48 protein-coding genes, 1 pseudogene and 1 riboswitch (2 of these 50 running past the window's edge) are annotated in these 57,671 nt (G+C 33.5%); of the genes and pseudogenes, 16 read left to right on the top strand and 33 right to left on the bottom strand.

From position 1 onward, the window contains the following. Nucleotides 1-424 carry the 3' portion of a ketopantoate reductase family protein gene (locus ACP3TL_RS12990; protein ID WP_069833078.1) on the top strand. The gene continues 494 nt to the left of window position 1, outside the view, so only the last 424 of its 918 coding nucleotides appear in the window; its start codon lies off the left edge, out of view; its stop codon occupies nt 422-424. Between the two features lie 113 nt (nt 425-537). On the opposite strand, the gene ACP3TL_RS12985 is transcribed toward ACP3TL_RS12990, so the two are convergent. The 4 genes from ACP3TL_RS12985 to ACP3TL_RS12970 all read right to left on the bottom strand — a co-directional run bounded on the left by ACP3TL_RS12985 (nt 538) and on the right by ACP3TL_RS12970 (nt 4,433). Then, nucleotides 538-1,482: a TDT family transporter gene (locus ACP3TL_RS12985; protein WP_069833077.1), complete on the bottom strand. Its 945-nt coding sequence runs from the start codon at nt 1,480-1,482 to the stop codon at nt 538-540. A gap of 251 nt (nt 1,483-1,733) precedes the next feature. Beyond that, entirely contained in the window at nt 1,734-2,162 is a 429-nt protein-coding gene (gene arr / locus ACP3TL_RS12980; RefSeq protein ID WP_069816500.1) for an NAD(+)--rifampin ADP-ribosyltransferase, read from the bottom strand. A gap of 199 nt (nt 2,163-2,361) precedes the next feature. Beyond that, nucleotides 2,362-3,108 (bottom strand): glycerophosphodiester phosphodiesterase family protein, encoded by a 747-nt coding sequence (locus ACP3TL_RS12975; RefSeq protein ID WP_069816498.1) that lies wholly within the window; start codon nt 3,106-3,108, stop codon nt 2,362-2,364. Between the two features lie 152 nt (nt 3,109-3,260). Beyond that, on the bottom strand, nt 3,261-4,433 hold the full coding sequence (locus ACP3TL_RS12970) for a M23 family metallopeptidase (RefSeq protein WP_069833076.1): 1,173 nt from the start codon (nt 4,431-4,433) through the stop codon (nt 3,261-3,263). Between the two features lie 293 nt (nt 4,434-4,726). Between ACP3TL_RS12970 and ACP3TL_RS12965 the strand changes: the two genes are divergently transcribed. Then, complete coding sequence (locus tag ACP3TL_RS12965) at nt 4,727-5,923, top strand: MFS transporter (protein WP_069833075.1); 1,197 nt, start codon at nt 4,727-4,729, stop codon at nt 5,921-5,923. A gap of 71 nt (nt 5,924-5,994) precedes the next feature. Here ACP3TL_RS12965 and ACP3TL_RS12960 read toward each other — a convergent pair whose 3' ends face one another. The 7 genes from ACP3TL_RS12960 to panB form a co-directional block, all read right to left on the bottom strand. Further along, entirely contained in the window at nt 5,995-6,969 is a 975-nt protein-coding gene (locus ACP3TL_RS12960) for a tRNA dihydrouridine synthase (protein ID WP_069833074.1), read from the bottom strand. Between the two features lie 184 nt (nt 6,970-7,153). Continuing rightward, on the bottom strand, nt 7,154-8,323 hold the full coding sequence (locus tag ACP3TL_RS12955) for a YbfB/YjiJ family MFS transporter (RefSeq protein WP_069816491.1): 1,170 nt from the start codon (nt 8,321-8,323) through the stop codon (nt 7,154-7,156). Nucleotides 8,324-8,497: 174 nt separating this feature from the next. After that, nucleotides 8,498-14,215 (bottom strand): Ig-like domain-containing protein, encoded by a 5,718-nt coding sequence (locus tag ACP3TL_RS12950; RefSeq protein WP_285325835.1) that lies wholly within the window; start codon nt 14,213-14,215, stop codon nt 8,498-8,500. Nucleotides 14,216-14,430: 215 nt separating this feature from the next. Continuing rightward, nucleotides 14,431-15,951 (bottom strand): acetaldehyde dehydrogenase ExaC, encoded by a 1,521-nt coding sequence (gene exaC / locus ACP3TL_RS12945; RefSeq protein ID WP_285325837.1) that lies wholly within the window; start codon nt 15,949-15,951, stop codon nt 14,431-14,433. A 222-nt stretch (nt 15,952-16,173) separates the two neighbouring features. Further along, nucleotides 16,174-17,661, bottom strand: coding sequence for a malate dehydrogenase (quinone) (mqo, locus tag ACP3TL_RS12940; RefSeq protein WP_069818137.1), 1,488 nt, complete (start codon nt 17,659-17,661; stop codon nt 16,174-16,176). Between the two features lie 261 nt (nt 17,662-17,922). Beyond that, nucleotides 17,923-18,771, bottom strand: coding sequence for a pantoate--beta-alanine ligase (gene panC / locus ACP3TL_RS12935; RefSeq protein ID WP_069832721.1), 849 nt, complete (start codon nt 18,769-18,771; stop codon nt 17,923-17,925). Further along, entirely contained in the window at nt 18,768-19,580 is an 813-nt protein-coding gene (gene panB, locus ACP3TL_RS12930; protein WP_069832722.1) for a 3-methyl-2-oxobutanoate hydroxymethyltransferase, read from the bottom strand. The genes panC and panB overlap by 4 nt, the downstream gene beginning before the upstream one ends. A gap of 81 nt (nt 19,581-19,661) precedes the next feature. Here panB and ACP3TL_RS12925 point away from each other — a divergent pair, with 81 nt between their 5' ends. Both ACP3TL_RS12925 and ACP3TL_RS12920 read left to right on the top strand, forming a co-directional pair. Beyond that, nucleotides 19,662-20,522, top strand: a complete 861-nt coding sequence (locus tag ACP3TL_RS12925; protein ID WP_069832723.1) for an oxidoreductase — start codon at nt 19,662-19,664, stop codon at nt 20,520-20,522. Between the two features lie 177 nt (nt 20,523-20,699). Then, entirely contained in the window at nt 20,700-21,107 is a 408-nt protein-coding gene (locus tag ACP3TL_RS12920; protein ID WP_426433216.1) for a DUF2871 family protein, read from the top strand. Here the strand turns inward: ACP3TL_RS12920 and ACP3TL_RS12915 are convergent. Then, nucleotides 21,094-22,053 carry an IS30 family transposase gene (locus tag ACP3TL_RS12915; RefSeq protein ID WP_040762886.1) on the bottom strand — a complete coding sequence of 320 codons (960 nt, stop codon included), beginning with the start codon at nt 22,051-22,053 and terminating at the stop codon, nt 21,094-21,096. The two genes, ACP3TL_RS12920 and ACP3TL_RS12915, sit on opposite strands and share 14 nt — an antisense overlap. Nucleotides 22,054-22,420: 367 nt before the next feature. Between ACP3TL_RS12915 and ACP3TL_RS12910 the strand changes: the two genes are divergently transcribed. After that, nucleotides 22,421-23,989, top strand: a complete 1,569-nt coding sequence (locus ACP3TL_RS12910) for an alanine/glycine:cation symporter family protein (RefSeq protein ID WP_069832725.1) — start codon at nt 22,421-22,423, stop codon at nt 23,987-23,989. A 97-nt stretch (nt 23,990-24,086) separates the two neighbouring features. On the opposite strand, the gene ACP3TL_RS12905 is transcribed toward ACP3TL_RS12910, so the two are convergent. Continuing rightward, nucleotides 24,087-24,635: a helix-turn-helix domain-containing protein gene (locus ACP3TL_RS12905; protein WP_277575673.1), complete on the bottom strand. Its 549-nt coding sequence runs from the start codon at nt 24,633-24,635 to the stop codon at nt 24,087-24,089. A 129-nt stretch (nt 24,636-24,764) separates the two neighbouring features. On the opposite strand from ACP3TL_RS12905, the gene ACP3TL_RS12900 reads away from it, so the two are divergent. From ACP3TL_RS12900 to ACP3TL_RS12880, 5 genes are all read left to right on the top strand, one after another. Beyond that, entirely contained in the window at nt 24,765-25,340 is a 576-nt protein-coding gene (locus tag ACP3TL_RS12900) for a LysE family transporter (protein WP_069832727.1), read from the top strand. Between the two features lie 91 nt (nt 25,341-25,431). After that, on the top strand, nt 25,432-25,860 hold the full coding sequence (locus ACP3TL_RS12895; protein WP_069818129.1) for a pyridoxamine 5'-phosphate oxidase family protein: 429 nt from the start codon (nt 25,432-25,434) through the stop codon (nt 25,858-25,860). 214 nt (nt 25,861-26,074) lie between these two features. Next, nucleotides 26,075-27,124, top strand: coding sequence for an ABC transporter permease (locus ACP3TL_RS12890; RefSeq protein ID WP_069832728.1), 1,050 nt, complete (start codon nt 26,075-26,077; stop codon nt 27,122-27,124). 18 nt (nt 27,125-27,142) lie between these two features. Continuing rightward, a complete protein-coding gene (locus ACP3TL_RS12885; protein ID WP_069818127.1) occupies nt 27,143-27,820 on the top strand; it encodes an ABC transporter ATP-binding protein in 678 nt (225 codons plus the stop codon). 464 nt (nt 27,821-28,284) lie between these two features. Further along, nucleotides 28,285-29,211 carry a VOC family protein gene (locus tag ACP3TL_RS12880; protein WP_069832729.1) on the top strand — a complete coding sequence of 309 codons (927 nt, stop codon included), beginning with the start codon at nt 28,285-28,287 and terminating at the stop codon, nt 29,209-29,211. 77 nt (nt 29,212-29,288) lie between these two features. Here the strand turns inward: ACP3TL_RS12880 and ACP3TL_RS12875 are convergent, their stop codons facing one another. From ACP3TL_RS12875 to ACP3TL_RS12815, 13 genes are all read right to left on the bottom strand, one after another. Next, nucleotides 29,289-30,272 carry a choloylglycine hydrolase family protein gene (locus ACP3TL_RS12875; RefSeq protein WP_069832730.1) on the bottom strand — a complete coding sequence of 328 codons (984 nt, stop codon included), beginning with the start codon at nt 30,270-30,272 and terminating at the stop codon, nt 29,289-29,291. 150 nt (nt 30,273-30,422) lie between these two features. Beyond that, nucleotides 30,423-30,959, bottom strand: coding sequence for an anaerobic ribonucleoside-triphosphate reductase activating protein (nrdG, locus tag ACP3TL_RS12870; RefSeq protein ID WP_069818118.1), 537 nt, complete (start codon nt 30,957-30,959; stop codon nt 30,423-30,425). Beyond that, nucleotides 30,956-32,821 carry an anaerobic ribonucleoside-triphosphate reductase gene (gene nrdD, locus ACP3TL_RS12865; protein ID WP_277575674.1) on the bottom strand — a complete coding sequence of 622 codons (1,866 nt, stop codon included), beginning with the start codon at nt 32,819-32,821 and terminating at the stop codon, nt 30,956-30,958. The genes nrdG and nrdD overlap by 4 nt, the downstream gene beginning before the upstream one ends. A gap of 141 nt (nt 32,822-32,962) precedes the next feature. Then, complete coding sequence (locus tag ACP3TL_RS12860) at nt 32,963-33,964, bottom strand: ThiF family adenylyltransferase (protein WP_069832731.1); 1,002 nt, start codon at nt 33,962-33,964, stop codon at nt 32,963-32,965. Further along, complete coding sequence (locus ACP3TL_RS12855) at nt 33,961-34,728, bottom strand: thiazole synthase (protein WP_069818115.1); 768 nt, start codon at nt 34,726-34,728, stop codon at nt 33,961-33,963. Before ACP3TL_RS12855 ends, ACP3TL_RS12860 begins: the two co-directional genes overlap by 4 nt. A 1-nt stretch (nt 34,729) precedes the next feature. Then, nucleotides 34,730-34,930, bottom strand: a complete 201-nt coding sequence (thiS, locus tag ACP3TL_RS12850) for a sulfur carrier protein ThiS (RefSeq protein ID WP_069832732.1) — start codon at nt 34,928-34,930, stop codon at nt 34,730-34,732. Next, nucleotides 34,908-36,032 carry an NAD(P)/FAD-dependent oxidoreductase gene (locus ACP3TL_RS12845; RefSeq protein ID WP_069832733.1) on the bottom strand — a complete coding sequence of 375 codons (1,125 nt, stop codon included), beginning with the start codon at nt 36,030-36,032 and terminating at the stop codon, nt 34,908-34,910. Before ACP3TL_RS12845 ends, thiS begins: the two co-directional genes overlap by 23 nt. Then, a complete protein-coding gene (locus tag ACP3TL_RS12840; RefSeq protein ID WP_277580066.1) occupies nt 36,025-36,618 on the bottom strand; it encodes a thiamine phosphate synthase in 594 nt (197 codons plus the stop codon). The genes ACP3TL_RS12845 and ACP3TL_RS12840 overlap by 8 nt, the downstream gene beginning before the upstream one ends. A gap of 58 nt (nt 36,619-36,676) precedes the next feature. Next, a riboswitch (TPP riboswitch) is annotated at nt 36,677-36,785 on the bottom strand. 164 nt (nt 36,786-36,949) lie between these two features. Beyond that, nucleotides 36,950-38,446, bottom strand: coding sequence for a xylulokinase (gene xylB / locus ACP3TL_RS12835; protein ID WP_285325853.1), 1,497 nt, complete (start codon nt 38,444-38,446; stop codon nt 36,950-36,952). Between the two features lie 167 nt (nt 38,447-38,613). Then, a complete protein-coding gene (locus ACP3TL_RS12830) occupies nt 38,614-39,537 on the bottom strand; it encodes an AEC family transporter (protein WP_285325855.1) in 924 nt (307 codons plus the stop codon). Between the two features lie 741 nt (nt 39,538-40,278). Then, nucleotides 40,279-40,827, bottom strand: coding sequence for a DUF4064 domain-containing protein (locus ACP3TL_RS12825; protein ID WP_069832737.1), 549 nt, complete (start codon nt 40,825-40,827; stop codon nt 40,279-40,281). Nucleotides 40,828-40,983: 156 nt separating this feature from the next. Then, a complete protein-coding gene (locus ACP3TL_RS12820) occupies nt 40,984-41,445 on the bottom strand; it encodes a MarR family winged helix-turn-helix transcriptional regulator (RefSeq protein ID WP_069818108.1) in 462 nt (153 codons plus the stop codon). A 27-nt stretch (nt 41,446-41,472) separates the two neighbouring features. Further along, a complete protein-coding gene (locus ACP3TL_RS12815) occupies nt 41,473-42,906 on the bottom strand; it encodes a YhgE/Pip family protein (protein WP_285325857.1) in 1,434 nt (477 codons plus the stop codon). A gap of 515 nt (nt 42,907-43,421) precedes the next feature. Between ACP3TL_RS12815 and ACP3TL_RS12810 the strand changes: the two genes are divergently transcribed. The 6 genes and pseudogenes from ACP3TL_RS12810 to xylE all read left to right on the top strand — a co-directional run bounded on the left by ACP3TL_RS12810 (nt 43,422) and on the right by xylE (nt 50,608). Next, entirely contained in the window at nt 43,422-44,303 is an 882-nt protein-coding gene (locus ACP3TL_RS12810; protein ID WP_069832740.1) for an ABC transporter ATP-binding protein, read from the top strand. Nucleotides 44,304-44,307: 4 nt separating this feature from the next. Continuing rightward, entirely contained in the window at nt 44,308-45,060 is a 753-nt protein-coding gene (locus ACP3TL_RS12805) for an amino acid transporter (protein WP_069832741.1), read from the top strand. Nucleotides 45,061-45,451: 391 nt separating this feature from the next. Then, the gene (locus ACP3TL_RS12800) at nt 45,452-46,588 is read left to right on the top strand and encodes an ROK family transcriptional regulator (protein ID WP_069832742.1); all 1,137 of its coding nucleotides are present in this window, start codon (nt 45,452-45,454) and stop codon (nt 46,586-46,588) included. A gap of 144 nt (nt 46,589-46,732) precedes the next feature. After that, nucleotides 46,733-47,643 (top strand): annotated as a pseudogene (locus ACP3TL_RS12795) (apurinic/apyrimidinic endonuclease family protein). Between the two features lie 5 nt (nt 47,644-47,648). Then, complete coding sequence (xylB, locus tag ACP3TL_RS12790; RefSeq protein ID WP_069832743.1) at nt 47,649-49,139, top strand: xylulokinase; 1,491 nt, start codon at nt 47,649-47,651, stop codon at nt 49,137-49,139. A gap of 20 nt (nt 49,140-49,159) precedes the next feature. Continuing rightward, nucleotides 49,160-50,608, top strand: coding sequence for a D-xylose transporter XylE (xylE, locus tag ACP3TL_RS12785; RefSeq protein WP_285336819.1), 1,449 nt, complete (start codon nt 49,160-49,162; stop codon nt 50,606-50,608). 136 nt (nt 50,609-50,744) lie between these two features. Here the strand turns inward: xylE and ACP3TL_RS12780 are convergent, their stop codons facing one another. The 7 genes from ACP3TL_RS12780 to ACP3TL_RS12750 all read right to left on the bottom strand — a co-directional run. Continuing rightward, the gene (locus tag ACP3TL_RS12780) at nt 50,745-52,079 is read right to left on the bottom strand and encodes a GntT/GntP/DsdX family permease (protein WP_285325863.1); all 1,335 of its coding nucleotides are present in this window, start codon (nt 52,077-52,079) and stop codon (nt 50,745-50,747) included. Between the two features lie 50 nt (nt 52,080-52,129). After that, nucleotides 52,130-52,855, bottom strand: a complete 726-nt coding sequence (locus ACP3TL_RS12775) for a GntR family transcriptional regulator (RefSeq protein WP_069832745.1) — start codon at nt 52,853-52,855, stop codon at nt 52,130-52,132. A gap of 7 nt (nt 52,856-52,862) precedes the next feature. Then, nucleotides 52,863-53,831 (bottom strand): sugar kinase, encoded by a 969-nt coding sequence (locus ACP3TL_RS12770; protein ID WP_285325866.1) that lies wholly within the window; start codon nt 53,829-53,831, stop codon nt 52,863-52,865. Nucleotides 53,832-53,871: 40 nt separating this feature from the next. Continuing rightward, nucleotides 53,872-54,621: a 2-dehydro-3-deoxy-phosphogluconate aldolase gene (dagF, locus tag ACP3TL_RS12765; RefSeq protein WP_069832747.1), complete on the bottom strand. Its 750-nt coding sequence runs from the start codon at nt 54,619-54,621 to the stop codon at nt 53,872-53,874. Beyond that, nucleotides 54,621-55,727 carry a DgaE family pyridoxal phosphate-dependent ammonia lyase gene (locus ACP3TL_RS12760; protein ID WP_277575680.1) on the bottom strand — a complete coding sequence of 369 codons (1,107 nt, stop codon included), beginning with the start codon at nt 55,725-55,727 and terminating at the stop codon, nt 54,621-54,623. The genes dagF and ACP3TL_RS12760 overlap by 1 nt, the downstream gene beginning before the upstream one ends. Continuing rightward, nucleotides 55,705-56,805 carry an amidohydrolase/deacetylase family metallohydrolase gene (locus tag ACP3TL_RS12755; protein ID WP_285336817.1) on the bottom strand — a complete coding sequence of 367 codons (1,101 nt, stop codon included), beginning with the start codon at nt 56,803-56,805 and terminating at the stop codon, nt 55,705-55,707. Before ACP3TL_RS12755 ends, ACP3TL_RS12760 begins: the two co-directional genes overlap by 23 nt. 231 nt (nt 56,806-57,036) lie before the next feature. After that, nucleotides 57,037-57,671: the 3' portion of an SDR family NAD(P)-dependent oxidoreductase gene (locus tag ACP3TL_RS12750; RefSeq protein ID WP_285336816.1), read on the bottom strand. The gene runs 130 nt beyond the window's last position; the window shows 635 of its 765 coding nt (coding positions 131-765); its start codon lies beyond the right edge, outside the window; it ends in the stop codon at nt 57,037-57,039.

Below are 57,671 nucleotides of genomic sequence, written 5' to 3'. Positions count from 1 at the left end.
TTCAATATTTAAAAATGCAAAAATCAAACTAACTTATGAGCAGAACTTTGAAGATTGGTTGGTGTCACACGCTGCTTTAGTATTACCGTTAAACATGCTATTTATTCTAAAACAAAACCAAAATACTAGCGCGCATACGTTAACCAAAGAAACGATAGCTGCTTTTAATGAACTACATCAATTATTAGAACACAAAGGCCATACTATAAGACCAAAAGCACAGTCTGTTATTTTGAAAAATTTCAAAGGATTATCCAATATAGTATTAAAAACAATTATGAACATTGGACTCATCAATCAAACACAAGGTTCTTTTAAAGAGCTTGAAGCACTTTATAACGATGTTAAAGTACTCAATCAAAATACAGCACTAACTACAAGTCATCTAGACGCTCTATTTGAAACGAGCAAATCCTTCAGTTAAAACGACTCAATTCAGTGCAGTTAAAAAGGAGTGGGTATACGAAATTAAATTTTGATTTCGTATACCCACTCCCACTATGCTGACTAGATGATAGGTTTGTTCTTTAATTTAGGTTATTTTATTTCAATTGTACGTTTCTTTAGAAATGAAGCATATCCTAAAATTACGTAAATCACAGTCACGATTGCAAATATTACTTCAAATATCGTTACAAAATACAGCACATTTTGTACTTTATAAGGTAAAGTTTCAATTTCAAGTAAGTTATATAGTGATGTTGCTGTTGTCACCCACGGAAAGGTTAATGCTGAAAATGAAAATCTAAAATTCAACTTATATAATTTCGGTATAAATGTTAATGAGTATATAAATATGAGTTGAGAGATAATCAACATTGGTATAATGTAAAACAGTTGTGTATGTTCTACACTTAATAAATAACCATTTAAACAAAGCGAAGCTGGCGCTGCTATGATGATTGTCATAGGAAATTGATTTTCGTTATATAATCGCCACGTCTTTTTGAATAGTACGATACATATCAATATTAAAAAACATAACGTCGCTATATACACAATCAATTCACCAAAGAATGGCGAAAAATCTTCAGCAGTTTCTGAAATAACACCAATCCCCACAAATGTAACAAACCAACTGGTACTCGGAACGATGTGTTCATTTTTATGTAAATAAATATGGTAATAAATAAACAAACCAATAATAACAAACTGCAGTATTACAACGAGCCACCACAACCAGATTATGATTTCCCAGGTAATATTGAGTTGGTGGTATAAGATATAAAGTAATGTCAGAAATGTCATGGTTATCGTAGGAAAAGTTGCACATATATTGCGATCAGATAATTCTTTCAACACAATTCTAGGAAATTGTATGCATTTTAGTATAAATAACCCCACCACAATAACACTAATAATTAAAAATATTGTAGCTAAAACATTTCGTTCCATAATGTATAAAAGATTACTTAACGCTGAAATACCTAGTGCTAAGCCACAAATAGCAGTCGGTATTACACTTATAAATTTTCGAAACATATCATTTATTAATCCTTTTTTATTTATATTTGAATATTATATACATAGTAACTATACTATTTTATCGAACTCCAAGCGTTAAATCTGTTTATATTGCTTTGAAAACCGATATTATTCATCTTGTTTATCAAATAAATTTTAGCACTAATATATGACAGATAATACCTCATTGGGAATAATTTTTTATATAACAAGCAGCCCACTTTTATTCATTATGGACTGCTTTACTTTATCTTCATTACAGTTGTATATTAATCTTCAATAATGTCTAATCCATCTTTCCGTAATTGTTCTAATCCTTTTAACATTTGTTCAATATCATCATTGGAGTGTCGTTCCCATGTAGCTAATTTTGCTACAATTCTCAAAGGTTCCGTCGAGCGATATGAGCGGGTAGGGTTACCAGGAAATTTTTTATCTGTGACATTAGGATCATTTTCAAATGCCCCCATGGGTTCAATAATATAAATATGTTCTTGTGCCGGTTCGTCAGCTAACGCAGCTGCAAGTTCGGCCCCCCACTTAGCTGTGTCTAAAGCGCCAGTAAAATAAATATGGTTCATTTTACGATTTTGATAATTAGAAATACGTTGAGTTTGTAGTAAATCACCTATTTGTAATTCAACCTTTGTCCCATGAAAAAATGGTCCTTGATCCAACACTTCTTTTTGTTCTACCATTGTTCAACACTCCTTCTTCCTCTAAGCTATTCACCAGTATAAACCGCTAAACAATAAAGAAGTAGTCTATAATAATATTATTATTTAATGTATAATTAAGACAAAGGACATCTTATTTTAAATCATATTGATAAAAAAGAGGCGGAAGGAAATCAAAATTCGAAATTTGGTTTCCTCTGCCCACCCCACAAGTACGATTCTATAATCTTTCTAAATGAATCATTTCATCTGCTTTGTCTGTAAAAATGCCATCGACGCCCCAATTCGCTAATTGGTTTGCACGCAATTGCTTATTTACTGTCCACACATTTAACACATATCCAGCATTTTTGATTTTTTTAACACGTGCTTGCGTCAATTTAGCATCTTCAATATTCACTATTTTCGAACCACAATAATCTAATAGCGTTCTCCAATCATCACCAAAAGCTGCAGATTTAAATATGACAGCTCTCTCATAGTCTGGCATGAACTGCTCTGCCAATTTCACTAAAACTAAATTAAAGCTTGATATCAATACTTTTAATTCCACATCTAAATCTTTTAATTTATCTGCAACTTGTTTAATCATACTTTCTGATAGTACTGTGCCATTCGGACCTGTAACGCCCTTCAATTCAATATTCAAGTTCATATCATAGGCATTTGCCAATTCAATTACTTCATCAAACGTAGGTAGTTTTTCTGCTTCAAATTCTGTTCCAAACCAGCTACCTGCTGATGTATCTTTGATGTCGTCATAATTTAATTGTGTCACTTCTCCTACCATATTCGTTGTTCTATCTAAAAAATCATCATGAATTAAAATCAACTGTTCATCTTTAGTAATCGCTACATCTAACTCAATCCATTTTAATCCAGGCGTATTTCCAGCTTCTTTATAAGATGCGAGCGTATTTTCTGGCGCTTTACTTGGTAAACCTCTATGTCCATAAACAGTAAACATACCATCATCCTCTTCAATTTAAATTTAATGCAAGTATGATATGGTCTCAAAGATATTTCAAATATTCTTTGTTAATTCTGCATATTAATATAAAAAAACGTCCTTGAATTCTATAACAGAATTTCAAGAACGTTTTATTTTATCATCTTAATTTATGCTTTTGAGTTTACGTATGAAGTTGGGTCTACTGAATAACCGTTACCAATTCCGCCTTCCATGCGTTGGAAGTGTAAATGTGGTGCAGTAGAGTTACCAGTGCTACCTGATTCACCGATTTGTTGTCCTTCTTTAACTTGGTCACCTTTTTGAACGTTTAATGAATTCATGTGCATATACCATTGATAGTTGTCACTATTTTGTTCTTGGATTGTAACTTGGTTTCCGCCACCATAATCACTCCAACCACTTTGTACAACAGTACCATCTGCTAATGAATATACTGGCGTATTTTCATCCATTGCATAGTCGACACCGTAATGTGCGCCGCCACCATGATATTGACCATATGGTTGCATTTGACTATTAGTTGTTAACCAGTTTGATGAACTTGTGCTGTTATTATTGTTTGATGATGTATTATTGTTTGAAGCTTCTGATGTGTTCGTGCTGTTATTGTTGTTTGAAGCTTCTGATGAAGGTGCCGCTTCTTGTTGTCCTTCATTAGAACTATTTGTGTTTGTTGATTCTGTAGCAGGTGTATTTGTTGTGTTCTCTACGTTGTTTGACGTTGCATTTTGTTTCACATCTTCAACACCATTACCGTCATTGCGTGTATAACTACTTTCATAGTTTTCGTTTGATGATGTGTTATTTTGTGTATAAGATGCGTTGTCGTTAGTTGTTGTGCTTTGTTCTTGTGATGAAGTTTGAGCAGAAACTTCATTATTAGAACTTTGTGGTGCTTCTTGTGATTGCGCTGGTGCTTCATTTACATCGTAGCCACTCTGTTGAACAGCTTCATGACTTTTATCAGCACTATAGTTGTTATCATTATATGCATTTGTTGCATTCGTATTTGTTGAGTTTGTGCCTTGATCATTCATAGGGAAATAGTAATAATGGTAATTTCCTTCTTCATCAATTAAATAGAAATAATATTGTTGTTGATCAAACATTGATTGATCCCAGTTTCCATCTAATGTATGGTGATAATTCCCACTATTATCTTCATCAATATAACCATATTCAAAGATATCATTTGTAGATTGGTTACTTGAATATTGCGTACCTGATTGATTATTCTCTGATGCTTCTGCGTCTGACTGTGCTATGCCCACTGCTCCCAATGACAATGTAGCAATTGTTGCTGTAACGATTTTTTTCATAATTAATAAATCCTCCCAAAATTTTTCCTTAGCTAACAATAGCAAAGAAATTATATTAAGAGAATAGCAGAAACTGATTTTTAATTTTTTGGTAATTGATTTGAGACACCTGTAATTATTTTGAAAATTCTATCTATAATATATATTAAAATATGCTTGGTATAAATTTTAAACATAAGCACTTCTCAATGATATAAAAATTATAGCATTACACCTTTTAAAAGAACTAATGCCTTTTTTATATTATTTGTTACGTGATACTATAGATATATTAAGAATGAAGGGGGCATATAATGGAGGATTTGAAAAACAGCTATGTAAATAGAGGTTCAAAAGCATATATTAAAATTATCGTTGCGCTTTTCATTTCAGGATTCACTATTTTTTCAATACTATATAGCGTTCAACCATTGATCCCCCATTTCACACAATCATTTAATGTGAGTGAAACTGTTGCAAGTTTGGCATTGTCGGCAGCAACCTTGACATTAGCTTTTGCTATGCTATTTTTTGGTGCAATATCAGAAGTAATTGGACGTAAACCTATTATGATTTTTTCTGTAATTTCGGTGTCATTATTAGCACTAGTGCAACCCTTTATTACAGATTTCAATACTTTCTTAATTGTTAGGCTTATACAAGGTATCTGTTTAGCAGGCTTACCCTCTATCGCCATGGCATATATCGGTGAAGAAATTTCTGCGCATAGTTTACCCGAGGCAATGGGTATTTATATAAGTGGCAATGCCTTTGGTGGTGCGTTTGGTAGAATATTCACTGGATTTATTTCAAGTATTTATGGTTATCAAGTCGGCTTATTCTCCATTGCAATTATTAGTGTTGTCGCAGCAATATTATTTGCTTTCTTACTACCAGCATCTCGACATTTTGAGAAGCAACGTTTTTCTGTTAAAGCATTAGTATTGAGCTATAGTCAACATTTGAAAAACATTCGTTTACTAAAACCTTTTATGATTGGATTTCTATTATTAGGCTGTAACATCGCTGCTTTTAACTATATTGGCTTTGTGTTGGCAGCTAAACCTTATCAATTGCATGACAGTATTATTAGCTTTGTTTACTTATTATTCTTAATTGGTATGATATCTTCTATATTAAATGCAAAATTACGTACTAAATTAGGTACATTAAACGCCTTAAAATTTAGCATCTTACTATTAATCGTTGGTATTTGGATTACACTTTTACCTTTTTTAGTTTTTAAAATACTCGGATTAGCATTCAGTGTTTATGCATTTTTCAGTGGTCACGCGATAGCAAGTGGTGTAGTTGCAAGTCGTGCTGAACATCATAAAGCGCAAGCATCTAGTTTATATTTATTATTTTATTACATGGGTTCATCTATTGGTGGTACATTAGCAGGTATCTTCTATGGGCTGATACAATGGCCAGGTGTTGTATTTATGATCACAGCTTTCATGCTTATTGCATTCATTATTTCATTAACAATCAAACAAAAAACGGCTTAAAAATCTTAAAATCAAGATTTTTAAGCCGTTTCTTTATACTTCTTCAGCATTTTCGTCCAAGTTTATGAATGTTATTCCATAGGTGTCATTTGTGCTTCAAATTCATCAAGGAGTGTCCGAACCTCATCTGTTGTACTTGTGCTCATTAACTGATGTCTCAGTTCACTTGCTCCTTTGATACCGCGTACGTATACTTTAAAGAATCTGCGTAATGGTTTAAACTGACGCGTTTCTTCTTTTGTATATTTATCGAATAGGTCAAGATGAAGTCTTAACAGCCCTAAAAGCTCTTCACTCGTATGTTCTCTCGGTTCTTTTTCAAATGCATGCGGGTTTTGGAAAATCCCACGTCCAATCATTACACCGTCAATACCATACTTCTCTGCCAGTTCAAGGCCTGTTTTTCTATCCGGTATATCTCCATTAATCGTTAACAATGTCTCTGGTGCAATTTCATCACGAACCTTTTTAATTTCTCCAATTAATTCCCAATGCGCATCTACTTTACTCATCTCTTTGCGCGTCCGAAGGTGAATCGACAGGTTCGCAATATCCTGTTCGAACACATGTGTCAGCCAGTCTCTCCACTCATCAATATCAGAATAGCCAAGTCGAGTTTTAACACTTACTGGCAGGCCTCCTGCTTTAGCTGCCTGAATAATTTCAGCTGCAGTTTCAGGACGTTGAATTAGACCTGAACCTTTACCTTTCGTTGCAACGTTCGGCACTGGACAGCCCATATTTAAATCGATACCTTTAAAGCCCATTTCTGCCATACCGATACTCATTTCACGGAAGTGCTCTGGCTTATCTCCCCAAATATGAGCGACAATAGGCTGTTCATCTTCAGTAAATGTTAAGCGTCCGCGTACACTGTGTACACCTTCAGGGTGGCAAAAGCTTTCTGTATTTGTAAACTCAGTGAAGAAAACGTCAGGTCTGCCTGCTTCACTGACAACATGACGAAAAACAACATCTGTAACATCTTCCATTGGTGCCAAAACAAAAAATGGACGCGGTAATTCACGCCAAAAATTTTCTTTCATATATATTTAAACCTTCTTATCTATTATTATCTCGAATTTTTATCCATGACGATATTACCACAAAAAGTCAATTTACACAAAAGTATTATGACTGCTAAAAAGCCTGCATAGAGTGCTTCTACACGTGTATATAACTCTTCTAACTTTTTTTCTTTAAACCAGTTTTCTCTTTTGAATATATCATTTAATTTCTGACTCTATAACTATACATACTGCTTAATAGTCCAACGCAAAGTATAGTCGCCGCAAAAATTAATGCTGCATTATAATTTCCTGATTCACCAATTAATACACCAGAAAGTGCTGGTGCAATCATTTGTCCCAAACTGTAAATAACAGTTAATGAAGCAACTAAATTTATTTTACTATTACTTTGAAACATTAACGTTTGTGCTTTAGACATAAACAATGTCGTTAAACCAAGAAACGTAGCACCAAATAAAATAGAACTTATCACTAAACTCGTCATGCTTTCTGAAAAGACAGGCAATATTACGGCAATAATTTGTAAAATAAATGCTAAATTAGTTGCTTTACCGTGTCCTAATTTTTCAGCCATCATAGACCATAAAATCGTAGATGGAATAGCTCCCAACCCTACAAACATCCAACTTAACGCTGCATAATCTGCAAACTCAGGTATAGATTTAACGATTGCTACTAAGAATGTTCCTGTAATTATGTAACCCGCACCTTCACAAAAATACGCTATTGAAAATCCCCAAATAAATTTTTTATTCAACTTAATTTTTGGTTTATCTTCTTTTTCATTTAAGTTTTGTGTTTCATTTTCAATATTTGAATTTTGACGCATACCAAAAATTACAAAACTTCCCATAACTAAAGCAAAAACACCAAGTAAAACCCACGTTGTCTTCCAATTATTTTCTGTAGTAAATAAAAATATAAATATACTACTTGTGAAAATGCCTAGACCCACACCACTATAAAGCATACCTGAGATACGACCCTTGTTCGCTGCTCTCAATGCTTCGAGGGCCACATTTGAGGCTAAGACAAAAACGGTTCCACTTGTGATACCTGCAATTAAACGAAAAATAATCCACAATGTAAAATTATCAAACAGTCCCATCAATATTGTTGAAACTATATTGATCAGTAAGTAAACTTTCAAATCTGTAACCTTGCTAAATACAACTATCCATATAGGAATAATTGCTCCAATTAAATAACCTAAGTAATTAATAGTTGCCAGTAATCCTGCGCTCTGATTATCCATATGTCCCGTTTGTTGCATAAATGGCATAATAGGTGTGTATGCAAAACGACCAATTGCCATAACAATAAACAAACAAATCATCCCTAATATGAGTTGCCGATAAGCTTTTTGCATTTTCCCACACCCTTCCTTAGTAATTATTCCATTATACGCCTAAGCTATATTTTTAGAAATGGCATATCATTAATAAGTTATATAGTAAAAATAAGACGGAAGCTCTATCTAAAGAGCATTCCGTCTTATTGATTTTGTAATACTATAATATCTTTCTCATTATAATATTAATTTTTATTGGTGATCTTCTTTATTTTTACGACGTCTTCCAATTAATAAGAACGCACCAAACATAGCTAATAATGAACTTAATAATCCATTGGCTTGGTTCTCACTTTCACCCGTGTCAGGTAATTTATCTACCTTTTTATTATCTGAGTTACCAAGTTTATTTTTGTCATTATTCAGATTTGAAATAATACCTTTCTTATCTTTAATTTGTAATACATCGCCTTTCGAACCTTCTGCTGTTTCAGCTTTATCGTTAATTGAAGTATTCGAAAGTTTGTTGCTACTATTTATATTTCCATATAGTTTTCCATCTTTCGCTTTATTACCATTCAAACCTAATTTATTGCTTGAATCATAATTATTGCTAGTATTATCGTGAACATTCGATTGGTTAGAGGTTGAATTACTATTGCTACTCACGATAATTGTTGTTCTAGATGTATTGCCTTTCTTATCAATCGCTGACACTTGTATTTTATCCCCAGGTTTTACATTGACATTAGTAGGTATATTAATTACGTATTTGCCTTGATTATCAGCCTTACCTGTTATGACAGTTCCATCCGGGAACTTAACTGTAATTGTCGAATTCGGTTTAGCTTGACCTGTAATTTGCGTAGATCCAGTCGTTACTCCACTCACTGTTGGCACTACTGGTGTGATTGTATTTTTAATAGTTAATCTTGTTTCTAAAGATACGTTTCCTGATCCATCTGTTGATGTGATAACCAAATCTTCGTTACCATTCAACTGCTTATCTAATGGTAAATCTATTACGTAATTTCCTTGATTATCTACTGTACCTGTTACTGTACTTCCATCTGGGAACTTCACTGTTATTGTGGAGCCTGGTTCGCCTGTTCCTGTTACTTTCATGTCTCCACTGGTCACCTCATTCACCGTTGGGGCTACAGGTGCTGTCGTATCTTTAACAGTCAATCTTGTTTCTGGTGATACATTACCTGATCCATCTGTTGATGTGATAACCAAATCTTCATTGCCATTCAATTGCTTATCTAATGGTAAATCGATCACGTAATTTCCTTGATTATCGACTGTGCCTGTTACTGTACTTCCATCTGGGAATTTAACTGTAATTGTTGAACCTGCTTCACCTGTTCCCGTAATTTGTGTACCTTCGCTTGTAACCTCATTCACCGTTGGGGATACAGGTGCTGTCGTATCTTTAACCGTTAATCGCGTTTCTGACGATACGTTTCCTGATCCATCTGTTGATGTGATAACCAACTCTTCATTGCCATTCAATTGCTTATCTAATGGTAAATCGATCATGTAATTTCCTTGACTATCGACTGTACCCGTTGCCACACTTCCATCTGGGAATTTAACCGTAATCGTTGAGCCTGGTTCACCTGTTCCTGTTACTTGTGTGCCTTCACTTGTAACCTCATTCACCGTTGGGGCTGTAGGTACTGTTGTATCTATAACTGTTAATCGTGTTTCTGGCGATACATTGCCTGATGAATCTGTTGATGTGACAACTAACTCTTCATTTCCTACTAAATCAACGTTTGTCGGAACATCTATTGCGTAATTGCCTTGATTATCTACTGTGCCTGTTGCCACACTTCCATCTGGGAATTGAACTGTAATTGTTGAATTTGATTCACCTGTTCCACTTACTTGCGTACCTTCACTTGTAACTTCATTCACCGTTGGTGCTACCGGTGCTGTCGCATCTGTAACTGTTAATCGTGTTTCCGGTGATACATTGCCCGCACCATCTGTCGATGTCACTATGAGTTCTTCATTACCTACTAAGTCCACGTTTGTTGGGATATCTATTGCGTAATTGCCTTGATTGTCTGCTGTGCCTGTTGCCACACTTCCATCTGGGAACTTCACTGTAATTGTTGAATTTGGTTCACCTGTTCCACTTACTTGCGTGCCTTCACTTGTAACTTCATTCACCGTTGGTGCTACCGGTGCCGTCACATCAGTAACAGTCAATCTTGTTTCCGGTGATACATTGCCCGCACCATCTGTTGATGTAACTACGAGCTCTTCATTTCCTACTAAATCTACGTTCGTCGGAACATCTATTGCGTAATTGCCTTGATTGTCTGCTGTACCTGTTGCCACACTTCCATCTGGGAATTTAACCGTAATCGTCGAGCCTGGTTCGCCAGTTCCTGTTACTTGTGTGCCTTCACTTGTAACCTCATTCACCGTTGGGGCTGTAGGTACTGTTGTATCTATAACTGTTAATCGTGTTTCTGGCGATACATTGCCTGATGAATCTGTTGATGTGACAACTAACTCTTCATTTCCTACTAAATCAACGTTTGTCGGAACATCTATTGCGTAATTGCCTTGATTATCTACTGTGCCTGTTGCCACACTTCCATCTGGGAATTGGACCGTAATCGTTGAGCCTGGTTCACTTGTTCCCGTAACTTGCGTGCCTTCACTTGTAACTTCATTCACCGTTGGCGCTACCGGTGCCGTCACATCAGTAACAGTCAATCTTGTTTCCGGTGATACATTGCCAGAAACATCTGTTGATGTAACTATCAATTCTTCGTTGCCTACTAAATCTACGTTCGTCGGAACATCGATTGCATAGTTGCCTTGACTATCTGCTATGCCTGTTGCCACACTTCCATCTGGGAACTTCACTGTAATTGTTGAATTTGGTTCACCTGTTCCACTTACTTGTGTACCTTCACTTGTAACCTCATTTACCATTGGTGCTACGGGTGCCGTCACATCAGTAACAGTCAATCTTGTTTCCGGTGATACATTGCCCGCACCATCTGTCAATGTCACTACGAGTTCTTCATTGCCTACTAAATCTAGGTTTGTCGGGATATCTATTGCGTAGTTGCCTTGACTATCTGCTGTGCCTGTTGTCACACTTCCATCTGGGAATTGAACTGTAATCGTCGATCCTGCTTCACTTGTTCCTGTTACTTGTGTACCTTCACTTGTGACTTCATTCACCACTGGTGCGTTTGGTGCTGTTATATCTGTCACAGTTACTGGGTCTGATGCATAACTCGTTTTTCCATTCTTTGTAGCAGTAGCAGCCAAAATTGTTCCGGCTTTAAGTGGTTGGGTCAACTGCAACGTTTTTGTTGTCTCGCTGTTTCCTAACACCACTTTTCCAATAACCTTGTTGTTATTATCTTTGACCACAATAGTAGATCCTCCAACACCATTGACTTGAAGGCTTGTACTTTGATCGTTAACCGGGGCAATACTTGGTTTTAATAATGATTTTATATCAATTACCTTAAATGTATTTACCTCATCATTTCGATAGTTAGGCGAGTCTATAGCCACCTTATAAGTACCAGGTGTTAATTTCGATACGTTTAATCTAAATGTACCGTTACCATTCACGGTACCTTGACTTACTACCGTGCCATTTGCGTTCAAAATTTTCACTTTTTGATTTGCTGCATATTGATCTAATGGGACATCACCGTTAATGATGGTATCCTCTGTCGTAATATCATTTACAATAGGTTTGCCTACTAATGGAGAGGTCTGATATCTTAAAACTTCGTCTCCATCATTTTTACCATCTCTATCTGTATCACCGTTAAATGGATCAGAATGAGATTTATGAATTTCAAAATTATCCGTCAAACCATCTTTATCTATATCTTGAATATAGTACGTTGAAGAACCAAAAGTATTAGCGATCATTCCTCCAGTTCTATCTGTTAAGTATCCATTAAATGCAAAGTCTTCTTTTACTCGGGTTGTACTAGGTATTAAATTACCATTCGCATCATAAGAAGCACCCCTAGTTAATATATTATTAGGGCTTTGATTATATACAAGTACAATTCTAATACCTACAGTTTCTGGTAATGAATTATTAAATTCTATGAGTTGATTTAAATCGATATCTGCAATAGTTCCTCTACCATTTGCATCAACTGCAAGCGTTGCTACTCTATTTCCTTTATAATATTTCTTATCAAAACCACTTACACCTTTAAAATCTAATTTATGTAATTCTATTGAAGAAATATATGGTAACAAAGTAGGATCAATTTGATAATTATATGCCCATTGTTTATTTAACCCAAGATCAAGTATTCTTCCACCGTAGTTAAATATTCCATTCTTTAATATTTGATGATCTATGATTGCACCACCGAAATTACCGATTGTAGAATCAAATTGTACTGTTCCACTACTTGCTTTAAATGCACTATTAGCATTATTAGATTGTGATGGGATAATGTTATTTATTTCTGTATCTGATGGTGTTAAAAAATAACCGCTCGTTTCTGAGGTTTGTATTTTTTTATTTTCAAAATCGTCTTTCACATATATGAGATAATTTAACTTATCTTTTTTATTTTTCATGCTGTTCAAGATATTTTTAACGGTAGTGTCAAGTTCCATACGTCCTCCAGTGGCTGTATATTGCGATAATATTTCTGCACCACCAAATAAACCACCATTTGCTCTAATGAAATTAACTTGCCAAATGTTAGTCAATTTACCTTGCTTATTAGATAATCTAACTAACTCTACTGGTGATGTACTACCAACAGGATTAACAGTAATTCTTGTCACATGGTTAGCTATCACTGGATCTAGTTGTAAATTTATTTTATATCTATCTCCAGAATTTGCCCCAGTCAAATAACTATGGATTTCAAATGGAATAGTTTTACCATTTAAAACTTCGTTACTTGTTAATGTACTAGGATCAAAAATCAAGGTTTGGAATGTATAGTTATCTGAGTAATCTAATGTTTCCAAAGAGCTATCTTCTGTCATTGCTCTGGGTGATTTTTTTCTGAATATGACTGAACGAGCTCTTCTCACTTTAGCAACATTATTATTGGATTCATTTGTATTCAGCGCTCTTGCTCTTTCACTTCCACTTCTATCTACGCCAGTGTTCGCATTAGCTGAATTAGTATTTTCTCTTTGTGTATTTACTTCATCTTTTGCTTTTATTTTATTACTAGTATTATTTGCTATATAACTATTAACATCTCTTGTTTGTTTAGATTGTGCCTCGCTTTGGTTTATTGTAGTTTCCTCTGCTACATCACTTGTTTGTCTATCCTCGTAATTTGGAGATGTGTCATCAACATTATTAACTTTTTTATTTTCGTTTTTTATAATTTCACTATTTTCTTTGTTTTCTTTTTCAATTACATTAGTTTCTTTTTCACCATTCGCTTTATTATCAGCTTTTAGTTTATTCTCGATTTTTACAATTTCAATATTCTCTTCATTAGTCTTATTAGATTTTGACGCTGCATTTTCTTTTTCAATTACATTCGTCGCGTTGTTATTATTCTCTTTATTGTCAGTAACTTTACTTTCATTAGTGTTTACAGCTACTTCTGGTTCTTTATTGTTGGTGTCAATTTCATTTGTGTTATTTGCTGTTGGCTTACTTTGAACAATACTTTGCTCTGAAGCACTATGACTTGCTTTTAAATTGTCCTTCTGAATATCATGGCTTTCTGAAAAGTCATTGACTGGCTCTTGTTCGTTGCTATTTGCTTTTTCTGTATCAACTAAGTGGTTATCATCTTCGTTCACATTAGTATTGAGTGCTTTGGAATCTTTTGGAAGATCGTTTTCTGCTGCATTCGCATCGTTAGATAATCCGAATACTAATACGCTTCCTACTAATAATGACGCTGTGCCAACTGAAAGTTTTCTAATAGAATATTTGTTCTTTCTATTAGGTGTTAAATCATGATTGTTTTTCATTATTTTCCTCCATTAATCTTAGTCGATATTACAATATCACAATTGTATTATTTTTTTAAGAGTTTTATATGGATTTAAATATAAAAATTAAATTAGAGAATTATTTATTAGGTTTACGAAAATATACAATTAGAAATAATTTTAGTAACAACAAAAAAACTATCACGCATTAGCGTAATAGTTTTAAATTTCTCATTATATTTATTTCTTTTTCATTAAAATAGGCCTGTTGGTTTTGTATCATAACTTACAAGTAAATTTTTAGTTTGTTGATAATGGTCTAACATCATTAAATGATTTTCACGACCAATACCACTCATTTTGTACCCGCCAAAAGCAGCATGCGCTGGATAAGTATGATAATTATTCACCCATACACGTCCTGCTTGAATTCCTCTGCCTATGCGATATGCAGTATTTTGATTTCTCGTCCAAATACCTGCCCCAAGACCGTAAATCGTATCATTCGCCATTTCTAGAGCTTCTTCATTTGTTTTAAAAGTTGCGACAGATAATACCGGACCAAATATTTCTTCTTGGAAAATACGCATACTTTGGTCACCTTTGAATATCGTTGGCTCAATATAAAATCCATTTTCTAAATTCTCGTTTTCTTGTCTAACATTTCCACCTACAAGAATTTCAGCGCCTTCTTCCTTACCAATATCTAAGTATTTTTTGATTTTTTCTTGTTGCTCATTTGAAGTTTGTGCACCAACCATTGTTGTTTCATCTAAAGGATTTCCTAATTTTATTTTATTCACTTTTTCTATACATAAAGCTATAAATTTTTCATAAATGTCTTCATGAATAAGTGCTCTTGAAGGACATGTACATACCTCACCTTGATTTAGTGCAAACATGACTAACCCTTCAACAGCTTTTTCTAAAAATTCGTCATCTTCATCCATGATATCTTTGAAAAATACATTCGGTGATTTACCACCCAGTTCAAGCGTGACCGGTATGACATTGTCACTAGCATTTTTCATAATAATCTTTCCAGTTGTCGTTTCACCTGTAAACGCAACTTTATTTATGTTTTTATGGGTCGCTAGCGCTTCACCAGTTTCATTGCCGAAGCCATTTACTATATTAAGCACACCTTCTGGTAAAATATCTTCTATCAGTTCAATAAAATGTAAAATCGATACTGGTGTTTGTTCTGCAGGCTTAAGTATCACTGTATTACCTGTTACAATCGCTGGAGCAATCTTCCAAGTTGCCATAAGTAAAGGGAAGTTCCAAGGGATAATTTGTCCAATTACACCTAAGGGTTCTTTGTAATGATATGCAACTGTATCATTATCTATTTGGGAAATGCCGCCTTCTTCGGCGCGAATCACACCTGCAAAATACCTAAAATGATCTACTACTAATGGTAAATCTGCTGTAAGTGTTTCTCTCACTGGCTTACCATTATCAAAAGTTTCTATCACTGCTAAATATTCTAAATTTTCTTCAATACGATCAGCTATATCTAATAATAATTGTGATCTTTCAGATAATGATTTTTTACCCCATTCGACTTGCGCTTTCTGAGCAGCTTCAACTGCTAAATCAACATCTTTTTGTGTGGACTTTGGTATCTTGGCATAACTTTCACCTGTAACTGGTGAAATATTATCAAAATAATTTCCTTCTTGGGGTTCAACCCATTTTCCACCTATAAAATTAGCATATTTCGATTTTACTTTGTATTTTGCATCTTCTTGATTTGGATTTGTATATATCATTGTAAAACCTCCTTTATTGGGTCTTATACCCTCATTAAAATAAAGTAAGCGCTTTCTTATATAATATTTTAATTTTATAAGAGAAATAAATGATATTTCATAAGAAATAATAGTAAAAAAGAGTACACTTTGTATTAGTTTAACTTGTTAGACGAAAATATATTAAAATTAGATACAAAAATCCCTTGAAGCATGATACTTCAAGGGATAGTTTATTACTTATTATTTATTGTTTAATTCAAGTTCAGCATTATTTGCTTGTCGTATTTCTTTTAATAATGCGTAATCTTCAATTAATGATTTACCATAAGATGGAATAATTTCTTTCAACTTAGGTTCCCATTCAGCCATATAATCTGGGAAGTTTTTCTCGATTACTTCTAATGCAACTGAAACTGAAGTAGAAGCACCTGGAGATTCACCTAATAATGCAATTACAGAATGGTCTTTTGAATTTACAACTTCTGTACCGAATTGAATAAATCCTCTACCGTGTTCTTTTGTATCTTTGATAACTTGAACACGTTTACCAGCTTGCATAATATCCCAATCTTTATCTTTAGCATCAGGAACAAATCGACGTAATTCTTTCATTCGATCTTCTTTTTTAGCTAATACTTCTTGAATAGAATATTTAATTAACGGGAAGTTTTTCGCCGCTGCAGCTAACATAGTGATTATGTTGCTAGGGTTAATTGATTTAAATAAATCTAAATTAGAACCATTTTTCAAGAATTTAGGGCCAATCGCTGCGAATGGTCCAAATAATAATGAGTTTTCATCTTGGATATAGCGTCTATCTAAGTGAGGTACCGTCATTGGCGGTGTACCTTCAGGTTCTTTACCATAAGCTTTAACTTCATGCTTAGCTACAACATCAGGATTATTACATACTAAGAATTCTCCTGTAATTGGGAAACCACCTAAATGCTTACTTTCTGGAATACCAGTTTTTTGTAGCATTGGAATTGCAGCACCACCTGCACCAATAAATAGATAGTCAGTAATGTGATGTTCTACTTTATTAGTTTTAAGGTCTTTAATTTTAACTTCCCATTTACCATCTTTACGACGGCTGAAGTCTTGAACTTCATGTTTGTAGAAAAGTTCTGCATTTTCATGTTCGTTTAAGTTTTTAGCCATTTTTCTTGTAAGTTCACCGAAGTTCACATCTGTACCTTCGTTTATTTTACTAGCTGCAACTACTTCTTCTGGATCGCGGCCTTCCATCATTAATGGCATCCACTCTTGTAGTTTTTTATGGTCTTCTGTATATTCTATACCTTTAAACATTGATAAAGGCGCAAGAGCTTCATAACGTCTCTTCAAGAAATTCACATTTTTATCGCCTTGCACAAAACTAATATGCGGTAATGGGCGTATAAATTCTTGTGGATCTTGAATTTGATTACTTTTTACTAAGTGAGACCAAAATTGTTTTGAAATCTCAAATTGTTCGTTAATTTCTTTTGCTTTTTCGATATCGATTGAACCGTCTTTTTGTTCAACTGTATAGTTCAATTCACATAATGCGGCATGTCCAGTACCAGCATTGTGGCGTTCGTTAGAACTTTCAATTGCAGGTTTTTCGAGTCTTTCAAAAAGTTTGATATTCCATTCTGGTGCAAGATCTTTTAACATCGTACCGAATGTTGTACTTAAAACACCAGCACCAATTAAAATGACATCTTTTGAGTTAGATTCACTCATTTTTTTACCACCTCTCGTGATCACTTTTTAATTAATTATATAAGATAAAGCATAGTTGTTTCGTTCTTGAGATAACACATATATCATTTTCACTACTGTATTTATACCCTTAAAACTATTTAATTATCATATAATCGTTTTCTCGATAAATATCTCTCTATATATATGATAAATCAACACTAAGAAAATGTAAATTGTATATTGAGAGAATGTTGTATCTAACTGAATTGTTCACTAAGCATGTAAATACATTAAGACAAATTAATCACCGATAATAATATTATCTATTAGACGTGCCTGGCTAAATTTGACTGCCAGCGATATAAAAATTCTATCTGTAATTTCATGTTGCTCAACAAGTTGGGGATAGCTATAAATTGCTACTGTTTCGATATCCCCGCTCGTATATTGTTGTATATAATCACGGGTAGTTTCAATGATTTTCAAACTGCTGCGTTCACCTTGCTTATATAATGATTGTGCTAACTGCAAACTTTTATAGAGGTGAGGCGCTTCTGCTCTTTCATCTGGTGTTAAATAAATATTACGCGAGCTTTTAGCTAGACCATCCGCTTCACGAACAATGTCTACGCCTACAATATCAATTGCATGATTAAAGTCTTCAACCATTTTTTCTACTATAGCTAACTGCTGTGCATCCTTTTTTCCAAAATAAGCACGCTGTGGTTGTATAATATTGAACAGTTTATTTACTACTGTCACTACGCCGTCAAAATGACCCGGACGCTGTGCGCCTTCTAATACTGACGCTAGACGTCCAGCCTTCACTTCAATTGTAGGTTGTTCCGGATACATTTCTTTTTCACTCGGATAAAAAATATAATCTACGCCTACTGATGCTGCTTTTGCTGTGTCACTTTCAATGTCTCGAGGATACGCATCTAAATCTTCATCAGGTCCAAATTGCAGTGGATTTACAAAAACACTAATAACTGTCACATCATTTTCAGAAATAGATTGTGACATCATTTTTAAATGGCCCTCGTGTAAGGCGCCCATAGTAGGTACAAAGCCCACTGATTTATTTGATTTTCTCCATTGCTTAGACAACTCAGTCATTTCTTCTATAGTAGTAATTAACTCAGTCATTCAGACACCTCGTTCATGACCTGCTTTTTGTAAGTGTACGCATCACTCGGAAATTGTTGTGACTTAACTTCAGTACCATATTGAGATAATGCTTGAACACCTTTTGAAAAATCACCATATTGTTTCACAAATTTTGCTTGATGATTCACTTCATAATTTAGTAAATCGTGATACACCAATACTTGTCCATCTGTGCCTTTACCAGCGCCAATTCCAATAACTGGGATATCTAAATTTTCAGTGATTTTAGCAGCTAAATCGCTTGGAATAGCTTCTAACACTAACATAACAGCACCTGCTTGTTGTACAGCATACGCATCATTTATAAGTTGTTGCGCTGCTTCTTTGGTATTTGCCTGCATTTTATACCCTGTTATACCAACACTTTGGGGTGTTAACCCAAGATGTGAAACAACTGGGATACCCATATTGCTACAACTTTCAATATATTGAGTTAAATGCGCACCTTCAGCCTTAATCGCATGCGCTTGAGTTTGTTGATATAACTTTACAGCTGTTTCTAAATCCGACTGCTCGTTTACACCTACCGCACCAAAAGGCACATCTACAATTACAAATGTGTCTGGCGCACCTCGTCGTACAGCTTTGGCATGATGAACCATATCGTCTACTGTTACTTGTACTGTGCTGTCATAACCTAAGACGGTCATCCCTAATGAATCACCAACTAATATTGTATCTATCTGTGCTGCTTCAACTTGCTTCGCACTAGGATAATCATATGCTGTCACCATTGATATCTTATCGTTACTCTGTTTCATATCTATTAACTGATTTAATGTTTTCAATTAAAATCATCTCCGCAGTTTGTTATATTTGTATTGTTATCCATATACTAACCAATCTACTTAGAAAAGGAAATTAAAAACATGAACAAAATTGCAATAATTGGACCTGGCGCAGTAGGTAGCACGATTGCAATTGATCTTTTAGCAACACATCCTGATTTACGCTTACTCGGTCGCCGATCTCAAACGCTCACCTACTATGCCAATAATAATAATGATCATGAACGTACTTTACAGGTCACGCCATTAATAACTGATCAAAACCCAGTTGATGTTTTAATTATTGCTGTTAAAATACCTCAACTTGATGATGTATTAAGAGAAATGGAACATTTAATCCATGAGCAAACCATTATTATACTCGCTCAAAATGGTCACGGTCAGTTGTCACGCTTTGAACATCCTCACGTATTTCAAGCTGTTGTTTATATTAGCGGACAAAAATCTGGTTCTACCGTAACGCATTATCGTGATCACAAACTCATTTTAGAAGATAGTCCAGAAACGCGTGCATTCCGTGATATTGTAGTGGGCTCTTCTTTAGAAGTTGAACTCACAAACGATATTGATTATGCCATTTGGTATAAACTGCTTGTTAATTTAGCCATTAATAGTGTCACTGCATTAAGTCGTCGCACTGCCGAAGTACTTCAAGTTCCGGGTATCAAACACCTTTGCAAGCAACTATTAGTTGAAGGTGTAGCCATTGCACAAGCTGAAAATGTGTACTTTGATGATGACATTGTCGATGATATTATGACAATTTACAAAGATTATCCCAATCAAATGGGCACAAGTATGTATTATGACATCATCTCAGCTAATCCATTAGAAATAGCAGGGATCCAAGGCTTTCTATTCAAAAAAGCAAGAGAACATCAATTGGTTACACCTGTACTCGATACTATTTATCCACTATTATTGGCACAACAAAAATATTAATATGTTATTTTTTAAAATTTATTCTACTTGATATGCCAATATTAAAATTTATATTTCATTCGTTATCGTGCTTTTCTTTCATATTGCTATAAACTGTTAATTTATTTTTATGCTGTTCATAAACAGTTCATAAAATCACTTTATATTATAGTTATTAACAATTTGGAGGAAGAAAAAATGAAAAAATTAATGTTCAGCTCTGCCTTTTATACTTTATTAGGGTTACTTAGTGGTTTGTTTTATAGAGAAATGTCAAAAGGAGAAAATTTCAGCGATTATTCGCAATTAAATGTAACGCACACACATTTATTAGTTTTAGGTACAATTATGTTCTTGATTTTCATGGTTATCGAACACCAACTTAAATTGACTCGTAATGGTAAATTATTTAATAGTTTCTTTTATATTTTCCACTTAGGCGTATTAGTAACTGTAGCAATGCAATTTGTGAATGGTATTGCTACTATCAAAGGATTCAGTGTAAGTCCTGCAATCGCGGGCATTGCTGGTTTAGGTCACATCTTTATTTCTATCGCATTCATATTATTCTTTGTGTTATTAACTTCGTTTGTCAAAATAAGCTAGACAGTTTACCTACATCCATGTAACTCATAAATACTTCCAACGGGGTTTGATAATTCAATGACTTTCTGGGGATATGGTTCCTTCTGGTAGAGACGGAGGAAACAAACCGCTGGTCCACCTGATTGAAATCCATCCCCTTAGGCAATCCATCTGTCCGCAATAACCCATTGGAATGTTCATTCAACCCGCGCTGGGAAGGGGTGCCCGGATCAGCGAAATAGATGGAAAGATCATTCTGATTACTGATTGACCGCCAATTCGAGAATTCTTTGCCACAATCGAATGTAATGGATTTGAACAGGTTTCTGGGCACCTGATGACACCATGTGTTGAGCGTGGTTTCGATATCCTTCGCTGTTCTGCCTTCGGGTTTTAGCGTGATGATGGCTTTTGACAGGCGTTCAACCAATGTAATGATGGCACTTTTATGGTGGACACCGACAATCGTGTCGCCTTCAAGATGACCAAATTCTTCGTTGAATGCCGGATAATCCGTCTCTCTTTCAGAAATGTTCCGTTTGAATGTCTGTCTGCCCCGGCGTTCCTTATGACCGTTTGGTTTTCGCTTGCCTTTCATCGGCAGTGTAGAAATATCAAACTGCTGACGTTTGAATAGCCGGTACAGTGTCCGTCCCGAACAATTAATTGGGTGTTCCTCGCGACCAGTAATCACATCGGGGGTCCAGCCCTGAGCGACTTTTTCTTCAACATAGAGATGTTGATCGGCGGGTAGTACAGTCTGTTTTCTACCACAGCGTTTCTTGTTCTGCTTATAGCGCTTGTAATAATCCAGTGCCGTGTGCCCGTCTTTCAGAAAAGTCACCACATTGTGCACTGTTTGACGGGCCCGGCCCATCTGTCTTGAAATCTTTGTGACAGAGCTATTTTGATGGAAATAGGCTTCTATTATTATCAATTCATCCGTGCTAAGATGGGTGTAGGTCATTCGTGATCACTCCTATGATTTCTTTGGTTGGAAATTAATTTTGAGTGTATCACGAGTGGCTTTTCTTATGTGTCTAGCTTAATTTTACAATCGGCGTAAACAAAAGAATTAACGCCACTGCAGAAAAAAGAAAATAGCATAACAAAAAATCTGTTCAAGTCTCAATAATAGAAACTTGAACAGATTTTTTTGTATTTTTTCAATTCCCTCCATATATAAAATTATTAAAAATTAATTCCATATTTTAATTCATTAAAATGTTAATGAATTAATTGACACTCTTGCTCACAGATTTCAGACGTGTACAATTGCTAGCAAGCGCTTACATAAGTCAGTGTAAAATCCATTTTATGTTAGGAGAATTAATTTGATTACAGAATTCATTGATTTCTTAGATAAAATTATATGGAGTCCTCCGTTAGTTTTTGGTTTATTAATAACAGGACTGATATTTTCACTTATTACTCGCTTCGCACAAGTGAGACAATTTAAAGAAATGATACGTTTATTATTCAAAGGAGAAAAATCTCCACAAGGTATCTCTAGTTTTCAAGCTATTTCATTATCTTTAGCAGGCAGAGTTGGCACAGGGAATATCGTTGGTGTGTCAGCAGCCATATTTATTGGCGGCCCCGGTGCAGTCTTCTGGATGTGGGTGACAGCTTTACTAGGCGCAAGCACTGCATTTGTAGAGTCTACATTGGGACAAATATATAAACAAAAGGAAAATGGGGAATACAGAGGCGGCCCTGCTTATTACATTGAAAATGGTATTGGAGGAAAGTTCGGAAAAATATTTGCGTTGATATTTGCCATAGTGACTATTATTTCAATCGGACTTTTAATGCCAGGCGTACAGTCCAATGCAATTGCAACTTCATTACATAGTGCTTTTAGCGTTCCAAAATGGGCAGTCACTATTTTTCTCGTGATATTACTATCGCTTATCATTTTTGGTGGAATTAAACGCATTGCCAGTATGGCAACAGCAATTGTCCCTTTTATGGCTATAGCTTACATTTTATTAGCTGTTATTGTAATTTTTTTAAATATTGAAGAAGTTCCTGCATTGTTCGCACTTATTTTTAAATCTGCACTAGGGTTGCAATCTACTTTTGGTGGCATTATTGGCGCAATGATTGAAATTGGTGTAAAACGTGGATTATATTCAAATGAAGCAGGTCAAGGGACAGGGCCCCATGCAGCTTCAGCAGCAGAAGTATCTCATCCAGCAAAACAAGGGCTTGTACAAGCTTTCTCAGCTTATATAGATACTATTTTCGTCTGTACAGCTACCGCGTTAATTATTTTAATTTCAGGAACTTATAATACAACAGATGGTACTGAGAATGCACAGGGACAGCCTAATTTAATTGAAGATAATGGTGTTTATGTGTTGAATGCAGATGGCTCTAAAGATTTTTCTGGGACTGCCATGTATGTACAATCTGGTATCGATAAAGCATTTCAAGGTGATAGCTACCAATTTGATCCAAATTTTGCTGGGTTCGGCTCTTATTTTATAGCTATTGCATTGTTTTTCTTTGCATTTACTACCATATTAGCTTATTCGTACATTACTGAAACAAATATTGCGTATCTCACTAGAAATATGAGTACTAAAAAATCAAATTTTTATATTACATTGACTCGTTTCCTACTTATTTTTGCCACTGCATACGGCACTATTAAAACCGCTGATGCTGCGTGGGCCATGGGTGATGTAGGTGTTGGTATGATGGCATGGCTAAATATTATAGCTATATGGATTTTATGTAAACCCGCCTTTCGTGCTTTAAAAGATTTTGAAAATCAGAAAAAATCGAAAGGCTCTGGCAGCTTGGCTGTTTATAAACCCACTCAACAAGATGCTCCTAATGCATATTTTTGGTTTAACAGAGAAAAAAATAATGAAAATGCTCATAAACAAGAATAATAAATATTCAGAGCAAAACTTTATAATCTTATTTTATAGTATGAATTATATAACAAAACCCATGCCCTCTACTACATCGAGGAACATGGGTTTTAATTTATTGATAGTCAATAACCATAGATATTAGAGTTATATTTTCTCCATTATTAATATAACTATGAGAGATATCTGATTTGAACCTCAAGGCATCGCCTTCGCCTAAATGAAGCGTTTCATGTTCTAAATGCATTTCTAATTGCCCATCAATTACAATAATTGATTCCTCTGAACCGGATAAATGGGGTTCTGCATCTAATGTTGCTCCTGGATCGAGCTCTACATAAAAGAATTCAAAGGACTTACTCTTTTCAAATGGGAAATATGGATAAACACGATATTTTCCCTCATCTTCAGTAACAGGTACAACATCTTCTTTTTTTAACTGTGTATAATCTGACTCTGCCTCATTCATTAAACTACTAAACGATAATTTTAAACCGTTACTAATTTTCCAAACGGTATTTATTGAAGGAATCGTATTACCTTTTTCAATTTCATTCAATGAAGATGTGCTCACCCCTGTGAGTTTTGATAATTTGTCCAAGCTAATCTTATTTTTCTTTCTATATAAGTAAATATTCTTAGCTACTATTTTATGAAATTCCATTATTTGCCCCCTTTTATATTGACTTTCCTGTTTAATGGATATAAAATCCTTTTAAAAGGAAATATCCTATTGAGCGGAATTTTAATGATTATATTTCCATAATACAGGATAATGAAGGGAGAATGCAATTTGTTTATATCATTTATTTTTTATACGTTTTTTATGAGTTATACCCCTGGGCCTAACAATTTATTAGCATTAGACGGCGTTTTAAAATTAGGTCTTAAAGGCACTGCGAAATTCTTAATTGGTATTGGATTAGGTTTTTTAACGCTTTCCATGTTTTGCTTGTTATTTAGTGAATATATGGCTGCTTACTTTTCAAGTTTTATATTTGTAATTAAAATAGTGGGATTTATTTACTTATTGTATCTTGCTTATTCTGTATTTAAACATGATAGTAAAGACGCTCAACAAAGCAATACGTATCGTATGAGAGATGGTTTGCTTCTTCAATATATGAATCCTAAAACAATCGTTTATGTACTTACTGCTATCGTGACCTATGTCACTACTCAAAATATAAGTTTTCTTGCTACACTGAGTTATACAATTATCATTGCACTTATCGGTGTTTCAGGTGCAGTCGCCTGGGCCGTTATGGGTCTTTGTTTTAAAAATCTTCTATTAAAATATGAATTCATCTATAAAGTTAGTATGTCTGCATGTCTTGTAGTTTTAGCATTTATGATGATTTTAGAATGATTATTATCAAATTGAACTTTATTAAATTTTCTCAGAATTTACTTTTTAATTCTCATTATTAGGGAATAAAATATATAGAGGTGATTCATATATGAATAATACTAATTTAACTAACAAGATTAATGAAATACTCAACACATCACGTGTCGGGGTGTTATCTACCGCATATAATCATATACCTAACAGTAGATATATGATTTTTTATAATGACGGTAACACGCTTTATACAAAAACAAATGTTAACTCAATAAAAATTGAGGAAATTGAGTCAAACCCACGTGCACATATTTTAATTGGTTACGATGATACAAATAATCGTAGTTTTCTAGAAATTGATGCCACATTATCAATTGTTCAAGATCAAGAAACAATTGATTGGTTATGGCAAAACCAAGACAAATCATTTTTCGATAATAAAACTGACCCAGAACTATGTGTAGTTAAAGCTCAGCCAAAATCTATTAAGATAATGAATGATAAAACATTAGTCGAACCACAAACTATAAATTTTGAGGGTTAATTTTCAAAACACTTGTATAAGTAATAGCTTATACAAGTGTTTTGTCCTTCATTAAATAATCTACGATTTAAGATACACTGTCTTTTTCACATAGAAAATGAATACATTCTATATTTAAATAGGTTATTATAGAAGTAAGCTTTATAAAATAAGTTGAAAATGAATTTTTTAATTTATATAAATCTAGTGACAATTTACATATAGGAGGTAATTTATGTTTTTAGCATGGAATGAAATTAAACGTAACAAGTTGAAATTCAGCTTGATTATCGGTGTCTTGATTATGATTAGTTACCTACTCTTCCTTTTATCTGGCTTAGCAAGCGGACTGATGAATATGAATAGAGAAGGTATCGATAAATGGCAAGCCGATGCTATTGTATTAAATAAAGATGCAAATGAAACTGTAGAGCAGTCTTCGTTCAATAAAGATGATGTCGGAAATACATATGATAAACAAACGACTTTAAAACAGACAGGTGTTATCGCTTCTAATGGTAATGCAGAAGAAAATGCCTTACTATTTGGTGTCACTTCTGATTCTTTCCTAGTCCCTGATATTATAGAAGGCAAAAAAGTTAAATCTGACAATGAAGTAATAGCAGATGAAACTCTAAAAGATAAAGGATTTAAAATAGGAGATAAATTATCGTTATCACAATCAGATGAAAAATTAGAAATTGTAGGCTTTAGTGAAAGTGCTAAATACAATGCCTCTCCAGTGCTGTTTTCTAATAATAGTACAATACAAAAAATTAATCCTTCATTAAATGAAGATAAAACCAATGCGGTCGTGGTCAGAGATAAAGATTGGAATAAACAAGATTTAAATAGTGATTTAGAAGCTATAGAAATTGAAAGTTTCGTTGAAAACTTACCAGGTTATCAAGCTCAAAACTTAACGTTAAACTTTATGATTACATTCTTATTTATTATTTCTGCAACAGTGATTGGCATCTTTTTATATGTCATTACGTTACAAAAAACTAATTTATTCGGTGTGTTAAAAGCACAAGGTTTCACAAATGGATATTTAGCAAAAGTTGTATTATCACAAACGTTCATCATTGCGATGATTGGTACAGTGATTGGTCTTGCGCTAACTTTACTTACTGGTGCCTTTTTACCAAGTGTGGTCCCAGTTAAATTTGATGTTACTACGTTATTAGTATACGGCGTCGTCCTTATCATAGTTTCTCTATTAGGTAGCCTCTTCTCGATATTGACGATTAGAAAAGTAGATCCACTCAAGGCAATAGGATAAATAGGAGTGTATAAATAAATGCTAGAATTTAAAAACGTCACTAAAAGCTTTAAAGATGGGAATCAAACAATTGAAGCTGTAAAACCTACATCTTTGAAATTTAATAAAAATGAACTGATTGCCATTATCGGACCCTCTGGTTCTGGAAAAAGTACATTCCTAACAATGGCCGGCGCATTACAGACGCCCACATCTGGTGAAATTATCATCAATGATAAACAAGTATCTCAACTTTCGCTGAAAGAATTAGCCAAAACGAGGATGCAAGAAATCGGTTTTATTCTTCAAGCTACGAATCTTGTGCCATTTCTAAATGTAAAACAGCAATTTAAGTTACTACAAAAACAGAAAAAAGATGTGCTAGACGAAGCAAGTTATAACCAACTTGTTAAGCAACTTGATATTGCGGTGCTTGAGAATAAACTCCCAAGTGAAATATCTGGCGGACAAAAGCAACGCGTTGCAATTGCTAAAGCACTTTATACAAAACCATCAATTATTTTAGCTGATGAACCAACCGCTTCATTAGACACGAACAATGCAATGGAAGTAATGAAAATTTTAAAAGAACAAACGATGGAACAAAACAAAACTTGCATCGTTGTTACGCATGATGAACGACTAACTGAGTATTGTGATAGTGTATATCACATGGAAGATGGTATGCTTACGCTCACTCAGGACAACAAAGCATAATAAAATCCCTTCATAGTATTCACATTTAAGTGCATATTTATGAAGGGATATTTTTATTTTAATTAATAATTAAAATCATATAATTAAATTTGTGATTAATATTAAAATAAGACCTACCACAGATAATATAGATTCTAGTTAAAAATAGTAGTGATTTAGGACGACTCCTGACTAGTTAATAAAGAAATAGCTAAATGCTACATATTAGGGCTGTGTCAGAGGAAAACATACAAAAATCCCCAACAAAGTTGAAGTTTTTATCATTTCTACGCTATGTGAAATTTCCTTTAAAATATCAAGATATAATATGTATTACTTATAATAGTTCACAGTTATTGCTTTTTTTCCACTTTCGACATATATTATAGATAACTAGTATACTTTTTATACTACATCGGTTTATTTTCTTTTAAATAGGTAATGAGTATTAAAACTAGAAATTATCATAATGCGGGGGTACACATATGAATATTGTCGGTCATCATCACATTTCAATGTATACAAAAGATGCTCAAATAAACAAAGACTTCTACACTCAAATATTAGGATTACGCTTGGTTGAAAAATCTGTGAACCAAGATAATCCAACTATGTATCACTTATTTTTCGGTGATGAAATTGGCTCTGTCGGTACGTTACTAAGTTTTTTTGAAATTCCAAATGTAGGTAAGAATCGTCCTGGTACAAATTCTATACATCGTTTATCACTACTTGTTCCAAATGAAGCTGCACTATCTTATTTCAAGTCACGTCTCACAGATGCTAATATTACGACAACTGATATGACATATTTAAATCAGCCAGCACTATTATTTAAAGATGTCGATAATCTAGAAATCGTATTGCTTGTTAACGATGATTATAAAATTCCCACAACTTGGAGAAAAAATCCTTATACGGATGTTCCTGTACAACATCAAATATTAGGTATGGGACCCGTTGAGCTTAGAGTACGTAAAGCTCAACCAACCATCGATTTTTTAAAAAACGAATTAAATTACGCACTTCGTCAAGACACTGACGAAACAGTTATGACATTAGATCAAGAAGGTTTGTATACTGATTTTGTAGTTATTGAACAACAAGGGGAACGTGCGCGTCCTGGTCAAGGATATGTACATCATATCGCCGTGAACACACCAAAAGATTCAAATTTAGAAGCCGTATTAAATACAATCAATCATAACCCAGGAAATAATAGTGGCATTATAGACCGCTACTTTTTCAAGTCTCTTTATTATCGACATAATAGTATTATGTATGAATTTGCAACTGCCTCACCTGGATTCACGGTTGATACAGATATTGAAAACCTAGGAAAACAACTCAATTTGCCAGATTTTATGGAAAACCAAAGAACAGAAATAGAGTCTAAACTACATGATTTATAAAAATAAAATGGAGCAACGACATTAAGTAGTCATTGCTCCATTTTCATTAATATTCCGCTTCAAGTCATCGTTACTTATTAATTCAATTTATTGGTAACTAAACCTTTAGCTGTTTCAAAAACAGTAATATCTTTTTTTGTGATGAGGTCTTCAGTTAATTGCAATTCAGTTATTTGGTTTGTATCGTACCATTTAACATACATTATGCGTGTTGTTAAATTGAACACAGTTTGGTAAAGGGTATAATGCAATTCTCCATTTTCATCAAGCACAGCACCTTTAGGGATACTAATGCCATCTAATAATTTGAAAGCATCCAATACATCATACTCAGGTTTGTCACTGTTTATAAGATGATTTTTTAAAAATACAGTACGCACGAATCGCTCTGGTGCTGTATAGCCACCTGGCAAACCATAAGTGCCCCCTTCATTTCCTAAAGATTTTAGCGGTTGCCCCATAAATGTACTTTCCTGTGGTTTATGCGGCGTAATATTTGCATAATTTCTTAAATTTTCATAGTGCCAATTTAAATCTGGGTTATTCGTTAATACACCGATTGGATTTTCATTTATGATGACACGACCATCTTGAAAGGTAAGCTCGACAGATCTGCCTGTATCATCAGAAATGTGATAATGCAGTGGTGGAACTTCCGCAATTTCATTTACTACATGCGCCACCACATTGACTGATTTAGCATTTTCGATTAAATCCTCAATATCTTTATTATAGCCAAGTATCCATGTAATAATTTCGTTTTGGCTAATATTTATAAAGCCTTCTCGTACTTCAGAAGCATACGATGCATAACCTCTAAAGTACTGTACGGAAGCACCTACGCCGTGTTCATTCACGCCGTCTCCAAATACAAAGCCTGCCATATCACTGCCTGCTCCGATAAAACCATACAACGTCTCACCTTTATATCCAACACGCGATTCCCAATAAAAATGACGTGGTTGTACTGCAGGTTGTCCGTCCAAATGATAGACAAAATCCATTGTACGCCCTAAAATCGCCTGGTTACTTTTTGATAAGAATGAAAATCCGGTACACATTCATAATCTACTCCTTTACGCTATGCTCAATCTCTATCTATAGTGATTACATTCAGTTTCTTGTTCCTCTCTATATTAGGAAACTTCTTACTATATTAATACTAATTCGCTTGCGTAACCGAGTTAAAATATTAAAAACTAAGTTCTTTTTTAATTCGTAATATATTCACATCGTTTGCCTGTGCTCAATGAAGTTGGTACATCAATAATGCGTTGATTTAATGAACCTTTATAAGGTAAGTTCGGTTGAAACAAATGATTGATAAAAGGCCCATCTACTAATACATCGATGAGCTCAAGTAATGCCCTTCTCTCAGCAGTATCTTGAACTAAATATTCATATAAAAATCCTGTCCATACCCATAACGATTTGGAATTACCAAAACGTTGTCTCAATACTTGGGCACATTTTAAAGTAATATCTACATTACAGAAAGGTTCGCCACCTAAAATGCTTAAACCTGAAATATAATCTGGTTCGCAATAATTCATAATTTCTTCTAAAATCGAGTCATTAAAACGCTCTCCGTATCTAAAGTTTTGAGCAGCTTTGTTATAGCAATTTTTACAAGCAAAAGGACAACCAGAAACATACATACTGCATCTCACCCCTTCGCCATCAACAAAGCTCTGTGCTTCTATTTTAGCAATGTAACCTTGTCCCTTAGTAATTTCTAAGATTTTCATAATGTCGTATCTTTCAAGTGTTTAACGCGTGCACACATTTCTTTATGACGACCTTCAATTGTCGGGCGTTGTACAGGATTGCCTAAATAACCGCAAGTTCGTTTAACGACATCTACAGTTGTTGGGTCATCATTACCACATTCAGGACATTGATAACCTTTAGCTGTTGTTTTGAAATCTCCTTTAAAATCACATTTACGACAATGGTCGATAGGAATATTCGTCCCTAGATAACTCACCTTGTCATAGGAATAATCCCACACCGCTTCCAAAGCTTTCAAATTATGATTGAGCTTTGGATATTCGCAATAGTGAATATACCCACCGCTTGCATACACAGGATAATCTTTTTCAAAATCAATTTTCTTAAATGGTGTAATATCTTTACGTACATCATAATGGAATGAATTTTGGTAGTAACCTTTATCTGTAATATCAGCAACATCCCCAAATTTTTCTCGATCTAATCTGCAAAATCTATCTGTTAAAGATTCGCTCGGTGTACTATAGATGCTGAACCACACATCGTATTTTTCTGTCCAACGCAGTTGATAAATTTTCATAGCTTTTAAAATAGCTAACGTAAATGCTTTACCTTTGGATTTACTTTCCCAATTCGGACCAAAGAATACTGTAGCCGCTTCATATAAACCGATATAACCCATAGATAATGTTGCACGTTGACCTTTAAATAGGTCCATCACATTATCATTGTCTGTTAAGCGATGCTTAAATGCGCCATTTTTATATAAAATAGGAGCATTATCAGGTGTTGCTTCTGCTATTCGCTCTAAACGATACACTAACGCATCATGCATGATATTCATACGTTCATGGAATAATTTCCAAAATAGTTCTATATCACCATCAGATTCTAATGCAATACGTGGTACATTGAGTGTTACTACTCCAAGATTACATCTACCATTATTTTCATATTCACCTGCTTCATTTTTCCATGCTGGTAAAAATGAACGGCATCCCATCGGCGCTTTGAAATCACCTAGCAATTCCACAGTTTTATCATAATTTAAAATATCTGGGTACATACGCTTTGTAGAACATTCTAAAGCAAGTTGTTTAATGTCATAATTAGGATCTGATTCACTGAAATTCACGCCTTTTTTAATGGAAAATACTAATTTAGGAAAAATTGCGGTAATGCGGTCTTTACCTAAGCCTTTAATACGCGTTTGAAAAATTGCTTGCTGAATCTTACGGCTATATTTATCTATACCGAGTCCAAAACCAAGTGTTACAAATGGCGTCTGTCCATTAGATGTATATAAAGTATTTATTTCATACTCTAAGCTCTCAATAGCATCACCTATATCTTGTGTCACTTGATTATCCACATATGTATCAATATCCGCTGCATTCACAAATTTTTCTGCAACTTTGCGGTGTTTTTGCTCATTAAATTGAGCGTACTTACTTAACAATTCATCTACTCTATCAATCGTGCAACCACCATACTGACTACTCGATACATTCGCAATAATCTGTACTAACTGCGCAGATGCTGTTTGAATCGATTTCGGTGAAGTCACTGTTGCGTTACCTATTTGAAAACCATCTTCTAGCATACTTTCAGCATCAATTAAGCAACAATTCGTTAGCGGTTGAAAAGGATGATAATCTAGATCATGAAAATGAATATCTCCCTGTTTATGTGCTTCAGCCACATGCTTTGGAAGTAAATAGTCCAGTGCATATGATTTAGAAACGACCCCCGCTGTTAAATCTCTCATTGTTGAAAAAGTAGAACTATCTTTATTGGCATTTTCATTAACTACTGTAGGATCTTTAGTAATAAGATTTTTTAAATTCGTTTCAAGTTTATTCATATTATCCCTCTTCACTATATATTGTGTTTTATTTTAATTTATAACACTATATATAGTGATTCAAATATGAACATCTACGTTAACGAATTTGTCATATATTTTTAAACATTTCATGAACTTTAGTTTGTTTTTGCAATAAATGCATTAGCTCATTTATCACTTTAAGTATTTTAGAAATTCTTCATATAATGCTACTGCTTGGCCTTCATTTCCAATACCATACACGTTCATTCTGCCGTCTTTAAATAGCGTTATTTGATAATCTCGATAAGATATCATTTTAGCGAAATGATTACTTTTCATAACTTTCACTGGAAGTAAATCTGTATATTTAAATATTTGAGGAGTAAATCTCAGTAGAAATACATTACCGCACTGTTTTTCAATAGAATTTGGTTGAGCCATGTTGAGATATTCATAATTTCCTTCGTTACAGATAGGGCAGTTACTATTTTTTAATGAATCTATATTGAGTGTTTTATATTGCATCGTAAAGCAATCCATCGTTGTTAATTTTTTAGAAAAACCTTTTCCAGACAGCCACCTTAATAACTCTGAGACTTCCATGCTTGCCACTTGATGAATCACTGGAGGAAGCACACCGTTTATTGCGCAACTTTCCCCTGTAGATGGCGTCGTACTAAGCATACATTTTAAGCATGGCCCCTGATAATCAATGGCATATACTGTGCCCTTACTGCCTACAGCTGCACCATAAATCCATGGCACACCTAATTTATGACAAACTTCATTAATCAAATATCTAATCGCAAAATGATCCATTCCATCTAGAACAATGTCAGGTTGATGTTGACAGAGTAATGCTTCAATATTTGTATTTGTAATCTCTTGATATAACGCCTGTACTTGAACTTCACTATTAATTTGTCCAAGATGCACTTTTAACGCTTCTACTTTAGGCAGCATTTGCGTGGCATCTGCTTCAACATAAGTAGCCTGTCTGTGTAAATTGGATTGTTCTACAATATCCATATCGATAATAGTGAGCTGACCAACGCCCATTCGAGTTAACAACTCTGCACATTGGCTTCCAAGCGCACCTGCGCCCATAATCATGACATGTGTCTGTTGCAATTGTGCTTGTCCATATTTACCAAATGCTTCATAACGCATTTGTCGATCATAGCGTTGTGTCATAGGAATCCTATACCTTTAGTAGGGCTCGAAGCTTGTGCTGTGTATTTCACTGGTATTCTTCCCGCTTCATAACTCAACCTACCTGCATTAATACCTAATTTCATTGCTTCGGCCATTTTCACTGGATTTTGTGCACTAGATATTGCCGTATTAAGTAAGATACCATCTGCACCGAGTTCCATTGCATGACAGGCATCTTTAGGAGAACCGATACCCGCATCAACTATGACAGGAACATTTACTTTTTCGATAATATAACGTAAATTCAAAGGATTATTAATACCTCTGCCCGTGCCTATCGGTGATGCGAGTGGCATAATGGCATGCACACCTAAATCTTCTAATCGTTTTGCTAATACCACATCATTAGAAATATAAGGGCAAACTGTATAACCTTTATCTAACAAGATTTCACAAGCTTTATACGTTTCTAACGGGTCGGGCAATAATGTTTCATCGTCTCCTATAACTTCTACTTTAATCATGTCACAGACACCTGCATGATTTGCGATTTCAGCTATGCGGACTGCTTCTTCTGCTGATTTGGCACCTGCAGTATTAGGAAAAGTAATGAATTTAGTTAAGTCTACTTTCGCTAATGGATTGGGTAAATTTTTATCGTATAAATTCATTCGACGTACTGCAAAGGTCAAAACCTCTGTCCCGGACGCCTCGATTGCTTCCGTTTGTATTGCTTCACTATCAAATTTCCCTGTACCTAATAATAATCTTGAATTCAACTTAAATTCTCCTATATTGAACATGTTATCCGCCTCCTACAAATTCTAATAATTCCAAACGATCTTCATCCGTAACCTTATGCTTTGAAAACTGTTCTCGCTGAATTAATTGGTCATTATGTTCCACAATCATACGTGTTTCATCCAAATCTAGTTCTTGAATCACTTCCTGAATACTTAATGTCTTATCAAAAGTAAAGTTGTCACCATTTATAATGCACTTCATTGGTCTTACCCCTTTCAATTATAAAATCTGCAAATTGTTCCGGCTTACGATCATACTGAATCCAATTGCTCATCCATTTTCCAACGTAAGGTGATAATAAAATGCCATTGCGATAATGTCCTGAAATAATAAATAAATGTTTAGCTACTTCATCCATAATGGGTTTTTCACCTGAGGTATAAGGTCTAACGCCTGACCATTGATTGATTAATTTACCTTCTCTTAATTTAGGAATATGCGTCGTAGCCTGTTGTAACAACCATTTTTCCCCTAATTGTGAGACGCCTACTGAATAATCATCAAAGTAACTTGTAGCTCCAATTAAATAACGATTTTTCATTTTCGGAACAACGTAACAACCATTTGTAGTAAATAACGTTGTTTCTAAAGACAGATTTGGATGCTCTACAAGTAACACTTCACCTTTAACTCCTGTAACACTACTGTTTGGCATGTAGCGGCTCAATAATTTCCCACCCCAAGCTCCTCCAGCGACCACTACCTTTTCTGCAGTTAACACATCTGTATGAGTTACCACACGATAGCCTGGATTTAATGGTGTTATTTCACTAACTTCTGTGTTGTAAATACGGTGAATGCCACGTTGTTCTAACGATTTTAATAATGCTTTCGTGTATTTATTGGCATTGATTTGATTATCATTCGGTATATACATCGCGGATAAATTGTCTGATATTACGTTGCCATTCGTTCTTTGTTTCAGTGACTTTGCAGGCAATAATTCCACAGCTCGGTTGTATTGATGCAGAAATTTGTATTGCTTTTCAACACTTGGGTTATCATCAATACTGCTTGCGAGTTTAATTAAACCACTATCCAGATATTCAATATCTAGGCCTACCTCATCTAGCAAACTATCCCTCAGTGGCTCGAACATTTCTTGAGCCTCTCGCGCTATATGAAACAAATCACTGTCTTCAGTAAATTCATTTTGAGCACCAAGCATTCCTCCAGCTTTAAATGAAGCATGTTTCCCTGGGATATCACGATCTATCACAGCAATTTTGATATCTGATTTACTTAATTCTCTTGCGATCGACATACCCATTACACCGGAGCCAATGATTATGACATCATACATACGTCTTCCAAGCCTCCTTCAGCTGTTTGATTTCATTTATGTTTTGTTGCGCAAAAATGGAAATCCCTGCAATTCCTTTGAATCCATTAGGTAGCCCTTTTAAAGTTTGTGTATTGATACCACCTAACGCGATAATTGGGATATTGAATTTTAACGCTTTATTTATTTCATTTTTTGTTCTTGGATGTTGATTCGGTTTAGAACTGGTTTTAAAAATATGTCCATATAAGACAAAAGCTAACTGTAATGCTTCTGCTTGCGCTATATGTTTTGTGTCGTGTGTAGACATACTGACTTGGATGTCAGGATGATTATATTTAAAATCCGCTATGCGTTCATCTTTTTCTTTAAAATGAATCGCACGTAACTTGCATCGTGTTAATACAGTTAAATTGTCATGAATAATTATTTTACTTTTAGGAAAACCGGATTGGCTAAGCAAATTAACCCAATCAATCAATTCAGTCGTCTCCATTGGTGTTCTGATAATTAAATAATCTATAAACTGCGCTATATTGATATACTGCTTAATGTCTACTGAATTTAAATACTTATACTGTGTAATTGCTATAAACAATGTTTTCACTCCAAAAAAAAACGTCATTTTTCTGGTAAGAAAAATGACGTTGGATTAACGAATTCGCATGTTTATAACGCCACTTTCCTACGCCAGTACAAACTGGATCAGGTTCAAGGAATTCCCAAGTTACTACTTCGGTCTCAGCCTTATGCAAGGCACTTCCAGTGGTTATTTAAGCTATTTAATTTTTTATAATAATTATTAAATATGTGTTGAAGAATTATTACATACAACTTAACCTATTCCATTGATTATTTCAAGTGGTATTATAATTTAAGTTGATTTCTAAGTGTTAAAGTCGATACTATTACTTATTTTTAAATAATTCAACTTGTAACTATGTTTTAGCTTTAGAAATTTTTAGTAAACCAGCTGTAAGGCTTTGAGTTTGTCGATATACACTTTGATATAAATCAAAATACAGCATATATTGTTTGTGCTTCTCACTATCTGGTTTAAAAGATTTTTCATAACGTATAAATTGCTTTGTAGCCGCTTCGATACTTTCATACCATCCTAGACCATATACAGCCAAGATTGCTGCACCCATACAAGGTCCTTCTTCATATTTCAATTTACTAATTTCTGTATTAAATATATCCGCTTGTAATTGCAACCAAAAGTCGCTTTTTGCACCGCCACCGATAGACACGATATGTTGAATATCTTTACCACAATCACGTAAATACTTTATCGACTCGAATAAAGAAAAGGTTATACCTTCAATAACTGCCCGTGCCATGTCACCTCTACTGTGTAAGGCGCTTAAACCTATAAAGCTCCCTCTAATGTTGGAGTCCCCATGTGGCGTACGTTCTCCCGATAGATAGGGTGTGAATAATAATCCATTACTGCCAACCTGTGATTGGCTTGCCATAGTAATAATTTCATCATAGCTTAAATGTCCTAATATATTTCGGCGTAACCACTGCAAACTGTCTCCAGCAGCAAGTGTCACGCCCATAACATAAGACATATCTTCTAATGCATGATTAAAGTAATGCATATTTCGGCGATATTCCGTATGTTTTTCACTTTCACATGATAAAACCACGCCTGAAGTGCCAATACTGCAGAGTGTTTCATTCGTTTTAATCATTCCCGCACCAAGCGCTCCACATGCATTATCACCACCGCCTGCTATAACAGCCACTTGCGCATTTAGTCCGAGTTCTTTTGCTATCTTGTCGTCCATATAGCCTACTAATTTATATGAAGCTACAAGTTCAGGGTAAATATTATGAACACCAAATTGTTTACCAATATTTTCATCCCAAGCTTTGCACTTATGATCAAATAATAATGTACTCGAGGCATCTGAATATTCCATATTTAACTTGCCAGTTAATTTGAATCGAACATAATCCTTAGGTAATAAAAACACTTTAGTATTGCACCAATGTTCAGGTTCATTTTCCTTTATCCATAATAATTTCGTAAGTGTAAAACCTTCTAATACAGGATTATCTAACACATAATCACCTAGTTTTTCTTTAATAACTTCACATTGAGGTGTAGTCCTTGTATCGTTCCAAAGAATGGCATTTCTTAGGGGTTCTTCATTATCGTCCAATATCACCAAACTATGCATTTGTCCTGAAAGTGATAGTCCGCTAATATGTATATGCTTAACTTCATCTGTCACCATTAATCGCTTAATACATCGTTTAGTTGCTTCAAACCACGCTTCTGGATGTTGCTCATTAAACCCATTTTGTGGCTGTATGATATCTAGAGATTCGCTTGCACTCTGTAAAACTTTACCTTGTCTATTTACTGCTATTACTTTAACGGAGCTTGTTCCAATATCGATACCTAACACTGCATCAGTCAATTTAATCGGTCCTTTATAAATAGATTTTAAATTTTTATTTCGTAATATGTGATATACGACCTATTTATAACACGTTCGATAAAAAAATCAAAATTCTAAAAAAAAGGGAACGGAACAGAAATCAAAATTTGATTTCGTATTCCGGCCCCCAAATGTTGACTAGATATTTAAAATAGAATTCTAGAAAAATAGATGACGATGACTACTGTTACTGCACTTAGTAATGTTGATAAGAAGACCAATTGTGCAGCAAGTTCTGGATGGTTATCATATTCTTGTGCAATAACTGAACTATTTACCGATGTTGGCATAGCAGAAGCAATAAATAACGTTTGTGCAATCACGCCTTCTAAACCAAGTAACTTAATAATCACTAAAGCAATGAGTGGGCCAATAACTAATCTCACAATTATATAAATATAAGAAATTGACCATTTAAAGCTGAATTTAATATTCGCAATTTGAGCACCTAGCAATAATAACGCAACAGCAATCATTGCATCCGCTACGTAATTTGCTGGCGTCCAAATAAATTCTGGGATTGGCACATTATTATAATTTAAAATAATGGCTAACACCAAAGCGTATAAAACTGGCATTTTAAAATATCCAAGTAACGCCTTTAATTTCCCAATTTGCAATGACTGAATCGCAAAAATCCCGTATGAAAAAGTGAATATATTTTGTAATGACAACACAATAACCTGCACCGACATAGTCAATGGATCGCCCTTAAAAACTAAATCATTAACTGGAACGCCGTAATTACCTGAATTGAAAAACAGAATACTATTCGTCAGCGTTGTAGCTTCCCCTTTATCTGTTTTACGAATAGTAGACAACAGTTTACCAATGACATATAGGACGATCATATACAAAATAAAGAAAATAACTATGTAAAATAAAAGCTTTATAGCAAAGTCTGTTTTATAAAACTTCACAAATATAAAACCTGGAACAAACACATATATATTTAATTTAGCTAGTGTTTTTAAATCTAAAGTGAATTTCTTTTGTAAAATAAATCCTAAAAAAATCATGATAAAAATAGGTAAAAGTACAGTTTGTAAAATATACAACATTTCACTCATTATATGCCCCCTTTGTTCAAAATCATATATGAATTAGACTTATATAAATTAATTATTATAGTTTATCATAGCAGAATATTAATTATTTTACCGTTTGTCTGACTAATAAAATCTTTTTCATCCTTACATTTACGTAAAAAAATAAAACAACAAATTGTTTCACGTTAAACAATCCGTTGTTTTATAAATATTTTATGTATGGAATTTCATTTTTAGGCTTCTGAAATCCAGGCTCTTTTTAACTTGGTCATCTGGAACTTTGAATAGCTAAAACGCTATAATTTCCACATATTGAGTCGAGAATTAGACTTCCACTAGCCTTCCTTCACTCAGAGGTAAGCCTAACCTTCAACTAAATTGCTGATTTCACGAAGAAATTAGCTCTATTTTGTAATTAAGCATTCTAAGATTAGTGTTTCTTTCCAATACTTAATATATTATTTTTTGCGATTTCTTTTTTTCTCTTCTAACACTGACATCACTATAAATCCAACTACCAAAATAGGTAATAGCATTCCAATTACCATCATCATATTTTTCACCCCATTTTAATATCAGAAAATAGCCCTGATAACAATTAATTTAATTGAATAGCTCTTTATTAAAATATAACATATTTTTTACGATTTTATGAATGTGAATATGACTATAATATGTCTATTGTATTTGTAATTTGAAAAACCAGATTCCCAATCATCTGGAAACCTAGTTTGTTTTGGTTTATTTAATTGTCGCGTTTAATTAGTATTTATATGGATCATTATGATCTTGTTTCGGTTTTCCATCTAAATCATCAAAGTCTTTTAAATCTTGATCTTGATTAGAGTTAGATCTTTCATATGGCTCATTCACTGCGTCTTGCTTATTGTCATTATACATTTCACCATGAATCGGTTGTTTTGGTTTTCTTACTAATAACATAACACCTGCAACAATCCATAACACCGCATTTATCCAGTTTCCTAAGAATGAAATGACACCTACTAGAATAAGTAAGATTCCTGCTGCCTTAGCTTTTTTATTTATTAGAATAGCTCCAATGATTGCAATGATTAAAATTACTATAGATAAAACCAAACCTGCTGTTAATAAACTACTCAACATACCGAAGATATTTGTACCATCTTCATATGAGAAGCTTGGATCATCTGCCATCATTTGTTGGATGACTGTTTCTTTTACCTCATTGTTACCTATCATTGGTATGAAAACTGCGATAAGTACTACACCAATTAATTGCAATGCAATACCTATCCATGTGAGTACGCGTTCAGTTGTTCTTTTTATCATAATCGTGCGCCTCCTATTTCTATTTATTCGCTTCAATTACAATGCTAATTATACTAATTGTTAATATTTAAGTCTATTCATTCTAAACAAAATATGTTTGAAATAATTAATAATATAATAACAAAAAAAGCTCGCATTGTATGCGAGTCTTTTTTGTCAGTTTTTATGTGCTTTAAATGCGTCATTAAGTCGCGCCAATTGGTCTACAAACTCATGTACTTCATCTGTTGTGAATTTGTCACCTATACGTTCTTTAACAGCTTCAATCATAACTGAATTTGCCTTTTTTAAAAAAGTCTCCCCTTCTGTACTGAGTTTAACTAATTTAATACGTTTATTATCTGTATAGGCTCTTTCAACGTAGCCCATTTCTTCTAATTTAACGATACGTTTAGAAGCTGCCGTTTTAAATATATTTTGCAACATTGCAAGTTCATTAATCGTCACTTTACCTTCAGTTTGTATTATTCTCATTGCTTCAATTTGTTCTCTTGATAGAAAATTACCTAAACCTGTTTCCTTAATCATTTCTACAATTTCTTTATTTAAATGCAACATAACAAACTGAAATTTGGTAATGGCCTCTTCTATCGTTTGATTGATGTTTTCATTTTCCATACTTTTCACCCCTATATTGCTTTAGCTTTATTTAAATTCCACTGAAAACGGAACTTTTTCTCTCTTGTTAAACCATAATAGTACTAAGAATTGTAATAATATCATTCCAACAATAATAGCACTTAATAGTATTACAATGAAACTAAAGCTAAAGTGGCCAGCATTGGTAAAGATTGCTTCTCTATATCCTTGAATCGCATAGGACATTGGAGAAAATGGATGAATCCATCTAAAGAAACTGTCTGAAAGTTCAATTGGGAACATACCTTCACTTGAACTCAATTGTAATATGAGTAATAAAATGGATAAGAATAATCCAATTCTATCCAAGAATAACGCTAAGAATGATGTAATCGTTATTGCAGCAATAGCCCATAAGAAGGTCACTAATAGGAAATGGCCTACGTTGTCAATCGACATGTTGAATGCAAATATAACCCAGCTACTCATAAACAATGCTGATAAACTACCTTGTAGTAGATAAAGTAATAACTTACCAAGCGCTTGTTTAGTTGAGGAAACACCTTTGTTTAATGTTTTTCTCAAAGGATAAATCGCACTAAATGACACTGCTCCAACAAATAAACTTACACTCGCCATATAAGGTACAATTGTTTCGCCATAATTGCCAGCCTCAGTAGGATTATTTTCATTTGTTTTTGTCACATTATTTAATGCTTTTTCATTGTCATCTTCAAGTGAAACATCTTGCTGACTCGTGATTGCTTCATCTAACTTAGCTTGTAATTGATCATTATTTTCCTGTAATTGATTTAAACCATCAGTAACTTGGTCATTACCTGATAATAATTGCTGTGCAGGTTGACCTACGGCTGGGACTAATTGTTGTAAGCCATCACTGACTTGCTGATTACCATCAATTAATTGTGACTCTGCATTAGACATTTCGCCAAGTGCGTCAGATGTATCTTGATAACCGTCTTGTGATTTTTTCGTACTCTCAAATATTTCAGTTAAGTAATTTTCACGAATGTCATTTTTAATTGTGTCTGTTACTGTATCAATTGCTTTCTGAGCAGTTTGACTACCCGTGTAACTTGACCCCGGATTAACTTGCGTTTCTAAATTAATTTTTTTAGGATTTTCATCTAGTAATGTCGTTGCATTTTTAGATGCGTCTTTAGGTACAATAATTGTTCCGACACTATTACCTTTTTCCAATTCATGTGCAGCTTTTTTCTCGGAAACTGCTTGAAATTTAAAATCCTCATTATCTTTTAATTCATCTACCAAATCATCGCCAATTGTTATTTTTTCACCATTTAATTTGGCTGATTCGTCTTGATTTACAATAGATATTTCCAATTGATCTGTCTTATCATAAGGGTCCCAAATTGATCCTACAAATAGTGCCACATAAATTAGAGGGATAAGCGCTATGGCTATAAGAGATACAATCAACATTTTATTTCTAAATATAAATTTAAATTCATTAAACATTTACTATCTACCTTTCTTTTTTTAAAAATGTATACCCCATGTACTATTAGTTTGAAAATAATCCCAAACGCTATAAATATTACGTTATGGAGCGTGTTAATCCTTGAATTCGTCCATTTTTTTAATATGTGGCGTGTTTTTATTTATACAGTACACCCCATGTACATTTTTATATAATACGCTCTTGAAAATAACTTGTCAATCATAAAATATTAGCGAAATCTAAAAATATCTCTATGGTAGCTTAGCTCAGTTTAATAGAAGTACATATTGATATTTCTAGGTTGCGTTTTATTCTGAAAAATATATAAATTTGATAAATTAATTGCATTCATCATACATAATTTGTTCATAAAATATGTATTTATATATATTGACCACCCCTTATATATTCATTATATTAACCTTAAACATGTTATTTATAGATTAATACTAGTTAAGTAAACTTAATTTTATCTTTTATTCTCAATATCATGAAACCTGATATTTTTATTATACAAAGGGAGGTAGTAATTATGCTTGAAATAGATAATCTTTATAAACGCTTTAAAGATTCTGAATTTAATGTGCTTGATGGTGTTTCTTTAACGATTAATAAAGGCGATATTATTGGATTAATCGGTAAAAATGGCGCTGGTAAGACTACATTAATGAAAATTATTGCTAAGTCTAAAAAACCAACTTCAGGATCTATCACTTTAAATGGTATAGATATTTTTAAAAATAATAACGTTATGAAAAACGTAGGCATTATGATTGATACAGTTTATTTCAAACACTTTTCCGCCAAAAAAAATTTAATTTACTACTTAAAAGTAAATAATAAGGAAAAATATCTTGATAATATCGATAATGTTCTAGAACTTGTTGGACTTGCACATACTAAAAATAAAAAAGTGAAAGACTTTTCCTTTGGTATGAAACAAAGGTTATCTTTGGCGATGTGTTTACTAGATGAACCTGAATTAGCAATTATGGATGAGCCATTTGTTGGTCTCGATCCTGACGGTGTTAAAACGCTCATTAGCGCTTTAAGAACATGGGTGGAAGAAAGAAACATTGCACTTCTTATTTCAAGTCACCAGTTAAATGAATTATCCGAGGTTTGTGATAAATTCGTGATTATAAAAAATGGCAAACTTCATCATATTGATTACAACAAAGACCAAGCTTTAAAAATTGTAGTTAAGGAACAAATTTATCCTGAGCATAGACAAGAATTATTAGACCTATTTACAACAATCAAAAATATTTCTATGAATGAAATTTCTATTGAAATCGATTCTGCGGAGTATAACGATATTATGAAATATGTAGTTAATCATTACACATTAATAAATACAGTCAGCGAACAAGATAATTTATATCACCATTATGATGAATTTGAAAGGCAGTGAGAAAATGCTTACTAAACATATATTTTGTAATATATCCACTCGCAATTCAGCTTTAATTTTTTACTTAATTGCACTTTATCCATTTTTATATTTAATTACACTCATCCTCCCTACTAACTTTATGCAAATTAATGGAGAAACAAATGGACTCACCGGACTAGATTTCTATTATGGCGTTTTAGCTGCTCAATCACAATTTGCTGTACCATTAATTTTAGTTACATATTTTATTAGTTTTCTTTTTTATGAAGAATATGAATCTGGTCGTTTAATTTTTTATAAAGATATTAGCCGTACATATCTCTATAACTCTAAAATAGCTGCTTTATTATCTATGTATGTTATTTATTTCATCCTATTGTTCATTGCTTCTCAAGTTTTATATTTTACATACATTATTAAATTCAATTATGCTTCGGGAGATTTTTTATCATCTTCTGCGAGTATTAACTACAGTGATATTTTAGGCATTATAGGTGTCTATGGGATTACATTAATAGCTGTTTTCTTTGGAATCATGTTATCTATGAAACTCTCAACAGGTTTTAACATACTTGGCGTCGTGATATTATTAATGATAATGTCTGCTGCCCCGCTCATTCATGGATTTAAATACTTCTTTCCTAACAGTTATGAAGAAGCAAATAATATCAATGAATTCTTTACTAAACTCGTAATTATTATTTTAATAACACTCGTTTACTCTATCTTATGTTATCTCGCAGGTTTAAAACTGTTCAAACGCTTAGAATATTAACTTAAAACATCACAATGAATAATTGGTTATAATGTATTTTTAAGAATGACAGTGATTTGAGCCGGCTCAAAGTACTAGCTGGATACTACAAGACTGTGCCCGTGGAAAGCGTGCATATAATGATTGCCAACAAAGTCGGAGATCTTGTCGACACTATAAAATCATCTAAACATTTAAATGTTTAGATGATTTTTGTGTTTTATCTTATCTTCAATTACCATTTTTTAAATCTCTCTACTATAATATATAATATAAGACATGTATCACTAATATTACTCGCTAACATAACTTTATCTATAATCTATAACTTTGGAGCAATGTGTTACACTGTTGTAATATTAGACAAAAATCGCATTTAAACCCTGTTTAAACTTATATGAGGTAATAAAAAATGGAAAATAATTTAAAAATCAGTATGAACGAAAGACGCGTATTAAAACAAATCTTCAACAATCATAATATTTCACGCACTCAAATATCTAAGAATTTAGAAATCAATAAAGCTACTATTTCTAATATATTAAACGCTTTGAAAAAGAAATCCTTAGTCATTGAAGTGGGCGAAGGTAATAGTACGAAAAGCGGCGGACGCAAACCAATCCTCCTAAAAATCAATAAAAATTATGGTTATTATATTTCTATGGATTTAACATATAGCTCTGTAGAATTAATGTACAATTATTTTGATGGTACCGTGTTAAAACATGAATCATATAGCTTACCTGACAAAAAAGTGAGTAGTATCTTGGCTATATTAAAAACAAATATACCTACTTCTGAAAGTTATGATACTTCCTATGGCTTGTTGGGTATGTCTGTCTCAATTCACGGTATTGTAGATCACAATCAAGCTATTATTCACCTTCCCTTCCATGAAAGTGAAGGTATTTCCATTACAGATGAGTTAAGATCACTGACTCAAGTTCCAGTAATTATTGAAAACGAAGCAAACTTATCAGCAATTTATGAAAGAAGCATCCATAGTAATTCAGAAATGAGAAATTTAATTGCTCTAAGTATTCACAAAGGCATTGGTGCAGGTTTAATCATCGATAAAAAATTATATCGTGGCTCTAATGGCGAAGCTGGCGAAATCGGTAAAACGCTCGTACTTCAAAGCGATGAAACATACAACACAATTGAAAATATTTGCTCCCAAGAAGCATTAATTCAAAGTATTAGTAATCAATTTGAACGAAATATATCACTTCCAGAACTTATTGAACTTTACCATCAACATAACGATATTGTTATTCAAGAAATCGAATATTTTACAACCAAAATTGCAGTATTAGTTCACAATTTAAATACACAATTTAATCCGGATATGATTTATGTTAACTGCACATTAATCAATGAATTACCTGTTATTTTAGATTCGATTAAAACACAGCTAGATCAATATTCGACTCACTCCGTACAACTCAACCTTACTACGAATGTGAAACACGCAACCTTATTAGGTGGCTCAATCGCAATTATGCAGAAATTATTAAACATTGATGATATTCAATTAAAATCTAACTAAACAAACACACCCTTTTACATTTTTGTAGAGGGGTTATTTTTTGAAATATTTTAGAAAGCGTTTACAAAAATAATTTTCCGTGCTATATTATCTCTAAAGTTAGTTTGTTTAATAAACTAACCAACTAGTTATAGGAGGATTATCATGACATATTTCAATATTGATAAAGTAAATTACGAAGGACCTAAATCAAATAATGTTTTTAGTTTTAAATATTATAATCCCGAAGAAAAAGTAGGCGACAAAACAATGGCAGAACACCTAAGATTTGGTGTGGCTTATTGGCATACATTTACAGCTGACTTATCTGACCCATTCGGCGTTGGTACGGCTGAACGTGATTGGGATAACTTAAACGACATGGACAAAGCTAAAGCAAGAGTTGATGCGATTTTCGAATTTATGGAAAAAACACGTATTGATTATTTCTGTTTCCACGATATAGATATCGCTCCAGAAGGTGAAACATTAAAAGAATCTAATGAAAATTTAGATATCATTGTAGACCTTATTAAAGAAAAAATGGATCAAACTGGTAAAAAATTACTTTGGAATACGACAAACAACTTTACACACGAACGTTTTGTACATGGTGCAGCAACTTCTTCTAACGCTGAAGTTTTCGCATATGCCGCTGCAAAAGTTAAGAAATCATTAGAAATCGCTAAAAAGTTAGGCGCTGAAAACTTTGTTTTCTGGGGCGGAATGGTGGTTTAAATCCAGGCGGTTTAAACTTTGATGCTAAACCGAGAAGAACTTCATTCAAACAAGAAGATTTAGTTTTAACGCATATCGCTGGTATGGATACATTTGCACTTGGTTTAAAAGTAGCACACAAAATGATTGAAGATAATTTCTTTGAAAACATTGTAGATGAAAAATATAAATCTTTTGCTGAAGGTATTGGTAAAAAAATAGTTGAAGGTAACACTTCATTTAAAGAATTAGAGGAATATGCTTTCAACATTAATGAGATTGATAACACTTCTGATCGTTTAGAAGTAATTAAAGCTCAAATGAATCAATATATTTTAAACATTAATAATGGAGACTGATAAAAATGACTTATGTAATCGGTATAGATATTGGTACAAGTTCCTTAAAGTCTATTGTTGTTAATAAAAATGGAGACGTTGTAGATTCATACAGCGTCTCTTATCATACGCTGCATCCTAAATCTGGATACAGTGAAATGAATCCAGATTTATGGTATGACGCAACAATTGAGAGTTTAAAACATTTATTAAACAAATATGCACAAAAAGAAATCACTGGTATTAGTTTTTCAGGTCAAATGCATGGCCTAGTGGTTATTGATCAAGCTGGTGCAGTCATTAGACCTGCTATTTTATGGAATGATACACGTACTTCTAATGAAGTTGATGAAATCAAAAATAAATTAGGTCTCGACGCACTACTGAAATTCACACAAAACACTGTATTAGAAGGATTTACATTACCTAAACTAATGTGGCTGAAAAATAATGAAATTGATAATTACAACAAAATCCATAAATTCATGTTGCCAAAAGATTATATCGTTTATAAATTAACTGGCAACATTTTTACAGAACCTTCAGACGCTGCAGGTACAATTATGTTTAGCGTGAAAGAAGAAAATTGGTCTACCGAACTACTAAATAGTTTAGATATTGACGCATCTATTTGTCCAGATATCATTGCTTCTCATCAAAAAAGTGGTCAATTAACTGAAGATGTGAAAAAAGCTTTAAATATCGATTGGGATATCAATGTCTATCAAGGGGGCGCAGATAACGCATGTGGCGCTTTAGGCTCTGGTATCACAGATGAACAAAAACAATTGGTAAGTATTGGTACTTCTGGCGTCGCACTATCTATTGAAAATAATGCTGACTATGAAAATGATGGCAATGTGCATTACTTTAATCACTGTGTACCTGACCAAAAATACATTATGGGGGTTACTTTATCCGCTGGTTATAGTCTGGAATGGTTAAAACAACTACTAGACCCTGATGCAGATTTTGCTGCATTCTTAAAAGCGATTTCTGATTCTGATGTTGGATCTAATGGATTAATGTACACACCTTATTTACTCGGTGAACGTACACCACATAATGACGCGGCAGTTAGAGGCAGCTTTATCGGCTTGGATGCGAATACCACACAACTCGATATGAAACGTTCTGTTATCGAAGGTATCACATATTCTATAAATGAAAGCATTCAAATTATGAAAAACAACGGTATTAACATTAAGGAAATTGTTTCTATCGGGGGCGGCGCAAAAAATCATGAGTGGCTCCAAATCCAAGCAGATGTTTTCGATGCAGCAATTACCACAAGAACTGAAGAACAAGGTCCAGCTTATGGTGCAGCGATGTTAGCCGCCATGGGTGAATCGTGGTTTGATACTTTCAATGAAATGAGTCAATCATGGATTACATATAATCAAAAAGTATCTCCTATTGAAGAAAATAGTAAATCATACCACAACTTATTTGATATTTATAAAACAATCTATGACGCTACACAACCAGTAACTCAAAAACTAAGTAAATTTAAGTGATTTATCAAGGGGATGGATATATGTCAACTTATAATAATAAGAAGTTTATCTTTAAAATAGCTTTAATCGCAACGCTTGGCGGGTTGTTATTCGGCTATGACACTGCAGTTATTTCTGGGGCTGAACAATCCCTCCAGAAATATTTAACTAAAGATTACGGTAGCTTTGTCCATGGTATTACAGTTTCTAGTGCCTTAATCGGCTGTATTATTGGTGGCTTGTTATCTTCAATTTTCTCAAGTCGGCTCAGTCGTAAAAAATCATTACAAGTAGCAGCTATTTTATTTATAGTTTCTGCGCTTTTATCAGGCTATCCTGAGTTTTTATTTTTTGAACCGGGTGAATCTAGTCTTGGTTTACTGATAACATTTAATCTATATCGTGTCATCGGTGGTATTGGTGTAGGATTAGCCTCTGCAATATCTCCAATGTATATTAGTGAAATTGCCCCTTCTTCTATAAGAGGAAGACTTGTTTCATGGAACCAATTCGCTATTATATTTGGTATGTTAGTTGTTTATTTTGTGAACTACGGTATTACTTTTGGTCAATCTCAAAGTTGGATTGAACTAATCGGATGGCGTTACATGTTTATGACTGAAGCAATACCAGCACTTGCATTTTTCTTTTTATTATTTTTAGTACCTGAAACACCAAGGTATTTATCTTTAAATAATAGAAACACCGAAGCACTTACAGTATTAAATAGAATATACTCTTCTAAAAATCATGCACAAAACGTTTTAAACGATATCTTATCAACTAAAAATAAATTAACAGATGTAAAAGCACCATTATTTAGTTTTGGTAAAACTGTGATTATTATCGGTATTCTATTATCTATCTTCCAACAATTCATCGGTATCAACGTGGCTTTATATTATGCACCTCGTATTTTTGAAAATTTAGGTGCAGGTGAGAATACCTCAATGATACAAACTGTTGTGATGGGATTAGTAAACGTAATCTTCACCGTTATCGCTATATTATATGTCGATAAATTTGGTCGTAAGCCTTTATTAATTATCGGCTCTACTGGCATGGCAGTTGGAATGATCGGAATGAGTGCACTCGCTGCTAATGGCGCGTTTGGCATTAGAACTTTAATATTCTTAGTTATATATACTGCATCATTTATGATGAGTTGGGGTCCAATTATCTGGGTGCTATTATCAGAAATATTCCCTAACAGAATTAGAAGTGGCGCAATGGCAATAGCTGTCGCAGTACAATGGTTAGCAAACTTTACAATCACTTCTACTTACCCATCTATGATGGAAATTAGCGGTACAATGACTTACGGATTTTACGCACTGATGAGTATTCTAGCTGGCCTGTTCGTATGGAAATTCATTCCAGAAACAAAAGGTAAAACACTAGAAGAATTAGAAAAAGTTTGGATTAAAGATAAAGATAAACAAGTTTCTAATCATGCAGAAGAAGTTCAAAGTAATAACTCAGCACATTAAAATTCGAAGTTTATGTGAAGATATTTTCACTATAGTTAAACTTAAAAAGTCTAAAACATAAATTTTTCGTTCTCAAATAAAAGGCCCAATTCATTAAAAAAAATGGATTGGGCCTTTCTATTTAAAATTTTTACTATTATATAATTCCGTCTATGATGAAAGCAATTGCAAAAGCTACAAATGATAATAATGTTTCCATTACTGTCCACGTTTTAAATGTCTCTTTGACATTTAAACCTAAGTATTCTTTAACCATCCAGAACCCTGCGTCATTTACATGAGATAACATTAAAGAGCCTGCACCAGTTGCAATAACTAGTAATTCTAGATTCACCCCAGACATATGTTGAATAATTGATGATACGATACCAGCAGCTGTAGTTAAAGCAACCGTAGCAGATCCAGTAGCGACACGTATTAAACCTGCTACTAAGAAAGCTAAGAGTAATGGCGACAGTGAAAGTTGTTCTGTCATCTGTGCAATTGTATTCCCCACACCTGTTTCAATAAGTATTTCTTTAAAACCGCCACCAGCACCGATAATTAAAATAATAGAGCCAATCGGTAAAATACATTCTTCTACTAAATCTTTAATTACATTTTTCGTCATACCTTGCTTAAACCCTAATAGATAGAAAGCGGCAAAACAAGAAATTAATAATGCTATCACAGGACTTCCTATAAATATTAATGAGTTTTTTATTATGCTAGGAATTTCTCCTAAGTAAGGTGTAATTATAGATAGTAACATGAGTAGTACTGGTAAAATGATAACTAAAAATGAAATACCTACACTTGGTAATCCCTTAGTTTTATTATTTACTTTAATAATATTTGGTGGATTTTCCGGTATAACTCGTTTACTAATAAACTTACCAAAAATTGGACCTGCAATAATTGCAGTTGGTAACGCAATGATTAGTGAATATAACAACACTTTTCCTAAATCAGCTTCATATATGCCGATTGCTGTCATAGCACCAGGATGTGGTGGTACGATCCCATGCACAATTGATAAACCTGCTAATAACGGAATCGCTATTAGTAATATATTTGTTTTAGTTGTTTTATGAATTGAAATCACTAATGGTAATAAAATTACAATCCCTACTTCAAAAAATACAGGTATACCAATAATAAATCCTGATAACATCATTGCCCATGGTAATTTTTTATAGCCTAACGCTTTCACTAAGTAATCCGATATTTGCATACCAGCACCAGAGTCAGACATTAATTTACCTAAAATTGTACCTAATGCTAAGATACCTACTAAATGTCCTAATACATCTCCGACACCAGTTTCATATGCTGTGACAATTTTTTCAGGAGATAAACCTGCCATAATAGCTAAGAATAATCCTGCTACAGTTAAACTTATAAACGCATGCCATTTCCACCATGCAACACCTAATATGACAATAACGATTGAAAGTAGCGTAATGATTAATAAATATATATTAGAATCCATTTTCGTTCCCCCAGTTATGTTAGCGCTACCAACAAGTCACAAGAGTTTGTCTATTCTTTTAAACTGATACTGTATTTCTCCAATTTACTATTATAATAACCGATACTATATTCAACTATATTGTTTAGTGTTGAATAAGATATCCTTTCTCTTACAAGTAATGGCTCAGATGGATTAAGGTTCAAATAAGACGTAGCCTGTGCATCAAAACCAACAGAGAAGTTATCTTCAATATCTTTTATTTCTATTTTTTCATCTTCTAAAATTTTATAAATAGATAGGTCATTATTTTGTTTTAATTGACCATACTTATCCAAACTGTTTAATGGATATGGTAAATAATGATTGAACAGAATATACGGCGTATCATTTAATAAATAAACTCTCGTGATCTTATAGGATTTTTCACCAAACATTTGAAATAATTCACTATTTTTATCATGCTCTTCGACGACAATATCTTTTATAAGCTTTTGAATTTGATTCCCTTGTTCTACGAGTTTTTCTGTGAAGTTTTTATTATTAGTAACATTGCTTAATTGTTTGTGATTAATGACAGTTGTGCCTTTGCCACTTTTTTTCTCTAAGTAGCCAAGCGTAACTAATTCTTTAATAGCTGCTCTAACTGTCACTTTGCTTACATTAAATTCCTTTTCAAATTCAATTTCGGTTGGTATATAATTACCAATAGTGTATATACCGTGAATAATTCTATCTTCAATAATTTGTTTTATTTGTAAATATAATGGCCCTTTGTCTGATGATAAATTTGTCATAAATCAATTACCTCTCAATATCATTTTTTTCTTCATTTATGACTTTTATTATATCATCAGTATCAAACAATGGTGTATCCCCAGATATTGTATGTGCTAATACACAAGATGCCGTTGAAAATGAAACTATTTCTTGAGGATCCATATTTGATAATTCACCATGCATCACACCACAAGTGTACGCATCTCCTGTACCAATTCGGTCCAAAATATCAACTTCGAATGCTTTAGAGTAATACATTCTTTTATCTTTAAATAAATAACCTTTGATATTATTTTGATTACTGCCTTGAATCGTTCTTATAGTTCCAGCGATAATGTTTATATCAAATTTATTAGCAACAATCGGTAATAATTCTTCTAGTTGTTCTTCTTTTGTTTCTTTGCTTGTTGTTAAATTCAAAGTATTAATTGCATCTTTTTCACTCATGAGCACGATGTCTGCTTCTGTTAAAATACTTTCATAGTAAGGTTTAGCACGTTGATTACCATTATTTTCCCATAATGAAGGCCTAAAGTTACAATCAAAGACAATTTGAATGCTTTTCTCTTTTGCTATTTTAACTATAGTCAAAATATTATTCTGCGTTAAATCGTTCATGGCTAAAGATATACCACAAATATGCAAAACATCGATTCCTTCTAGTGACTGGGAAATATTATATTTTGATATATCTGTTGTATTAAAACTACTTTGCTGTCTGTTGGTATAAGTTACATTGCTTGGACGATTCCCAAATCCTTGCTCCAAAAAATACATTCCTAAATTATCATTATTTTTAATAACAAAATCACTATGAATACCTAATCTTCTTATTGCCCCAATAGCTGCTGTTCCAATAGCATTATCAGGTACTGCACTAATCAAGCTCGTATCATATCCAAATTGGGATAATAAACTTGTTACATTAACACCTGTGCCAGTAAAAGAGTATTTTAAGTTTTCAGCTTGTCTTAATAGTAAATTATCAGGCACCTATAATCGCATCATTATTTCTCCATAAGCTGCAATGTGTTTACTCATAAGCATCAACTAATTGTTTTATTTTATATGTTAGCCATTCGACATCTTCTATATTTGTTAGTCCTGTATCTTTATCAATAATAGAAGAATATACATGTGGAATGATTTTAGGAACATTATATTCTAATGCGATTTTTACTATTTCTTCAAAATTTTCTTTTGTAATACCACCTGTTGGTTCTAAACCAAATTCAGCTTCTCCACATGCTTGAGCCACTGCTTTATACTCTTCAACCGTAGCTAAACCTTTCATAGGAAAGAATTTGATTGATGAACCCCCCATATCCTTAATTAAATTAATTGCTGCTTGAATTGGGATGTTCGCTTTCTCGACGCCATCACTACTTACAGGCCCCGTAGAAATATTAACGTACCCGGGTTGTCCTGTAGGAGACACTAAAGCATTAACCCAAGTATTTTCATCGCTGTTAGCTGTTGTTTGTCCAACGCTTGTAAACACTTGATTGATATGTGATCCTTGATAGAATTTAGCAATATCAGCTACCACTTTTGCTTGTCTACTATCACCAGCACCTAGTCCTATTGATATTGCATCATCTACCTCATTGCCAAATTGACTCATAGCTTTCACAGCAGAATTTACGCTATCATAATCTTTTGATAAGACCCCTATCACCACATTTTTATCTGCTGCATGAAATACTTCTTTTATATTTTCTTCACCTTTAGCTAATACGTTCAAAGCTACTCTATCTTTATAAAATCTTTCTAAAATTTTCATTAAATAACTCCCTCCAGGATTTCAATAATTGTTTCATAAATAATTTCAATTTCCCCTTGCTTTAATGGTCTAGGATCAATATCGAAAAACCCTTGTTTAACACCATAATCTCGCGTATATATAGCAATATCAGCTGTTTTTAGTTTTTCAGAGAATAATTCTGCTGATAAATTTAGAGTAGATGGATTCACATGTACGCGTGTTCTATATATTTCTCTGCCCGCTTCATCTTGAACAATCTCTAATTTTATACCTTCATAATTATTTAATGATTCTAGTTTTTTTAGTTCATTTTTTTCTTTTTTGGAATTATCTACTTTATCAAAGTATTCATCTAAAGCTTGTAGTAATCCAAAAGTCGACTCTTTTCCTACTTTCATACTGCGTCCAATAAAATGTAATTGAACTTTAACCGATTCAATGAGCGCTTTTTTACCAGCAACAATACCAGTAGTTGGTCCTTGAATTGCTTTTGAACCACTAAATATGACCAAATCAGAACATTGGATGTATTTTTCTAAGTCTTCTTCAGCTGCTGCATCGACAATTAACGGGATATTATGACTTTGTGCTACTTCATATATTTCTTCGACTGATGCCATATTTTTTTGCACAGCGTGATGAGATTTAACATATAAAATAGCTGCCGTGTTTTCACTTATTGCTTCTTTGACATGTTTGTCTCTACCTTCGTTTGCATAACCTACTTCAACAGTGCACCCTCCTCCTAGATAAACCATAGTTTCGATAGGTGCACCATATTGGACATTATGTCCTTTAAATAAAATTACTTCATTTCTATCTATTTTTTCATTATGCAATCTTTGACTCTTACGCTCATTACCCTCAGTAACAATTCCTGCAATAGATAACGCAATGCCACTAGAAGCTGAGTTTACAACGACAGCATCTTCAGCATTAATTTTATTTGCAATGTATTCACCAGATTTATCAACTAATTCTGCAATTTCCACATAATTTTGTCCTCCAAATTTCATTGCGTCCATTACGGAATTTGTAGGTGAAGACACACCTAGAATACTCATTCTCCCACTTGCGTTTATGACTTGTTTCAAACCATACTTATAATTCAATGAATTTGCCATTTGCTACCACACCTCTTTCTTTAATAACTTTATTTGTTGTAACTTCGTGCTCATGAGAATCTATTAGACTTTGTTCTGTATCAGTAACATCAAATATAGTTAAATTTGCAGTTATTCCTTCTTTAAACTCTGCCAATTTAGGTTTATTTATTATTTCAGCAGGTTTTTCTGTTACTGCCTTGATAATTTCATCTAATGTGTAACCAAGATACAAGAATTTAGTTAGTACATTAGATAAACTAAATACTGGTCCTTCTAATCTATTTTTTTTATAAATATCTGAACTTATACTATCGAAATGTATATTATTTCGTTGAGCTTGCTGAGCGACTTCAAATGAAAAACTGGCATTACCATGACCAACATCTAAATTCACACCTCGTCTTATGGCATCTTTTAAGACTGTTAACGCATTACCTTTTTCATCAAATAAATTATTAGATTTACCATTCAAAAAATGAGTAATGACATCTCCTTTTCTAAGTAAAGGGATAACCTCCTGAATTTTAGGGGGTGCTGAACCAATATGAGTCATAATTGGTAATTTTAATTGTTCACTTATTTCTACTGCTCTTTCTAATGGAATTGTCCCATTCCCTTTAAGCACGCTACTACTTATACGTGCCTTTAACCCGATTATCATATCTTTATATTCTTCAGCAGCTTCAATACACGTTCTCATATCTATCCATTCTAAATTTGATAATTCGTCTATTCTTTCTAGGCCAATTTTAGAAATATTTAAAAATGAAAATACATTTGTTTGGCTGCTTTGTGCTCTCTCGTATAGTTCACTAACTCTATCTGCACCACAACTACCTGCATCTACTATCGTATTAACACCTTGCTTTACTCCAATCTCATCAATTTCATCTCCGTAAGGACTGAAATCTGAAAAAGCATGTACATGCAAATCAATCCAACCGGTTGATACAAAAGAATTTGAACCATCAAAAAGGTTATGACCTTCTAAAATATTTCCTTTTGAAACTTTTTCTATTACACCGTTATTGAGCAAAATATCAACTCGTTGATTGTCTAAAGTAGCGATATTTTTAATAATTCCTGAACTTTTCACATTAGCTCACCTCTTGCAAAAGATTATAACATTATAATGTTTGTAAGCGCAATCATTATAATGTTATAATCTTTTTCTCATTAAATAATATGCTACTTACTTTATTTAATTAATAACTTTAAAACATTCAACTTACCAAAATCAAAAACACTTTCGTAATCTATATTATTACGAAAGTGTTTTTGGTTTTTTCTATAATAGAAATTTAGTTTATATAGGATTAGTAGATAACTAAATCGCTGTCCAACCGCCGTCTATTTTGATTGTTTCACCTGTAACAAAATTTGATAATTGTGAACTTAAATATATGACTGCGCCTGAAATATCTGTAGGTTTTGGCATTTTATGAAATAAGATACGATCCAATACGTCTTCTTTAAACGCTTCATTCTTGAACATCTTCTCTGTTAATTCTGTTTCTACAAATGTTGGAGCAATTGCGTTAACGTTGATATTGTATTTTGCCCACTCAATAGCAAGTGCTTTTGTTAGTTGAATCACACCACCTTTGCTTGAAGCATATGGTGCTCTATCAAAATAACCAACAAAACCAACTTGTGATGCCATATTCACAATTTTTCCACGCTGTTCTTGTGCCATGTATTTTCCAACAAACTTAGAGATAAAAAACAATGATTTTAAATTAATATCTAATACGTTTTCCCAATCATTTTCCTCAATTTCAAATGCAGTTTTACTTATATTTATTCCAGCATTATTCACGAGTACATCAATTTTTTCATATATTGAAATAATATCGTCTATTACTTTTGAAAGTTGATCAATTTGAGTCATATCCAACGCATAAACCGTATGTTGCCCACTAGATTCATTCAGTATATCTAACGTTTTATCTAATGAATCTT

Source organism: Staphylococcus caseorum (genome assembly GCF_049943195.1).
Taxonomy (GTDB): Bacteria; Bacillota; Bacilli; order Staphylococcales; family Staphylococcaceae; genus Staphylococcus; species Staphylococcus equorum_A.
This window is presented reverse-complemented; position numbering and strand designations above follow the sequence as displayed.

What these genes read in the sequence shown, in the direction of transcription:
- ACP3TL_RS12975 (WP_069816498.1), bottom strand. Translation starts at nt 3,108, where the DNA reads ATGTTTACTGTTTATGGACATAGAGGTTTACCAAGTAAAGCGCCAGAA.
- ACP3TL_RS12760 (WP_277575680.1), bottom strand. Translation starts at nt 55,727, where the DNA reads ATGGCAAATTCATTGAATTATAAGTATGGTTTGAAACAAGTCATAAAC.
- ACP3TL_RS12880 (WP_069832729.1), top strand. Translation starts at nt 28,285, where the DNA reads ATGAATATTGTCGGTCATCATCACATTTCAATGTATACAAAAGATGCT.
- ACP3TL_RS12925 (WP_069832723.1), top strand. Translation starts at nt 19,662, where the DNA reads ATGAACAAAATTGCAATAATTGGACCTGGCGCAGTAGGTAGCACGATT.
- arr (WP_069816500.1), bottom strand. Translation starts at nt 2,162, where the DNA reads ATGGTAGAACAAAAAGAAGTGTTGGATCAAGGACCATTTTTTCATGGG.
- thiS (WP_069832732.1), bottom strand. Translation starts at nt 34,930, where the DNA reads ATGAAGTGCATTATAAATGGTGACAACTTTACTTTTGATAAGACATTA.
- nrdG (WP_069818118.1), bottom strand. Translation starts at nt 30,959, where the DNA reads ATGAAAATCTTAGAAATTACTAAGGGACAAGGTTACATTGCTAAAATA.
- ACP3TL_RS12780 (WP_285325863.1), bottom strand. Translation starts at nt 52,079, where the DNA reads ATGGATTCTAATATATATTTATTAATCATTACGCTACTTTCAATCGTT.
- dagF (WP_069832747.1), bottom strand. Translation starts at nt 54,621, where the DNA reads ATGAAAATTTTAGAAAGATTTTATAAAGATAGAGTAGCTTTGAACGTA.
- ACP3TL_RS12965 (WP_069833075.1), top strand. Translation starts at nt 4,727, where the DNA reads ATGGAGGATTTGAAAAACAGCTATGTAAATAGAGGTTCAAAAGCATAT.
- ACP3TL_RS12815 (WP_285325857.1), bottom strand. Translation starts at nt 42,906, where the DNA reads ATGTTTAATGAATTTAAATTTATATTTAGAAATAAAATGTTGATTGTA.
- ACP3TL_RS12895 (WP_069818129.1), top strand. Translation starts at nt 25,432, where the DNA reads ATGAATAATACTAATTTAACTAACAAGATTAATGAAATACTCAACACA.
- ACP3TL_RS12830 (WP_285325855.1), bottom strand. Translation starts at nt 39,537, where the DNA reads ATGAGTGAAATGTTGTATATTTTACAAACTGTACTTTTACCTATTTTT.
- ACP3TL_RS12920 (WP_426433216.1), top strand. Translation starts at nt 20,700, where the DNA reads ATGAAAAAATTAATGTTCAGCTCTGCCTTTTATACTTTATTAGGGTTA.
- ACP3TL_RS12855 (WP_069818115.1), bottom strand. Translation starts at nt 34,728, where the DNA reads ATGTTCAATATAGGAGAATTTAAGTTGAATTCAAGATTATTATTAGGT.
- ACP3TL_RS12885 (WP_069818127.1), top strand. Translation starts at nt 27,143, where the DNA reads ATGCTAGAATTTAAAAACGTCACTAAAAGCTTTAAAGATGGGAATCAA.
- ACP3TL_RS12805 (WP_069832741.1), top strand. Translation starts at nt 44,308, where the DNA reads ATGCTTACTAAACATATATTTTGTAATATATCCACTCGCAATTCAGCT.
- ACP3TL_RS12845 (WP_069832733.1), bottom strand. Translation starts at nt 36,032, where the DNA reads ATGTATGATGTCATAATCATTGGCTCCGGTGTAATGGGTATGTCGATC.
- xylB (WP_069832743.1), top strand. Translation starts at nt 47,649, where the DNA reads ATGACTTATGTAATCGGTATAGATATTGGTACAAGTTCCTTAAAGTCT.
- ACP3TL_RS12985 (WP_069833077.1), bottom strand. Translation starts at nt 1,482, where the DNA reads ATGTTTCGAAAATTTATAAGTGTAATACCGACTGCTATTTGTGGCTTA.
- ACP3TL_RS12970 (WP_069833076.1), bottom strand. Translation starts at nt 4,433, where the DNA reads ATGAAAAAAATCGTTACAGCAACAATTGCTACATTGTCATTGGGAGCA.
- mqo (WP_069818137.1), bottom strand. Translation starts at nt 17,661, where the DNA reads ATGAGTGAATCTAACTCAAAAGATGTCATTTTAATTGGTGCTGGTGTT.
- xylE (WP_285336819.1), top strand. Translation starts at nt 49,160, where the DNA reads ATGTCAACTTATAATAATAAGAAGTTTATCTTTAAAATAGCTTTAATC.
- ACP3TL_RS12810 (WP_069832740.1), top strand. Translation starts at nt 43,422, where the DNA reads ATGCTTGAAATAGATAATCTTTATAAACGCTTTAAAGATTCTGAATTT.
- ACP3TL_RS12860 (WP_069832731.1), bottom strand. Translation starts at nt 33,964, where the DNA reads ATGACACAACGCTATGATCGACAAATGCGTTATGAAGCATTTGGTAAA.
- ACP3TL_RS12820 (WP_069818108.1), bottom strand. Translation starts at nt 41,445, where the DNA reads ATGGAAAATGAAAACATCAATCAAACGATAGAAGAGGCCATTACCAAA.
- ACP3TL_RS12775 (WP_069832745.1), bottom strand. Translation starts at nt 52,855, where the DNA reads ATGACAAATTTATCATCAGACAAAGGGCCATTATATTTACAAATAAAA.
- panC (WP_069832721.1), bottom strand. Translation starts at nt 18,771, where the DNA reads ATGACTGAGTTAATTACTACTATAGAAGAAATGACTGAGTTGTCTAAG.
- ACP3TL_RS12950 (WP_285325835.1), bottom strand. Translation starts at nt 14,215, where the DNA reads ATGAAAAACAATCATGATTTAACACCTAATAGAAAGAACAAATATTCT.
- exaC (WP_285325837.1), bottom strand. Translation starts at nt 15,951, where the DNA reads ATGATATATACAAATCCAAATCAAGAAGATGCAAAATACAAAGTAAAA.
- ACP3TL_RS12905 (WP_277575673.1), bottom strand. Translation starts at nt 24,635, where the DNA reads ATGGAATTTCATAAAATAGTAGCTAAGAATATTTACTTATATAGAAAG.
- ACP3TL_RS12825 (WP_069832737.1), bottom strand. Translation starts at nt 40,827, where the DNA reads ATGATAAAAAGAACAACTGAACGCGTACTCACATGGATAGGTATTGCA.
- ACP3TL_RS12960 (WP_069833074.1), bottom strand. Translation starts at nt 6,969, where the DNA reads ATGAAAGAAAATTTTTGGCGTGAATTACCGCGTCCATTTTTTGTTTTG.
- ACP3TL_RS12800 (WP_069832742.1), top strand. Translation starts at nt 45,452, where the DNA reads ATGGAAAATAATTTAAAAATCAGTATGAACGAAAGACGCGTATTAAAA.
- ACP3TL_RS12890 (WP_069832728.1), top strand. Translation starts at nt 26,075, where the DNA reads ATGTTTTTAGCATGGAATGAAATTAAACGTAACAAGTTGAAATTCAGC.
- ACP3TL_RS12955 (WP_069816491.1), bottom strand. Translation starts at nt 8,323, where the DNA reads ATGCAAAAAGCTTATCGGCAACTCATATTAGGGATGATTTGTTTGTTT.
- ACP3TL_RS12875 (WP_069832730.1), bottom strand. Translation starts at nt 30,272, where the DNA reads ATGTGTACCGGATTTTCATTCTTATCAAAAAGTAACCAGGCGATTTTA.
- ACP3TL_RS12915 (WP_040762886.1), bottom strand. Translation starts at nt 22,053, where the DNA reads ATGACCTACACCCATCTTAGCACGGATGAATTGATAATAATAGAAGCC.